General features: G+C 61.2%; 43 protein-coding genes (1 of these 43 running past the window's edge). 18 read left to right on the top strand and 25 right to left on the bottom strand.

Annotated features, from left to right (window positions below; translation table 11 throughout):
* The first annotated feature begins 737 nt into the window (after positions 1-737).
* Positions 738-1790, top strand: coding sequence for a YCF48-related protein (locus tag KW840_RS15410; RefSeq protein ID WP_057715021.1), 1053 nt, complete (start codon positions 738-740; stop codon positions 1788-1790).
* A gap of 28 nt (positions 1791-1818) precedes the next feature.
* Complete coding sequence (locus KW840_RS15405) at positions 1819-4203, top strand: RND family transporter (protein ID WP_218496064.1); 2385 nt, start codon at positions 1819-1821, stop codon at positions 4201-4203.
* Positions 4204-4379: 176 nt separating this feature from the next.
* Here the strand turns inward: KW840_RS15405 and KW840_RS15400 are convergent, their stop codons facing one another.
* Together KW840_RS15400 and KW840_RS15395 are read right to left on the bottom strand one after the other, a co-directional pair.
* Positions 4380-5099, bottom strand: a complete 720-nt coding sequence (locus KW840_RS15400; protein WP_032829613.1) for a FadR/GntR family transcriptional regulator — start codon at positions 5097-5099, stop codon at positions 4380-4382.
* 172 nt (positions 5100-5271) lie between these two features.
* Entirely contained in the window at positions 5272-7008 is a 1737-nt protein-coding gene (locus KW840_RS15395) for an IlvD/Edd family dehydratase (protein ID WP_057715018.1), read from the bottom strand.
* Between the two features lie 194 nt (positions 7009-7202).
* Here KW840_RS15395 and KW840_RS15390 point away from each other — a divergent pair, with 194 nt between their 5' ends.
* The 9 genes from KW840_RS15390 (at position 7203) to KW840_RS15355 (ending at position 14164) form a co-directional block, all read left to right on the top strand.
* Positions 7203-8525 (top strand): MFS transporter, encoded by a 1323-nt coding sequence (locus KW840_RS15390; protein WP_218496063.1) that lies wholly within the window; start codon positions 7203-7205, stop codon positions 8523-8525.
* Between the two features lie 160 nt (positions 8526-8685).
* Positions 8686-9678, top strand: a complete 993-nt coding sequence (gene araD1, locus KW840_RS15385; RefSeq protein ID WP_218496062.1) for an AraD1 family protein — start codon at positions 8686-8688, stop codon at positions 9676-9678.
* A gap of 10 nt (positions 9679-9688) precedes the next feature.
* Positions 9689-11269: an aldehyde dehydrogenase (NADP(+)) gene (locus tag KW840_RS15380; RefSeq protein WP_218496059.1), complete on the top strand. Its 1581-nt coding sequence runs from the start codon at positions 9689-9691 to the stop codon at positions 11267-11269.
* Between the two features lie 134 nt (positions 11270-11403).
* Positions 11404-11742, top strand: coding sequence for a DUF5629 family protein (locus tag KW840_RS15375; protein WP_218496058.1), 339 nt, complete (start codon positions 11404-11406; stop codon positions 11740-11742).
* On the top strand, positions 11735-12904 hold the full coding sequence (locus tag KW840_RS15370) for a lactonase family protein (RefSeq protein WP_218496057.1): 1170 nt from the start codon (positions 11735-11737) through the stop codon (positions 12902-12904). Before KW840_RS15375 ends, KW840_RS15370 begins: the two co-directional genes overlap by 8 nt.
* A gap of 156 nt (positions 12905-13060) precedes the next feature.
* Positions 13061-13240 (top strand): hypothetical protein, encoded by a 180-nt coding sequence (locus KW840_RS15365; RefSeq protein WP_057715012.1) that lies wholly within the window; start codon positions 13061-13063, stop codon positions 13238-13240.
* 216 nt (positions 13241-13456) lie between these two features.
* Entirely contained in the window at positions 13457-13582 is a 126-nt protein-coding gene (locus tag KW840_RS28510) for a hypothetical protein (RefSeq protein WP_256353340.1), read from the top strand.
* Positions 13583-13697: 115 nt separating this feature from the next.
* A complete protein-coding gene (locus KW840_RS15360; protein WP_057398180.1) occupies positions 13698-13910 on the top strand; it encodes a hypothetical protein in 213 nt (70 codons plus the stop codon).
* Entirely contained in the window at positions 13907-14164 is a 258-nt protein-coding gene (locus tag KW840_RS15355) for a hypothetical protein (RefSeq protein WP_057715011.1), read from the top strand. The genes KW840_RS15360 and KW840_RS15355 overlap by 4 nt, the downstream gene beginning before the upstream one ends.
* A gap of 114 nt (positions 14165-14278) precedes the next feature.
* Here the strand turns inward: KW840_RS15355 and KW840_RS15350 are convergent, their stop codons facing one another.
* The 10 genes from KW840_RS15350 to KW840_RS15305 form a co-directional block, all read right to left on the bottom strand.
* Entirely contained in the window at positions 14279-14875 is a 597-nt protein-coding gene (locus KW840_RS15350) for a glutathione S-transferase (RefSeq protein ID WP_218496056.1), read from the bottom strand.
* Positions 14872-18513 (bottom strand): AAA family ATPase, encoded by a 3642-nt coding sequence (locus KW840_RS15345; protein WP_218496055.1) that lies wholly within the window; start codon positions 18511-18513, stop codon positions 14872-14874. Before KW840_RS15345 ends, KW840_RS15350 begins: the two co-directional genes overlap by 4 nt.
* Entirely contained in the window at positions 18510-19754 is a 1245-nt protein-coding gene (locus tag KW840_RS15340) for an exonuclease SbcCD subunit D C-terminal domain-containing protein (RefSeq protein ID WP_057715008.1), read from the bottom strand. The genes KW840_RS15345 and KW840_RS15340 overlap by 4 nt, the downstream gene beginning before the upstream one ends.
* Before the next feature lie 270 nt (positions 19755-20024).
* The gene (locus KW840_RS15335) at positions 20025-21674 is read right to left on the bottom strand and encodes a BatD family protein (RefSeq protein WP_218496052.1); all 1650 of its coding nucleotides are present in this window, start codon (positions 21672-21674) and stop codon (positions 20025-20027) included.
* Positions 21671-23404, bottom strand: coding sequence for a VWA domain-containing protein (locus KW840_RS15330; RefSeq protein WP_218496050.1), 1734 nt, complete (start codon positions 23402-23404; stop codon positions 21671-21673). Before KW840_RS15330 ends, KW840_RS15335 begins: the two co-directional genes overlap by 4 nt.
* A complete protein-coding gene (locus KW840_RS15325) occupies positions 23401-24483 on the bottom strand; it encodes a VWA domain-containing protein (protein ID WP_218496048.1) in 1083 nt (360 codons plus the stop codon). Before KW840_RS15325 ends, KW840_RS15330 begins: the two co-directional genes overlap by 4 nt.
* Positions 24476-24970 (bottom strand): DUF4381 domain-containing protein, encoded by a 495-nt coding sequence (locus KW840_RS15320; protein WP_057715004.1) that lies wholly within the window; start codon positions 24968-24970, stop codon positions 24476-24478. The genes KW840_RS15325 and KW840_RS15320 overlap by 8 nt, the downstream gene beginning before the upstream one ends.
* The gene (locus tag KW840_RS15315; protein ID WP_218496037.1) at positions 24967-25911 is read right to left on the bottom strand and encodes a DUF58 domain-containing protein; all 945 of its coding nucleotides are present in this window, start codon (positions 25909-25911) and stop codon (positions 24967-24969) included. The genes KW840_RS15320 and KW840_RS15315 overlap by 4 nt, the downstream gene beginning before the upstream one ends.
* Positions 25912-25916: 5 nt before the next feature.
* Entirely contained in the window at positions 25917-26876 is a 960-nt protein-coding gene (locus tag KW840_RS15310) for a MoxR family ATPase (protein ID WP_057715002.1), read from the bottom strand.
* Positions 26877-27162: 286 nt separating this feature from the next.
* A complete protein-coding gene (locus KW840_RS15305; RefSeq protein WP_057715001.1) occupies positions 27163-27516 on the bottom strand; it encodes a hypothetical protein in 354 nt (117 codons plus the stop codon).
* Between the two features lie 503 nt (positions 27517-28019).
* On the opposite strand from KW840_RS15305, the gene KW840_RS15300 reads away from it, so the two are divergent.
* The gene (locus tag KW840_RS15300) at positions 28020-32918 is read left to right on the top strand and encodes an NAD-glutamate dehydrogenase (protein WP_218496035.1); all 4899 of its coding nucleotides are present in this window, start codon (positions 28020-28022) and stop codon (positions 32916-32918) included.
* A gap of 90 nt (positions 32919-33008) precedes the next feature.
* Here the strand turns inward: KW840_RS15300 and KW840_RS15295 are convergent, their stop codons facing one another.
* The 5 genes from KW840_RS15295 to KW840_RS15275 all read right to left on the bottom strand — a co-directional run bounded on the left by KW840_RS15295 (position 33009) and on the right by KW840_RS15275 (position 37182).
* Complete coding sequence (locus tag KW840_RS15295; RefSeq protein ID WP_154860093.1) at positions 33009-33584, bottom strand: hypothetical protein; 576 nt, start codon at positions 33582-33584, stop codon at positions 33009-33011.
* A 146-nt stretch (positions 33585-33730) separates the two neighbouring features.
* Positions 33731-34444, bottom strand: coding sequence for an ATPase (locus KW840_RS15290; protein ID WP_218496033.1), 714 nt, complete (start codon positions 34442-34444; stop codon positions 33731-33733).
* Between the two features lie 228 nt (positions 34445-34672).
* Positions 34673-35092, bottom strand: a complete 420-nt coding sequence (locus tag KW840_RS15285) for a cupin domain-containing protein (protein ID WP_218496031.1) — start codon at positions 35090-35092, stop codon at positions 34673-34675.
* Positions 35093-35331: 239 nt separating this feature from the next.
* Positions 35332-35625 (bottom strand): putative quinol monooxygenase, encoded by a 294-nt coding sequence (locus KW840_RS15280; RefSeq protein WP_218496030.1) that lies wholly within the window; start codon positions 35623-35625, stop codon positions 35332-35334.
* 123 nt (positions 35626-35748) lie between these two features.
* Complete coding sequence (locus tag KW840_RS15275) at positions 35749-37182, bottom strand: PLP-dependent aminotransferase family protein (RefSeq protein WP_218496026.1); 1434 nt, start codon at positions 37180-37182, stop codon at positions 35749-35751.
* A gap of 204 nt (positions 37183-37386) precedes the next feature.
* Between KW840_RS15275 and KW840_RS15270 the strand changes: the two genes are divergently transcribed.
* The 4 genes from KW840_RS15270 to KW840_RS15255 all read left to right on the top strand — a co-directional run bounded on the left by KW840_RS15270 (position 37387) and on the right by KW840_RS15255 (position 40216).
* Positions 37387-37827, top strand: a complete 441-nt coding sequence (locus tag KW840_RS15270) for a carboxymuconolactone decarboxylase family protein (RefSeq protein ID WP_150813834.1) — start codon at positions 37387-37389, stop codon at positions 37825-37827.
* Positions 37828-37900: 73 nt separating this feature from the next.
* Entirely contained in the window at positions 37901-38881 is a 981-nt protein-coding gene (locus tag KW840_RS15265) for a LysR family transcriptional regulator (protein WP_218496024.1), read from the top strand.
* A 173-nt stretch (positions 38882-39054) separates the two neighbouring features.
* The gene (locus tag KW840_RS15260) at positions 39055-39576 is read left to right on the top strand and encodes a GNAT family N-acetyltransferase (protein WP_218496022.1); all 522 of its coding nucleotides are present in this window, start codon (positions 39055-39057) and stop codon (positions 39574-39576) included.
* 145 nt (positions 39577-39721) lie between these two features.
* A complete protein-coding gene (locus KW840_RS15255; RefSeq protein ID WP_154908955.1) occupies positions 39722-40216 on the top strand; it encodes a hypothetical protein in 495 nt (164 codons plus the stop codon).
* Positions 40217-40273: 57 nt separating this feature from the next.
* On the opposite strand, the gene KW840_RS15250 is transcribed toward KW840_RS15255, so the two are convergent.
* Together KW840_RS15250 and ccoN are read right to left on the bottom strand one after the other, a co-directional pair.
* A complete protein-coding gene (locus KW840_RS15250; RefSeq protein ID WP_150813829.1) occupies positions 40274-40495 on the bottom strand; it encodes a cbb3-type cytochrome c oxidase subunit 3 in 222 nt (73 codons plus the stop codon).
* Positions 40495-41922, bottom strand: coding sequence for a cytochrome-c oxidase, cbb3-type subunit I (gene ccoN, locus KW840_RS15245; protein ID WP_218496020.1), 1428 nt, complete (start codon positions 41920-41922; stop codon positions 40495-40497). The genes KW840_RS15250 and ccoN overlap by 1 nt, the downstream gene beginning before the upstream one ends.
* A gap of 359 nt (positions 41923-42281) precedes the next feature.
* Here ccoN and KW840_RS15240 point away from each other — a divergent pair, with 359 nt between their 5' ends.
* Both KW840_RS15240 and KW840_RS15235 read left to right on the top strand, forming a co-directional pair.
* Positions 42282-43955: a nitrite/sulfite reductase gene (locus KW840_RS15240; RefSeq protein WP_218496018.1), complete on the top strand. Its 1674-nt coding sequence runs from the start codon at positions 42282-42284 to the stop codon at positions 43953-43955.
* Positions 43952-44434: a DUF934 domain-containing protein gene (locus KW840_RS15235; protein WP_218496016.1), complete on the top strand. Its 483-nt coding sequence runs from the start codon at positions 43952-43954 to the stop codon at positions 44432-44434. Before KW840_RS15240 ends, KW840_RS15235 begins: the two co-directional genes overlap by 4 nt.
* Before the next feature lie 49 nt (positions 44435-44483).
* On the opposite strand, the gene KW840_RS15230 is transcribed toward KW840_RS15235, so the two are convergent.
* From KW840_RS15230 to KW840_RS15205, 6 genes are all read right to left on the bottom strand, one after another.
* Entirely contained in the window at positions 44484-44984 is a 501-nt protein-coding gene (locus tag KW840_RS15230) for a hypothetical protein (RefSeq protein WP_218496015.1), read from the bottom strand.
* A 276-nt stretch (positions 44985-45260) separates the two neighbouring features.
* A complete protein-coding gene (locus KW840_RS15225) occupies positions 45261-47621 on the bottom strand; it encodes a tetratricopeptide repeat protein (RefSeq protein WP_218496014.1) in 2361 nt (786 codons plus the stop codon).
* A gap of 224 nt (positions 47622-47845) precedes the next feature.
* Positions 47846-50359: a fused MFS/spermidine synthase gene (locus tag KW840_RS15220; RefSeq protein WP_218496013.1), complete on the bottom strand. Its 2514-nt coding sequence runs from the start codon at positions 50357-50359 to the stop codon at positions 47846-47848.
* Positions 50360-50550: 191 nt separating this feature from the next.
* Positions 50551-52131 (bottom strand): arylsulfatase, encoded by a 1581-nt coding sequence (locus tag KW840_RS15215; RefSeq protein ID WP_057714984.1) that lies wholly within the window; start codon positions 52129-52131, stop codon positions 50551-50553.
* Positions 52132-52204: 73 nt separating this feature from the next.
* Positions 52205-53230, bottom strand: a complete 1026-nt coding sequence (locus tag KW840_RS15210) for an HAD family phosphatase (protein WP_218496012.1) — start codon at positions 53228-53230, stop codon at positions 52205-52207.
* On the bottom strand, positions 53227-53632 hold the 3' end of the coding sequence (locus tag KW840_RS15205; protein WP_218496011.1) for a BatD family protein. The gene runs 1022 nt beyond the window's last position; 406 of the gene's 1428 nt are visible here — the last part of the coding sequence; its start codon lies beyond the right edge, outside the window — the gene reads right to left on this strand; its stop codon occupies positions 53227-53229. Before KW840_RS15205 ends, KW840_RS15210 begins: the two co-directional genes overlap by 4 nt.

Below are 53632 nucleotides of genomic sequence, written 5' to 3'. Positions count from 1 at the left end.
TGGCTTTGGCTTTGGCTTTGGCTTTGGCTTTGGCTTTGGCTTTGGCTTTGGCTTTGGCTTTGGCTTTGGCTTTGGCTTTGGCTTTGGCTTTGGCTTTGGCTTTGGCTTTGGCTTTGGCTTTGGCTTTTGATCTTGATCTGGCTTTTGATCTTTCGCCCCTTCGGCAGGCCGAGCGTAGGTGTTCATCAGGGGGTTTGGCGCGTAGCGCCGTTCGACGAAGTCGAACACATCGAGAGGAGGTCGTCGCGAAGCAGACCGTAGGCGATGCCCCCTGATGGACACCGTAGCGAGGGAACACCGAGCCTTGGCGAGGTGCCGTACGCCGGGGCGAAGCCTTTTGGTTCCTTTTTGGCGTTTGAAAAAGGGACTCGCTGTAAGAGCGAAACCGCCAGCAGCCGTTACCGCAGAAATGGATATGTACGCCGATTGGAAAAGCAGCCGTTACCGCTGCAACGGATATGTACACCGAACACCGGTCGCTACCCCCACCACCGAAACCGCAATCACCCTACCTGATACCCAACCATTCAGAACAAGCGCCCATCCCCCTTGGTTAACAAAACATAACGTGGCGTCGATTGTCAGACATTAAAAAACACCGATAGGATAGGCCAGCTTCCGAAGGGGCTCTGGATTGCGGGTTTCAGGACTATGCTCTGAAACAGCCGGTCCGGACACGCACCCTTGCGGCGCCCAGTAAGGTTGAACGACCTAACAATAATAATGGGAGAAGGTCTATGAGTGAGCCTGTCATGGGTGTGGGTATCTGCCGCCCGCCGGCATTACGCAAATTCGCGTTGCTGGCCACAGCGCTCTCGCTGTTGGGCTCTGCCATGCTGTCGGCGCCTGCGCTGGCCGCGGCGGCGCCAGCATCCGATGTTGTCTATTCCATTGAATCGGCCAAGGCTGCCAAAAGCCTGATGCTCGATGTCGTCCACGCCGGCAAGCGCCTGGTGGCGGTCGGGGATCGTGGGCACATCCTGTATTCCGATGACCAGGGCGCTACCTGGACCCAGGCCAAGGTCCCGACCCGGGCCCTGCTGACGTCGGTGTTCTTCGTCGATGACATGCACGGCTGGGCCGTCGGCCATGACGCGCAGATCCTCGCGAGCGAAGACGGCGGCGCGACCTGGACCAAGCAATTCGAAGATCTGAAACGCGAATCGCCGCTGCTCGATGTCTGGTTCAAGGACGTCGACAGCGGCTTTGCCGTGGGCGCCTACGGCTCGCTGATGGAAACCACCGACGGTGGCAAGCATTGGGAAGACGCCAGCGACCGCCTGGACAACGAAGACCAGTACCACCTGAACGCGATCGCCGCGGTCAAGGACGCCGGGCTGTTCATCGTCGGTGAGCAGGGCAGCATGTTCCGCTCCGCGGACTGGGGCCAGACCTGGGAGAAACTCGAAGGCCCGTACGAAGGCTCGCTGTTCGGCGTGATCGGTACGGCGCAGTCCAATACGTTGCTGGCCTACGGCCTGCGCGGCAATCTTTACCGTTCCACGGATTTCGGCACCACCTGGGACCAGGTCGAGCTCAAGGCTGAACGTGGCGACCTGGAGTTCGGGCTGTCCGGCGGTACGCTGCTCGACGATGGTTCCATCGTGATCGTCGGCAACGGCGGTTCGGTCATTCGCAGCAGTGACAATGGCGAAACCTTCAAGGTGGTCAACCGCCCGGACCGTATTTCCGTCTCGGCAGTGACTGCGGCAGGCAATGGCAATCTGGTTCTGGCCGGGCAGGGTGGCGTTCGCGTCACTTCGCCAAGCGGCACCGAGTCGGGCAAATGAGCCGGGTTAATAATAAGAAGGCGGAGCTATGACTTCCTTGAGTACTCATCACCAGGACAAGGCGACGTTCCTCGAGCGCCTGATCTTCAACAACCGCCCGGCAGTGATCACGATCTGCCTGCTGGTCAGTATTTTTCTGTTCTGGCAGGCGACGCTGATCCGTCCGTCCACCAGCTTCGAAAAAATGATCCCGCTGGAGCACCCCTTCATCCAGAAGATGATGGAGCACCGCAATGATCTGGCGAACCTGGGCAACACCGTGCGGATCTCGGTGGAAGCCACCGATGGCGACATCTTCTCCAAGGAGTACATGGAGACTCTGCGTCAGATCAACGACGAAGTGTTCTACATCTCCGGCGTCGACCGTTCCGGCCTCAAGTCGCTGTGGAGCCCCAGCGTTCGCTGGACCGAAGTGACGGAAGAGGGCTTCGCCGGCGGTGAAGTGATTCCGCAAAGCTACAACGGCTCCCAGGCCAGCCTCGATCTGTTACGCAACAACGTGCTCAAGTCGGGTCAGGTCGGGCGGTTGGTGTCCAACGATTTCAAGTCGAGCATCGTCGACATTCCGTTGCTGGAGTCCTATCCGGACCCGCAGGACCAGGGCAAGCTGCTGGCGCTGGACTATCGCCAGTTCTCCCACGAGCTTGAGGACAAGATCCGCACCAAGTTCGAAGCACAGAACCCGAATGTGAAGATCCACATCGTCGGTTTCGCCAAGAAAGTCGGTGACCTCATCGATGGCCTGGTGATGGTGGTGATGTTCTTCGGCGTTGCCTTCGTCATCACCCTGATCCTCTTGCTGTGGTTCACCAACTGCCTGCGCAGTACCGTCGCCGTATTGAGCACGACGCTGGTGGCAGTGATCTGGCAACTGGGCTTGATGCACTTCTTCGGCTTCGGGCTTGACCCCTATTCGATGTTGGTACCGTTCCTGATCTTCGCCATCGGTATTTCCCACGGCGTGCAGAAGATCAACGGGATCGCCCTGCAATCGAGTGAGGCGGACAACGCCCTGACGGCGGCGCGTCGCACCTTCCGTCAATTGTTCCTGCCGGGGATGATTGCGATCCTCGCCGATGCCGTGGGTTTCATCACACTGCTGATCATCGATATCGGTGTGATCCGTGAGCTGGCCATCGGCGCATCCATCGGTGTGGCGGTGATCGTGTTCACCAACCTGATCCTGTTGCCAGTGGCGATTTCCTATGTCGGCATCAGCAAGCGTGCCGTCGAACGCAGCAAAAAGGACGCGACTCGCGAGCATCCGTTCTGGCGCCTGTTGTCGAACTTTGCCAGCGCGAAAGTGGCCCCGGTTTCCATTCTGCTGGCACTGGTCGCCTTTGGTGGCGGCCTTTGGTACAGCCAGAACCTGAAAATCGGCGACCTCGACCAGGGTGCCCCGGAGCTGCGTCCGGACTCGCGCTACAACAAGGACAACAACTTCATCATCAACAACTACTCCACCAGCTCCGACGTGTTGGTGGTGATGGTCAAGACCAAGTCCGAAGGCTGTTCGCGCTACGAAGCCATGGCGCCGATCGACGAGCTGATGTGGAAGATGCAGAACACCGAGGGCGTGCAGTCGGCGATTTCCCTGGTGACCGTGTCCAAGCAAATGATCAAGGGCATGAACGAGGGCAACCTGAAATGGGAAACCCTGTCGCGTAACCCTGATGTGCTGAACAACTCCATTGCCCGTGCTGACGGCCTGTACAACAACAGCTGTTCCGTGGCGCCGGTGCTGGTGTTCCTCAACGATCACAAGGCCGAGACCCTGGATCGCGCGGTACATGCGGTGCAGGAGTTCGCCAAGGAAAACAACAAGGAAGGCCTGGAGTTCATCCTCGCTGCCGGTAACGCCGGGATCGAGGCGGCCACCAACGAGGTGATCAAGAAGTCCGAACTGACCATCCTGGTCCTGGTGTATATCTGCGTCGCGGTCATGTGCATGATCACCTTCCGTTCGTGGGCGGCGACCTTGTGCATCGTGCTGCCGCTGGTGCTGACCTCGGTACTCGGCAATGCCCTGATGGCCTTCATGGGTATCGGCGTGAAAGTGGCGACCCTGCCGGTCGTGGCGCTCGGGGTGGGGATTGGCGTGGACTACGGCATCTACATCTACAGCCGCCTGGAAAGCTTCCTGCGTGCCGGCCTGCCGCTGCAAGAGGCGTACTACCAGACACTGAAGTCCACCGGTAAGGCGGTGCTGTTCACCGGTCTGTGCCTGGCCATCGGCGTGTGCACCTGGATCTTCTCGGCCATCAAGTTCCAGGCCGACATGGGCCTGATGCTGACCTTCATGTTGCTGTGGAACATGTTCGGTGCGCTGTGGCTGTTGCCGGCGCTGGCGCGGTTCCTGATCAAGCCGGAGAAACTGGCGGGGCAGAAGGGCAATTCGTTGTTCGCCCACTGATCGACAGCTGAAACAAAAAAGCCGCAACCTTGGGTTGCGGCTTTTTTATGCCCGATGGTTTCGCCCTGGAACCTGTGGGAGCGAGCTTGCTCGCGATAGCGGAGTGTCAGCCGCATTGATATCGAACATTAGGCCGCCATCGCGAGCAAGCTCGCACCCACAGGGTTCTTCGGTGATCAGGCGGGATCGCTGCCAAGCACCACATTCAGCGCGCTGCGGGCATCGTCCAGTTGCACCAACGTCGCATGCCGCGCGCCGAGGGCGTCGCGGTTTTCGATGGCGGTCAGGATCGCCTTGTGCCGGGGCAGCGCCAGTTCATGCAGGTTCGGCCGCTGGTTCGAATGCTTCAAGGCTTCGGCGATGGCCACCGAGAGCATGTTGCACAGGTTGGCCAGCAAGTCGTTGTGCGTGGCGTCGGCGATGCGACTGTGGAAGTCCAGGTCCGGCTGCAACAGAGCCTCCGGCGTCGGTGCGGCTTCCATGCGTTGGTAGGCCTCACCGATGGAGGCGATATCCGCTTCCGTGGCGAATTGCGCGGCGAGGGCGGCAGCGGCCGGTTCGATGATGCTGCGCACGCTGGTCAGCAGGTCGAAAAACTGATTCTGCGGACTGCTCTGCATCAACCAGTGCAGCACGTCCGGATCGAGCATGTGCCAGTCCTTTCGCGGCTTGACCACGGTGCCGACCCGCGGGCGGGAATACACCAGGCCCTTGGCGACCAGTACCCGGGTGGCTTCACGCAGCACCGGCCGGCTGACCGCATATTCTTCGCACAACAGCGCTTCGGCGGGCAGTTTGTCGTCGGGCAGGAAACGTCCCGAGACGATCTGCATGCCCAGTTCCTGGACGATGCGCGAGTGCATGCTTTTGCGGTCGGAGGGTTTGCGGTAATCCATGGGAAACGGCACGGTCCTGTGCGAAGAGGTGTCGCGCATGATAGCAGGCGCGGCGAGTCGACTGTAGGAGCGAGCTCGCTCGCGATGGACGTCAACGATAACGTGGGGAACCTGACACCCCGCGGCGGTCTCGGGTCCATCGCGAGCGAGCTCGCTCCTACAAGGGGGGGTGTCAGTGGGAGTGACGCGGCACCTCGGCCCCACGGCAACCGACCAGGAAGTCGAAGTCGCAACCCTGGTCCGCTTGCAGCACGTGGTCGATGTACAACTGACGATACCCACCGACGATCAGGTTCTGTGGCGGTTGCAGATCGGCCATGCGCGCGGCCAGCTCGGTGTCCGCAATATCCAGGTGCAAGCGGCCGCTGGCGCAATCGAGTTCGATCCAGTCGCCTTCCTTCACTGCGGCCAGCGGACCGCCGGCAGCGGCCTCCGGGGCGACGTGCAGCACAACCGTGCCGTACGCCGTGCCACTCATGCGCGCATCGGAAATACGCACCATGTCCGTCACACCCTGGGCCAGCAGCTTGGCCGGCAGGCCCATGTTGCCCACTTCGGCCATGCCCGGATAACCCTTCGGCCCGCAGTTCTTCATCACCAGGATCGAGTTGGCATCCACGTCCAGTTCCGGATCGTTGATCCGAGCTTTGTACATGTCGAAGTTCTCGAACACCACTGCACGGCCGCGATGCTGCATCAGTTCGGGCGTGGCGGCGGACGGCTTGAGCACAGCGCCCAGCGGTGCCAGGTTGCCGCGCAATACACAGATGCCGCCATCGGCGCGGATCGGGTTGTCGAGGGTGCGGATCACTTCGTCCTCGCCATAGATCGGCGCGTCCCTGGTGTTCTCGCCGATGGACTTGCCGTTGACGGTCAAGGCGTTCGGGTTCGGGATCAGGTTGGCTTCGCCGAGGCGGCGCAGTACCGCAGGCAAACCACCGGCGTAGTAGAACTCTTCCATCAGGAAGCGCCCGGAAGGTTGCAGGTCGACGATGGTCGGCATGCCGCGGCCGATACGGGTCCAGTCGTCCAGGTCCAGCTCGACGCCGATGCGCCCGGCGATGGCTTTCAGGTGGATCACTGCGTTGGTCGAACCGCCGATGGCGGCATTGACGCGGATGGCGTTTTCGAAGGCTTCCTTGGTGAGGATCTTCGACAGCTTCAAGTCTTCGCGCACCATCTCCACGGCACGCATGCCGGACATGTGCGCCAGCACATAACGGCGCGCGTCCACGGCCGGAATCGCCGCGTTGTGCGGCAGGGAGGTGCCGAGCGCTTCGGCCATGCAGGCCATGGTGGAGGCGGTGCCCATGGTGTTGCAGGTACCGGCCGAGCGGGACATGCCGCCCTCGGCCGCAAGGAAATCGTCGATGCTGATGGTGCCGGCCTTGACCTGTTCGCTGAGCTGCCAGACCACGGTGCCGGAGCCAATGTCCTTGCCCTTGTGCTTGCCGTTGAGCATCGGCCCGCCGGTGACGACGATGGCCGGCACGTCGCAACTGGCGGCGCCCATCAGCAGGGCCGGGGTGGTTTTGTCGCAACCGGTCAGCAGCACTACGCCATCGATCGGGTTGCCACGAATGGCTTCTTCCACGTCCATGCTCGCCAGGTTGCGGGTGAGCATGGCGGTAGGGCGCAGGTTCGATTCGCCGTTGGAGAACACCGGAAACTCCACCGGGAAGCCCCCGGCCTCGATCACACCGCGTTTGACGTGCTCGGCGATCTGGCGGAAGTGCGCGTTGCACGGGGTCAGTTCCGACCAGGTGTTGCAGATGCCGATGATCGGCTTGCCATGGAACTGGTGGTCGGCGATGCCCTGATTCTTCATCCAGCTGCGGTACATGAAGCCGTTCTTGTCGGCGGTGCCAAACCATTGGGCGGAGCGCAGGGTGGGTTTCTTATCAGACATGATCGATTCTCTTATTGTATGACTATATTGTTCGAGCTGAGGCGTAACATAAGCGCAAATTCCGCGCTTTGGAAGTGTTGTTGAGTAAATAGTATTACTATATAGTCCGCTCAAACGGAGGGATGGCCCTGGCGAACATTTCGCGAGAGGCGTCCCCCGAGGTTCTATAACAACAACAATCGGAGACCGTTCTCATGAGCCAGGAACTGCGGCTTATCCGCCGCATCACGCTGAAACTGATTCCCTTCCTGATCCTGCTGTACCTGATCGCCTATGTGGACCGCTCCGCGGTGGGCTTCGCCAAATTGCACATGGGCGCTGACATCGGCCTGGGCGATGCCGCCTACGGTCTTGGCGCCGGGTTGTTCTTCATCGGCTACTTCCTGCTGGAAATCCCCAGCAACCTGATGCTCGACCGCTTCGGCGCACGGCGCTGGTTCGCGCGGATCATGGTCACCTGGGGTGCCATCACCATCGGCATGGCCTTCGTCCAGGGGCCGAACAGCTTCTATGTGATGCGCTTTTTGCTCGGCGCCGCCGAAGCCGGGTTCTTCCCGGGCGTTCTGTACTACATCACCCAATGGTTCCCGGTGCGCCATCGCGGCAAGATCCTCGGGCTGTTCATCCTGTCGCAACCCATCGCAATGATGATCACCGGCCCGGTGTCCGGTGGCTTGCTGGGCATGGACGGCGTGTTGGGGCTGCACGGCTGGCAGTGGCTGTTCATCGTCATTGGTGCCCCGGCGATCCTGTTGACCTGGCCGGTGCTGCGTTACCTGCCGGACGGCCCGCAGCAAGTGAAGTGGATGGACCAGGGGGAAAAGGACTGGCTCAGTGGCGAGCTGAAAAAGGATCTGGATGCCTACGGCCAGACCCGTCACGGCAACCCGTTGCACGCCCTCAAGGACAAGCGCGTCCTGCTGCTGGCGCTGTTCTACCTGCCGGTGACCCTGAGCATCTATGGCCTGGGTTTGTGGCTGCCGACCCTGATCAAACAGTTCGGCGGCAGCGACCTGGTGACCGGATTCGTCTCGGCGGTGCCGTACATCTTTGGCATCGTCGGTCTGCTGATCATCCCGCGCAGTTCCGACCGCTTGAACGACCGCTATGGCCACCTCGCCGTGCTTTACGTGCTGGGTGCGATTGGCCTGTTCCTCAGCGCCTGGCTGTCGGTGCCTGTGCTGCAACTGGCGGCGCTGTGCCTGGTGGCGTTCGCACTGTTCTCCTGCACGGCGGTGTTCTGGACCTTGCCGGGCCGCTTCTTCGCCGGTGCCAGTGCGGCGGCGGGGATTGCGTTGATCAATTCGGTGGGCAACCTCGGCGGCTACCTCGGTCCGTTCGTGATCGGCGCACTCAAGGAATACACCGGCAACCTGGCTTCGGGCCTGTACTTCCTGTCGGGGGTGATGGTGTTCGGGCTGGTGTTGACCGGTGTGGTGTATCGCTTGCTGGAACGTAAACACGTCCTGCCAGCCGATCAATTTGCAGCAAGTGCACGTGGGGCTTCGCGCACCTGACAGGAAACAACAAATCATCACGGACCCTGTGGGAGCGGGCTTGCCCGCGATAGCAATCTGTCTGGCACATCAATGTTGAATGTGCCGCCGTCATCGCGGGCAAGCCCGCTCCCACAGGGAGTCGTGTTTGCCCAGGTTCTGGGTTAACAGGAGAAAATTCATGCGTTTGGTTCAGTTCGAATTGAGTAACGGCGAACGTCGTGTCGGCGTGGTCGAGGCGGGCCTGGTCCGAGAAGTACAGGACACGCGCACCGTTCGCGATCTGGCATTGGCGGCGATCGAGGCGGGCGCAAGCCTTGAGCAGCAGGTGCAAAGCCTGGGGCTGGGCATCAGCCACGACTATGCCGAGTTGCTGACACAACGGCGCATCCTGCCGCCCCTGGACCATGCGGACCCGGCGCACATGTTGATCAGCGGCACGGGCCTGACGCATCTGGGCAGCGCCTCGGCCCGGGACAAGATGCACCAGCAAAGTGGAGACGAAACCGCGATGACCGACACCATGCGCATCTTCAAATGGGGCGTGGAGGGCGGTAAGCCGGCGGTGGATGAAGCCGGTGTGCAGCCGGAGTGGTTCTACAAAGGCGATGGCGGCATCGTCGTCAGGCCGGGCCAGCCGTTTCCCCTGCCGCCGTTTGCCGAAGATGCCGGCGAAGAGCCGGAGATCGCTGGCCTGTACGTGATTGGTCACGACGGCAAGCCGTATCGCCTGGGTTTTGCCGTGGGCAACGAGTTCTCCGACCACGTCATGGAGCGCAAGAACTACCTGTACCTGGCCCACTCGAAACTGCGCAGCTGCAGCTATGGCCCGGAACTGCGGGTTGGCGAACTGCCGCAGCATCTGGCGGGCACCAGCCGCATCCTGCGTGACGGCGAAGTGCTGTGGCAGAACGAGTTTCTCAGCGGCGAGGCGAACATGTGCCACAGCCTCGCCAACCTCGAATTCCATCATTTCAAGTACAGCCAGTTCCTGCGCCCGGGGGACGTGCACATTCACTTCTTCGGCACGGCGACCCTGTCCTTTGCCGATGGCATTCGCACGCAACCGGGTGACGTGTTCGAGATCACCCAGGCTGAATTCGGCGCGCCATTGATCAACGGCATCGCACCGGTCGCAGCGGCTTTCGAGCCCGGCACCGTCGGCACACTTTGAGGAGTTACCCATGACCCGGATCCTTGGTCACAACTACATCGGCGGCCAGCGCAGCGCCGCCGGCAGCATCAAGTTGCAGAGTGTCGATGCAACAACGGGCGAGGCTTTGCCTCACGCCTTTTATCAGGCGACAGTGCAGGAAGTCGATGCGGCGGCCGGCGCGGCGGCGGCCGCGTATCCGGCCTATCGCAGCCTGAGCGCGGAACGACGGGCGCAGTTTCTCGAGGCCATTGCCGATGAACTGGATGCCCTCGGTGATGATTTTGTCGCGGTGGTCTGCCGCGAGACGGCGCTGCCCGCCGGCCGGATTCAAGGCGAGCGTGGACGCACCAGCGGGCAGATGCGCCTGTTTGCCAAAGTCCTGCGTCGCGGTGATTTCTACGGCGCACGGATCGACCGGGCATTGCCGGAGCGTCAACCGTTGCCGCGTCCGGACCTGCGTCAATACCGCATCGGCTTGGGACCTGTGGCGGTGTTCGGTGCCAGCAACTTTCCGCTGGCGTTCTCCACCGCCGGCGGCGATACCGCCTCGGCGCTGGCCGCCGGGTGCCCGGTGGTGTTCAAGGCCCACAGCGGTCACATGGCCACGGCTGAATGGGTGGCTGACGCGATCATTCGAGCCGCCGAGAAAACCGGGATGCCGGCCGGCGTGTTCAACATGATCTACGGCGGTGGCGTCGGCGAGGCGCTGGTCAAGCATCCGGCAATTCAGGCCGTGGGCTTCACCGGTTCGCTCAAGGGCGGTCGAGCCTTGTGTGACATGGCAGCGGCCCGTGCACAACCGATTCCGGTGTTTGCCGAGATGTCGAGCATCAACCCGGTGATCGTCTTGCCCGAGGCGTTGCAGGCGCGGGCCGACACGGTCGCCCGGGATCTAACGGCGTCGGTGGTTCAGGGCTGCGGCCAGTTCTGCACCAATCCGGGCCTGGTGATCGGCATTCGCTCAGCGCCGTTCAGTGCCTTTGTGCAGCAAGTGGCCGGGTTGATGGGCGATCAGCCGGCGCAAACCATGCTCAATGCCGGAACCCTGAGCAGCTACGGTCAGGGCTTGCAAAATCTGCTCGCGCATCCGGGGATTGAGCACCTGGCCGGCAATCCGCAACAGGGCAATCAGGCACAGCCGCAGCTGTTCAAGGCCGACGTCAGCCTGCTGCTCGATGGCGACGAAGTGCTGCAGGAGGAAGTGTTCGGTCCGACCACGGTGGTGGTTGAAGTGGCCGATCATGCGCAACTGATGGCCGCCCTGAATGGTCTGCACGGCCAGTTGACCGCCACCGTCATTGGCGAGCCGGAAGACTTCGAACGGTTCGCCGGACTGACGGCGTTGCTGGAGCAGAAGGTCGGACGCATCCTGCTCAATGGCTATCCGACGGGCGTGGAAGTCTGCGATTCGATGGTCCACGGCGGGCCTTACCCGGCAACGTCCGATGCGCGCGGTACATCGGTGGGCACACTGGCCATCGATCGTTTCCTGCGCCCGGTGTGCTTCCAGAACTACCCGGACAGCTTGCTGCCGGATGCACTGAAGAACGGCAATCCGCTGCGCATCCAGCGACTGGTGGATGGGCAGTCGTCCCGCGAGGCACTCTAGCGGCTGACCACAATCCCTGTGGGAGCGGGCTTGCTCGCGAATGCAGTTTATCATTCAACATCTCTGTTGGCTGACACTGCGCTTTCGCGAGCAAGCCCGCTCCCACAGGTTTGTGTGAAACTTTGGTCGGGTGCATGAGCTATCATTGCGTCTTTCTCATTCAAAGATTGATTGCCATGACTTCCCCAACCGACACCTTGCTCAATGCCCTCGAACACTGCGGAATGGTGGAGATCGACGGGCTGCATGCCTTCGAATTCGCCCTCGACGAGTTCGATAACCTGCACATTGAATGCATGGATGGCCGTGCGGCCAAACACTGGGAGTTCACTCCGGCGCAGGTCCAGGCCGCGACCTTCGACTCTACGCTGCAAAGCTGGTTGATCACCGGTGACTCGGGTGAACACCGTTTGGTGTGCCTGGGCGATGTCGTCAGCGGTGACAACGAAGAAGACGAACAAGACGATGCGTAACCTCTGGCCACTGTTGATGGCCGGCAGCATCGGCGCCATGGGCGTTCAGGTCGCATCCGCCGAGGACTATCAACTGCTGGTGGGCTCCTACACAGCCGGTCAAAGCCAGGGCATCTACCGCCTGGCGTTCGACAGCCGCACCGGACAGATCGATGCCAGCCCCCTGCAAGTGCTCAAGAGCGAAAACCCGTCGTGGCTGACCCTGTCGAAGGATCAGCGACAGCTGTTCGTGGTCAACGAAAACGGCCCGGGTCAGACCGATCCGGTAGGGCGCGTCAGCAGTTTCGCGATTGATCCCAAGACCCACGCGCTGAGCCTGATCAGCCAGGTGCAAAGCCTGGGCAACGAGCCGACCCATTCCAGCCTCAGCATCGACGGCAGCCATTTGTTTGTCAGCAATTACTCGGTGGCCGAAGACCCGGGCGGCACCCTGGCGGTATTGCCGGTGGCGGCCGATGGCAAGCTCAAACCGGTGGTGCAGATGAGCAGCCACCCGGCGAGTCGGGTCAATCCCGAGCGCCAGGCCTCGGCCCACGTGCACTCGACGATCCCGTCGCCGGACGGCAAATACGTGTTCGCCAATGACCTGGGCGCCGACAAGGTGTTTGCCTACCGCTTCGACCCCAAGGCCAACCCGGAACTGCCGTTGACCCCGGCCACCCCGGCATTCGTGCAGCTGCCGCCGGGCAGCGGGCCGCGCCACCTGCTGTTCAGCGCCGACGGCAAACACGCCTGGCTGACCATGGAAATGAGCGCGCAAGTGGCGGTGTTCGATTACCACGACGGCCAACTCGAACAGACGCAGATGGTCGATCTGGCTGCCGGGCAACCGGTATCGGACAAGGCTGCGGCAGCGTTGCATGCCTCGGCTGATGGCAAGTTCCTCTACGTCAGCAACCGTGGCACGGCCAATAAACTGCTGGTGTTTGCCATCGATCCGGCGACCGGCCACCTCAGTGAGCTGCAACGGCGGGCGGTGGAGGGCGATCATCCGCGGGAATTCAGCCTCGATCCGAGCGGCAAATTCCTGTTGATCGCCAACCAGAAGAGCAACCAGATTGTCGTCGTCGAACGCGACGTCAGGACCGGTCTGCTGGGCAAGACTGTGCAAAAACTGCCGATGGATGCCCCGAGCGACCTCAGGTTTCTACTGCGTCAATAAGCTGCAGGCCCCGGTTGATGGGGCCTGCCTGCTTTTATCAATGACGCTGATATCTGGTACTGCTACAAAGCATTTCAAGGCACGAACCCTCGAGGGTTAAGTTTGCTTCACGGCCCCACCGGGCAAGCAAGCCAACCGAATCCGAGGAATACTGCCATGAACTTCAACATATTCTCTGTCATCGCCGCTTCCGCCATTTCCGCCACCGTTGCGCTGCCAGCCAGTGCCAACGTTGAAATCAGCGACAAAAAAGCCCACACCCAGAGCTACACCCCGAAGTACCTGCAACAGAGCGCCAACTTCTACGCCGCGCTGGATCACAAAACCCAAGCCTGAACGTCAGCCCTGCCTTTATGCAGGAGCGAAGTCACTGATGATCGAAGAGCCTGATGTTGAAAAACAGGTGTTGAAAACGATCAGAGTGATGTCGCTCCTGCATAACGCATTTGCGACAGCATCACTTTGCCATCAATGTCGCGCTTGATATCACATCGCCATGAGTTTAAATTGACGCTGATTTTTTGACTCCTCCTCACGGCAAGGATCGACAGCATGGTGACGCGTCTGGCATTGGTTCTACTTTTTCTCTATTCCACCCCCATTCTGTCGGCAGCCGACCCTGTTCCGAGTGAGCCGGATGCTGCGCGCGAGCGCTTGATGAGTTTTATTGAAGACTGAAATAGTCTGGCTTAATGATCAATGAAGTTGATGGTCACTATGGATATCCCTGAGTGGTTAACCAGGCTTTTTTGATCGATTCTGTGGGCATTGAAACATGCCTGCGGAGAACATCATGGCCAGCGCAATTCTCACTTCTGCCAAACACGGCGCCTATGTGGCGATCGGTCTTTACCTGGCCATGGTGCTGGTGGTCAGCCTTTCAGCACAGGCGCAATCCTCTTTCGAAGCACCGATCCAGGTCGCTCATCCCGGCATCCAGTTTGAACACCGTGCGCAAAACGCCAGCGTTGATCAGGCTGAACTCGCAGGAGTCGTCGGCGCATGAAAGGGCACAGACTCTGGGTCATCGCTTTCCTGGCGTTCATGACCAATGGATCCTCCCTGTTGGGGATCGGCCAGGGCTCGGCAGGCTCGGTGGCACGGGCCATCGAAGCCAACCACAACATTGCCCGCAACATCGAAAACGCCAATGCCCAGGGCATGCTGGCCGGCAATCCACCGATCAGGAGTGAAGGTGTGGTTTTCGGCCCGTTCCAGGTCGATTGCTCAGCCATCGGGATGTGTCAGGTTCTGGCCTGAGTCTTCGACGCACCACGGACCTTTGTAGGAGCCAGCCTGTTGGCGATGGTGTATCAGGCACCACAGCGTCAACTGACACACCTTCGCCAGCAAGCTGGCTCCTACAGGGGATGGTTATTTCTTCATGATTGATGTGAACAGGTCCGACTCCAAAAGCTGCTGTAGCCACGCCTGCAAGCGCCGATACGGCGTCTGCGCGAACCAGTCGCGGTCGACGTGGGCGAACTGGCGCACGAAGGGCATCAACGCCACATCCGCCAGGCTCGGATGGTCCGCCAGCAAATAGTCGCGCCCTTCCAGCAACTGATCCAGCCTGCGCAGGAACACCTCACCCTCGCTGCGATAAACCTCCATCGGCTGCTCGGGATAACGCTCGGCGTACTTGTAGCGATTCAAGTGCACCTTGAACACCTGATCGTTCTGTTCAATCAAAGGGGCGATTTGCTCCGCTGCGACAGGATCATCCTTGAGCAACCAGTCCTGCGGATCGTTCTCAGCCAGGGCCCAGCGCATGATGTCGAGGCTTTCGTCGATCACCCGGCCATCGGCGCTCAGTACCGGCACCGTGCCTTTGCCCGACAGTGCGAGCATCTCGGCGGGCTTGGCCTTCAGGCTGACTTCGACGATGTCCACGGCCACTCCCGAATAACGCAGGGCCATGCGTGCGCGCATGGCGTACGGGCAGCGGCGGAAGGAATACAGCGTGTTCATTTCACCTCCAGGGTACTCAGGCCGTTGCCCTGGCGCTGGACCTGAATCTGCACCGGAATACGTTCATGCATTTCCTGTACGTGGGAAATCACCGCGACCTTGCGGCCCTGGGCCTGCAAGCCGTCGAGGGCATCCATGGCCAGTTGCAGGGATTCGGGATCGAGGCTGCCGAAGCCTTCGTCGATGAACAGCGACTCGATTTTCAACGTGCTCGACGCCATCGACGCCAAACCGAGGGCCAGCGCCAGCGACACCAGGAAGGTCTCGCCACCGGACAGTGAGTGCACCGAACGCAGTTCGTCGCCCATTTCCGTGTCCATCACCAGCAACCCGAGCATGCTGCCGCCGCGCTTGAGGCGATAGCGGCGCACCAGTTGGCGCAATTGCACGTTGGCGTGATGCACCAGCAGGTCGAGGTTGTAGGCCTGGGCGATCTTGCGGAAGGTGTCGCCGGTGGCGGAGCCGATCAACGCATTCAGGCGTGCCCAGCGTTGATACTCGTTGTAGGCGTCGGCAATCTGCTGCGCCAGGGCCTGATTGGCGTTCTGCCGGCGCTGGTCCTCGGCCTGCTCGGCGCGCAGTTCGGCGCAGTGTTGCTCGCTGGTGGCAGCGAGGTTTTGCAGGTCGATCAGCGCACTGGCCAATTGCTCGGCATCGAGATTGCCGTTCTGTTGTGCCTGATGATTGAGCAGGTGTTTGTTGCGCTCCTGTACCAGGACGTTGGCCTGTTCGATAGCTTTCTCGCTGTGCTGCAAGCGCTGGCGCAGTTCGCTGACCTGGGTGTCGTCGACGCTCAACAGGTTTTCGAGGCCGCCGTCATCCAGCTCGGGATGACGGGCACGCCAGTCGCCGATCTTGCCAGCGAGCTCAAGTTCTTCGCCTTCCAGTGCATGCAAGCGTTCCCGCTGGGCCTTGAGCTCGGCGGCGATTTGCACTGACTGCGTGACGACGCTTTGCAACGTCTGCGCAGTGCTGGCTTCGGCGCTGCGCGCCTGTTCCACGGTCTGTTCCAGTTGCTGCTGCCAATGCTCGGCGCTGCTGTGTTCGCCGAGTAATTGCCCGAGTGTGTGCTGGCTCGCCTGTTGCTGCTCGGCCAGTCCATTGAACTGCTGTTCGGCGGCCTGCAATTGCTGCACGCGGCTTTGCTGGCGATCCTGTTCCTTCTCCAGGTGTTGCTGGCGCTGTTGCTGCTCGGCCAGTTCTTCCTTTTGCTGTTCGAGTTGCGCCAGGCGTTCGGCGATCTGCCGGTCGAGCTGCATGAAGGTCGCGGCCGGTTCGACGCGCAGCGCTTGCAGGGTTTCGGCCGGCAGCAGGTTGGCGAATGCCTTGAGTTCTTCGTCCAGACGCTGGCGGTCGTTGTTCAATTCGCGCTGTTGATTGCTCAGGTGCTGGGCCGCTTGCTGGTGCGCGGTTTCGGCATGGCGCAGTTGCTGGGTCAGGCGTGCGGCATCCTGTTGCAGGGTGAGCAGCGCGCTCTGCCGTTGCTCGTCCTGGCTGATGCTTTGGTTGAGCTGACTGTTTTGCTGAACGAGCCAGGCATCGCGTTTGGCGGCATCCTGATTCAGCAGTTGGGCCGCCAGCGGGTGCGCTTCCAGGCTCGGTGCGAGGGCTTGCTGCTGGGTCGCCAGTTGCTCCTGCTGTTGCAGCAGTTCCTTTTGCTGGGCGATCAGCCCGCCGACTTCGGCACGCAGGTCAGTGAGTTTTTCCTTGAGCAGGTCGACGGCCTTTTGCGCGTTGGCCTGTTCGCTTTCATCAAAGCGACCGAGGCTTTGCAGCAGGGCTTCCGGCTGATGATACGGATGTTCGTTGCTGCCGCAGACCGGGCATGGCTGATCGTTCTGCAACTGCGCGCGCAGCTCTTCGACACTGGCACTGCGCGCCAGACGCTGACGCTCCAGCAGTTCGCGAGTGACGTTGAGGGTCTGTTCGGCAACGCTCAGATCAGCCTTGGCCTTGACCCCGTCCTGGGTCAGGCGTTCGCGCTCCTGCTGCGCGGTGAGCTGGCGCTGTTGCAGCTCGGCGCTGCGTTTGTCCAGGTCCTGCTGGCTGGCCCACAGGCGCGCAAGGTCTTCGACGGCGCGCAGTTGCTTGCGGTTGTCCTGCAACAGGCTACCCAGGATGCCGATCTGTTCGGCGACGGCATCCGGTTCGGCACCCGCCTCCTTGAACAGCACCTCCAGTTGCTGCTTCTGCGCGGTGAGCGCCTGGTTGGTGCTCGCGGCGTTTTGTTCGAGGCTGGCCAGTTCGGCCTGGCCCTGATTCAGTCGATTGCCGATCAGCATCAACTGTTGCAGGCGATCACGGTAGGCATTCCAGGCATCGCTCAGCGGTGCCAGATGCGTGCTTTGCTCAAGCCCGGTGGCGATGCGCTGCAAGTCCCCGGCGCCTCGGGCTTGCTGATCGAGCAAGGTCTGAATCGTGCCCTGGCCCTGGGTGCAGGCCTGTTGCGCCTGCTGCCTGGCTTCGGCGCTGAGGGCGGTGTCCTTGGCCAGGCGGGCGAGGGTGCTTTGGGCTTCGAAGGCCTGACGCAGCAACGGCGCGCTGTCGGCTTGTCGCTGTTGGGTTTCGCTCAAGGCGATCCGGGCGCTGCTGAGCTGTTGCTCAAGCAGCGTCTGGCGCTCACCGAGTTCGCCATGTTGCTGCGTCTGCAAGGCAATTTGCGCCGCCAAGGGTGTCAGCAGCGCGTCGACCTCGGCTTTACGGGCGAACTGGTGCCGTTGCGGGGCCAGCTGTTCGAGACGGGTGAGCCTCAACCGCTCGCTGGCCAAGGCCTCCCAGTGGGTCTGCGCCGATTGCAGTTGTTCGCTGGCGGCCAGATGCTCGTCCTGCAATCGACGCAGGTCCTTGAGCCAGGTGTCCTGCAGTTCAAGCTGCTTGAGCTGCGCCTGTTGGGTCTTGAGTTGTTGCTGCGCCTGGCTGAAGCGCTCATCCAGTTCCGCGCGGGCTTCGGGTGACAGCGGCGTTACCCCGCTGGCCTGATCCTGCAGCAGCTTGTGCGTCTCGCGGGCCTCCTTGGTCTTGTCGAAGGCCCGACGACCGAGGCGAGTGTAGAGCGCGGTGTCGGTGAGTTTTTCCAGCAGTTCGCTGCGGTCGTTGTCGTCGGCCTTGAGGAACGCGCTGAACTCGCTTTGCGCCAACATCACCGCGCGGGTGAATTGTTCGAAATTCAGCCCCAGCGCGGCTTCGAGCTGAGTCTTGTATTCGCCTTTCTGGCTGGCGAGCAATTGATCCTGATCGATGTCACGCAAGCTCTGGCGGCTGGCCTGCAGCTTGCCAGCGGCCTTGTCCCGGGCGCGATTGGCCTCCCAGCGGGCGCGGTAGCGGCGGCCGTCGACGCCGACGAAATCCACTTCCGCATAGCCTTCACCCGTGCCGCGACGCAGCAGGGTGCGCGGGTCGCCGGTAGCGATTTCGCCGTCGGCGTCCGGCACCTTGGCGTCGCGGCCGGTGTTGTTCAGGCGCGGTACGGCGCCAAACAGCGCCAGGCACAGGGCATCGAGCAGGGTGCTTTTACCAGCGCCGGTGGGGCCGGTGATGGCGAACAGTCCGGCACTGGCCAGGGGTTCGGCGGTGAAGTCGATTTCAAATGGCCCGGCCAGGGAGGCGAGGTTTTTCAGGCGGATCGCGAGGATTTTCATGGTTGTTCGCTCTCCATCTGCACGTCCTGCAACAGCTCGGCAAAGTCCTTGAGGGTCTGCTCGTCGACCTCGCTGCCGTAGTTGTCCTGCCAGGCGCGGCTGAACAGTTCCTGAGGCGTGAGTTGGTCCAGTTCGATCAGTGTGCTGCCTTCGTCGGCACCGTCACGGCCGCCGTTGCCGGCGTACTCGGCGGCGATGCGCACCAGGCGCACGGCCTTGCCTTGCAGGGCTGTTTCCACTTGATTGCGCAGGTCGGGCTGCGGTTCATCGAGGCGCACCCGCACCTCCAGCCATGGCTGGCGCTGGATGTCGGCCAACAGGTCGATGTTCGGCAGGTCCGCCAGTTGCACCAGGATCTCGCTCAATGGCGCCGGGCCGATGCGTTGCAGGTTGACCGCGCGGGGGATCAGTTTCGGCTCGACGCTGACCAGGGTTTCGCCATCGAGTTTGATGTCGAGGATCTGGTGCTGATAGCTGATCTCGGAGAACGACAACGGAATCGGCGAGCCGCTGTAGCGGATGCGCTCTTCGCCGTTGACCTTCTGCGGTTTGTGCAAGTGACCGAGGGCCACATAACTGATGCTCGGTCCGAACAGGCTGGCGGGCAGGGCTTCGGCATTGCCGATGATCAGGCTGCGCTCCGAGTCTTCCGACACCGAACCGCCCGCCATGTGTGCGTGGCTGATGGCGATCAGCGCCTGGCCTTTCTTGCGCTTTGCGTTCGCCGCCTCGATCAGCCATTCATGGACCTGGCCAATGCCACGCAGGTAGTTGTCGCCCAGATGCGCGCCGGTGACTTCGGCAGGGCGCAGGAACGGCAGCGCCAGGCACCAGGCGACGGTTTTGCCTTTGGCATCCGGCAGCGGCAACAGCAAACGCTCGGCATCCAGTTGCCCGTCATCCAGCCACAACACACGACCGAGCGCGTGAGTGCGCAAGCGGCGCATCAACGGCGCGGGCAGTTCGATCCGCGAGCCGGAATCGTGGTTGCCGGCAATCATCACGATGGTCAGCAACGGCTGCTGTTCGTGGGCGCTGACGATGAAGTCGTAGAGACGCTCCTGGGCTTTGACCGGCGGATTGACCGTGTCGAAGATATCGCCGGCGATCAACAGCACATCCGGCTGGTCGAGCTTCAATTGACGCAACAGCCACTCGAGAAAACAGCCGTGTTCGAAATCGCGATCCTGGCCGTGCAGGTTCTGCCCGAGGTGCCAGTCGGAGGTGTGAAACAAGCGCAAGGCGAACTCCGCTACAAAATAGGTAATGGCCGCGTGAAAAATGAAGGCGGTGAAAGGGGGGAGAGTTTACTGGTAAACCGGTCGGGTGTGGTTGCACACCAAACTTCTTATGGCAGGGAGTTCTGTGGCGAGGGGGCTTGCCCCCGTTGGGCTGCGGAGCGGCCCCAGGTTTTTCCTGGTACACCGAGCCGCCCGGATTTACGGCCGCTTCGCGCCCGAACGGGGGCAAGCCCCCTCGCCACAAATGCATCTTTGTCGCCAGGCCGCTGTTTACTTGGGATAAAGCGGCGGCAACCCACTGTCACCGGCAGGGTCCTGAACCCGTTCGGCCATCGGGATCGCCTTGATCGCCCGCCACAGTTCGTCACCTTGCCAGTACTGGCCGGTTTCGCTGTACAGCGCGCCGTTCAGGCCGTCGAGGGCGTCGGACAGAGGTACGAAGCGGGCGGCCATGTCGGCCAGGGTTTCCGGCTGCTGGCGGGCCCAGGCGTCGAGAGCCTGGCGGGTGGCGTGGGAGTCGTTGGCCTGGCAGGCGCGCTTGAGGTCGTCGAGCACGGTGCGCGGGCTCGGGCCGGTTTGCGCGACACGCGCCACCGCCGGTTGCCAGCGGGCACGCCACCAGAGGCCAAAGCCGAGCAGGGTGGTGCAGGCCAGGATCAAGGTACTGAGTTTCCAGCGCCAGAGTGCTTCGCTGTCGGCGCTGGCATCGACCGGTGAGGCGCCGGCCGGGGTGTCGGCCAGCAGGCTCGGATTGGCCACCACGTGCAGCGTGCGAGCAGGCAGGCTGCTGTGTTCCAGATGATCTTCGAAGGTGTTCCACCAGACCACGTCGACGGTGGGCAGCTCGATGGCGCCGGTCCTTGTCGGCACCAGGGCCTCGCGGTCTTCACGACTGCCGACCAGGCCGCGTTCGCTGTTCTGGTTGCCGAGCACCGGTTGATCCGGGTAGCGGCGCAGGCCGCCGACGTCGGTGCCGGGCAGCGGTGGCAGTTGGGTGCTGGACAAGCCTTCGGCCTTCACCGTCAGGCTGCGGGTCAGCGAATCGCCGACCTGAGTGTGATCCGGCTCCGGGTTCCAGATTTCGCTCAGGGTCAGGCTGCGGGCAGGCAGCCAGGGCGCGTCGACCGGATAGGTGAGGGGTTTGGCCTTGACCGTCAACAGCAGTTCGGCCGAGGTGACGCGCATCAGCTTGCCGGCTTTTGGCCCCTGGGCTGCGTCCTGTACCGGTTGTGGGTCGACCAGCGCGGCGTTGAAAACCTGTGCCGGAATGATCAGTTCGCCGCTGTGTTGCGGGTAGATCGCGTAGCGCATTTCGATCACGCCATGGCGCAGGCCGTCGATGTCCTTTTCGTAGGTGCGTGAGTCGCCCAATTGTTCGATGCGTGCGTCAGGTATCTGCAAGGGTGGCAGGCTGCTGTCGTCGTACAGCGACACCGAATGGTAGATGCGCAGGGTCAGGACTGCCTGGGCCTGCACGTACACGCTGGTTTGATCGAGGCTGGCATCGATGAACACCGCGGCCCGCTGGTTCGGGTTGTCCGGTGTTTCGCTCTCGACCACTTGCAGGGTGATCGGCTGGCTCTGCAGTTCCCCCAGTTGCAATGACGGAATCACCACGCTGCCGTTTTGCCGGGGCAGGAGGGTGACGATCCAGCGGGTGGTGGCCTGGTTTTCTCCGCTCAGGGTGTTCAGCTGGTTGACCTGGCGTGTGCCGCGCACTTCGAACAACGGCTCCAGCGCAGCCAGGTCTGGTTTGCCGAACTGAGTGACATCGCTGGATTCCAGGGTCAGCTCGACCGTCTCGCCTGAGCTCAGGCGACTGCGATCAACACTGGCGACCAGTTCTGCTGCCTGTGCCTGTACGGTGCAGAACAACAGGCCATGCAGCAGCGCGAGCAATAAAACGGTGAAGCGGGTCATCGAGTTTCTTCCTGATCCTGATGTTGTTGCTGTTCGTACCAGAATTTGCGCCTGAGCAGTTCGCCGGGGTCATCCGGGATCTGTCGCAGCCATTGCTCCAGTGCCTGGCGCTGCTCACCTTCGATGCTGTCGGTGGCCGGGCGCAAGGGCGGTGTGGTGTGTTGTTCGTCACCCAGTTCGCTGCCCGGAACCTCGTTGCCCCCCGGTTCCGGCGGTGTGGTGGGTGGTTGTTCCTCACCCGGGCGGGTCGGTTGCCCCTCGGTTTTCGGTTCGCCGCTGCTCGAGGGTTGTGCGGCGGCACCTGGCGGTGGCTCCGGCGATTCGGCTTCGGGCCGGGCGTTGCTGGCGGCGTCTGGCTCAGGAGGAGTATTTTTCTCCTTCAGCAGGCGTTCGACCAGCGCCTTGTTGGTCAGTGCCGGACGCAAATCCGGTTGACGTTCCAGTGCCTGTTCGTAAGCGTCCAGGGCTGCCTCCAGCTCACCGCTTTTGGCCAGGGCATTGCCTCGATTGTAGTGGGCGTGGGCATCGTCGCCTTCGGCAAACCGCTCGGCGGCGCCTGCGTAGTCGCCGGCCTCATAGAGCGCCACGCCTTGCCACTGATGATTTTCGAAGCGTCGGGAGGCCTCCGCAGGGCGCTTTTGCTTGAGTAAATGCAAGCCTTGTTGATCTGGTCGCAGCCAAAGGTCCGCTAGGTCGAAGGCGTAGCTCGGTTGAGGCAGCGCCAATAGCAGCGGCAGGCACAGCAGCCAACCGCGACGTCCCGCGCAGGCCGCGAGCAGCAGCAGTGGCAGCAGCAGCCAGTACCCCTGATCGGCCCAAGTGTCCAGGCGCAAGGTCTGACCGTCGTTGCGCAAGTGGCGTGGACCGTCGAGAAGGCCAAGGGCGTGCAGGTCGCTATCGTCCAGGCGCGCCTGGCGATAGCGCCCATCCAGGTCGTTGGCAAAATTTTTCAAGCCGGGCTCGTCCAGGCGCGGCACGAGAATGGCGCCTTGTTCATCCTTGAGGAAGCTGCCGTCTTCCTGGGTGATCGGCGAGCCTTCGGCGGTGCCGATGCCGAGCATCAAAAATTGAGTCGATTTGCCGTTCAGCGCGCGACGGATGCCCAGTCGCTCCTGGTCGGTCAGGGACGATCCAATCAGCAGGATCCGGCCATCGCCCAAAGCAGCCTGTTCGAGCAACGCCAGGGCCTTGAGCACCGCCAGATCGGCGCGATGACCGGCCGCTGGCATCAACGACGGTTTCAGTGCATCCAACAGATTGCGGCTGGTGGAAAGATCATCTGACAGCGGCACCAGTGTGTGGGCACTGCCGGCGTAGACGACGATGGCGGTTTGCGCGTCGCTGCGAATCTGTAGCAGATCAAGCACCTTGCGTCGTGCCTGTTCGAGTCGGTTGGGTGTGACGTCGGTGGCGAGCATTTCCGGGGTCAGCTCGAGGATCACCACCAGCGGATCGGCGGGCTTTTGACTGGTCTGCTCGACACGCTGCCAGCCCGGACCCAGCAGGGCGAGCACGGTCAACAGCCACGCGAGACCGAGGGCGATCCAGGGCAATTTACTGTCACGTCCACTGCCACCGCTGAGCAATGTCGTGTGAAAGGCCGCAGGCAGGATCATTTGCCAGCGCCCGGCGCGCTTCTTGCGGTGCCAGAGTTGCCAGAGCAACCAGCCAAGCACCGGCAGCAACAGCAGCCACCAAGGGCGGAACCAGTACGGCCACAGAGCGCTCATCGGCGCCTCCGCAGGCGCAGGCGTTTGAGACGCTGGCGCCAGTCGGGCAGCAATTGCGTTTGCAAAAACAGATCCCTGGTAAACAGGCGTTGCAAGGGGTTGTCCGGCCAGAGTACGGGGGCCAGCAGCAGCATGCTCAACCACAGCGCCAGGGCCAGCGGCCAGTGATACAACGCTTGGGCCGGGCGGGCCTGGGTCGGTTGCTGGGCCACGGGCTCCAGTTGGTCAAGGGTGTCCTTGATCGATTGCAGTTCCTTGCCATCGTGGGCGCGGAAGTACTGGCCGCCGGTGACTTCGGCGATGGCCTTGAGGGACGGCTCGTCGAGGTCCAGGCTCGGGTTGACGCCGAGGAAACCCACGGAACCGCTTTGCTCTGGATCGGCGCCAATGCCGATCGGATAGATTTTCACGCCTTCCTTGGCCGCCAGCCGGGCTGCGGTGAACGGGTCGATTTCACCGCCATTGTTGGCGCCGTCGGTGACCAGAATCAGCACGCGGCTTGTTGCCGGACGAGAACGCAGGCGCTTGAGGGCCAGGCCGATAGCATCGCCGATGGCGGTGTTTTTGCCGGCAATGCCGATACGCGCTTCATCGAGCCAGACGCGCACGGTGTGGCGGTCGAAGGTCAGCGGCGCCTGCAGGTAGGCCTGGCTACCGAACAGGATCAGGCCGACCCGGTCACCTTCGCGGCTTTCGAGGAAATCGCCGAGCAGGTGCTGGACCAACGCCAGTCGGCTCACTTCTTCGTCCTGCCACTGCATGTCAGGGAAGTCCATGGAGCCGGAAACGTCCACCGCCACCAGCAAGTCACGGCCACTGGCGGCAATCGGCAAGGGTTCGCCGAGCCATTGCGGGCGTGCCGCCGCGACCAGCAGCAACAGCCACAGCACTATGAACGGTGCCTGCTGGCGCCATGCTGGCAGGTTGGCCCGGGCGCGACGCCCGGCGAGGCCTTCCAGGTCGCTGAGGAAGCTGACCTTGAGCGCCGGTTCGCCACTGTCGGCCACCGGCAATACGATGCGCATCAGCCACGGCAGCGGCAGAAGGGCAAAAATCCACGGCCAGGCGAACTCAAACATGCTTGCGAATCCATGTGTCGACGGCCTGGGTCAGGCCGGCGATGGCCTTGTCGTCGAGTTTGCATTCGGGTTTGTAGGCGCCTTCAACCAGCACCATCCAGCGAGTCAGGCCGGCGGCCGGGCAGCGATTGTCGAGGAACGCCAGCCATTTTCGCCCGTTGAGGGTGTGGCTCTGGCTGTAGGGGTAGTGGTTACGGCACAGGCGTTTGAGCAAACCGTTGAGTTGCTGCAGCCAGGCACCGGCCGGCGCACCGTCATAGGGTTTGGGCATCAAGGCCAGCTCCGCCAGGGCGGCAAGACGCACCGGGTCAAGCGGCTGTTCTGCACGCACCACGGGGCGCCTGTCCGGAATAAAGCGACGCAGCTTCCACAGGCCCAAACCGATCAGCGGCACCAACAGAAGCAGCAACCACCAACCCGGTGCCGGAGGCCAGAATTCCACCGGTGGCGGGGATATCAGTGGTTGCAGTTGATCAAGGCTGCTCATCGACCTTTCCCCGGTTTCTGTGGGTTCAGGTATTCGCGCAATTGCTCGACCATTTCGCTCTGAGTGCTCAACGGCATCATCAGCACCCGCAGTTTTTGCGCGAGCAGCTCCCAGCGCGCGATACGCACTTCAGCCTGGGCCCGGTAAGCCTGGCGCAGGTCGAAATTCAGCGTATCGAGTTCCAATTGCGCTCCACGTTCGGCGAAACGTAAAAGGCCGGCGGCGGGCAGGGCATGATCCAGCGGATCGGACACCGGCAGCAGCAACAGGTCGCAATGACGCGATAACAGGCTCAGCTGTTGCTCGGCGCTTTCCGATAGCGCGCGTTCGTCGCAAATCACAATGACAAGGCTGCCCGGACGTGACACCTCACGCGCTCGGCGCAAGGCAATGCCAAAGGCGTCGCGGTCCGGCTCGCCCTCGGTGGTCAGCGACCGGTTGACCCGCACCAGCCGGTTGAGCAACTGCAGCAGGCTTTGCTTGCTGCGCCGAGGCTTGATTTCATAGTGCTCATTGTCGCCATACACCAGCCCGCCGACCCGGTCGTTGTGGCCCAGGGCTGCCCAACCGATCAGGCTCGCGGCCTGGGCGGCGAGCACCGACTTGAACATCAGGCCCGACCCGAAAAACAGCCGGTGGCTTTGTTCGACCATGATGAAAATCGGTCGCTCACGTTCTTCGTGGAACAGTTTGGTGTGAGGCTCCTGGGTGCGCGCGGTCACGCGCCAGTCAATGGTGCGCACATCGTCGCCGGCCTGATAGACCCGCACCTGATCGAAGTCGACGCCACGCCCGCGCAATTTGGAATGGTGCAGGCCGATCAGTGGGCTGCGTTGGCCTGGCGTGGAAAACAGCTGCACTTCGCGCACGCGATGGCGCATCTCGATCAGGTCGGCGAGGCTGACACGGATGCCCGGCTCGGGCGGCAGGCTGGCGTTCATCGGGGTCAAGCGACGGCTACGACGTCGAGAATCCGCTGGACCACACGGTCCTGATCGATGCCAGCGGCTTCGGCTTCAAAGGAAAGAATGATGCGATGGCGCAGCACGTCGAACAGCACGGCCTGGATGTCTTCCGGGCTGACGAAATCACGCCCGGCCAGCCAGGCGTGGGCGCGGGCGCAGCGGTCCAGGGCAATCGAGCCTCGGGGGCTGGCGCCGTAGGCGATCCACTCGGCCATCTCCGGATCGAATTTGGCCGGGGTGCGGGTGGCCATGACCAGTTGTACCAGGTACTCCTCCACGGCGTCGGCCATGTACAGACCGAGGATTTCCTTGCGTGCGACAAAAATCGTCTGTTGAGTAACCCGACGCTCAGGCTTCGCTTCGCCGTTCAGGGCCTCTCCACGGGCTTGCTGCAGAATCCGGCGCTCGACAGTGGCATCGGGAAAGCCGATTTTCACGTGCATCAGGAACCGGTCAAGCTGGGCTTCCGGCAACGGGTAGGTGCCTTCCTGCTCGATCGGGTTCTGCGTGGCCATCACCAGGAACAGCGGCGACAGCTCGTAGGTGCTGCGCCCGACACTGACTTGCCGCTCGCCCATGGCTTCGAGCAAGGCCGACTGGACCTTGGCCGGGGCGCGGTTGATTTCGTCCGCCAATACCAGGTTGTGGAAGATCGGGCCTTGCTGGAACACGAAGCTGCCGGTTTCCGGGCGGTAGATTTCCGTACCGGTAATGTCGGCCGGCAACAGGTCAGGAGTGAACTGGATGCGGTGGAACTGCGCTTCGATGCCTTCGGCAAGTTCTTTGATGGCTTTGGTCTTGGCCAGGCCAGGAGCACCCTCGACCAGCATATGGCCGTCGGCGAGCAGGGCGATGAGCAATCGCTCGATGAGTTTTTCCTGGCCGAGAATCTGCGTTGAAAGAAAGGTTCGCAGCGCTAGCAGCGCTTCACGATGTTCCATCGATGACTGTTCCTGCAAAAGGGTGGCCGAGGACGTTCGAAATGCGCCAGGGCTGGGGGCGTTACTTTAATCCATCGCGGGGGGTGGCGACTAACGGCATTTTGCGCAAAGTGCGGGAAAAGATGGGTGAAATTGTTGGAGGTTCGTTCCATTTCAGTATTGTGGCGGGCTTACTGACGCCATCGCGAGCAAGCTCGCTCCCACAGGGGACCACGCCGTCACTGAGGCATGCAATCAAATGTGGGAGCGAGCTTGCTCGCGATGAGGTCGGAACAGGCGCTGATATTCAGAGCTGGCTAATGAAGGTGCCAGTGCCATCAAGAATGTTCTTCAAGGTCAGCTCAACTTCATCCATATCCACCATGTCGGCATCAAAGGTGATTTCCAGTACATCGTCGCCGTTGAGCGCATCGGCATCAGCCGCGGCAATTTCGATCTTCAGCAGGGAAGGGCTTAGGGTGACTTTCACGCCGTCGAGGGTCGAAGGCTCGCCGTCGAGGGTGATTTCCAGCTCGTCTTCATCCGGGTAGCGGCTCATCAGGAACATTTCGCCCTGGTCGCTGTGGCAGCAGAGCATGGCCATGTTGTCTTCTTCGTCGTCGCAAGGGTTGACGATCAAGAGGGCAGTTTTCATTTTCATGGGAAATTCCTGGTTCGACGAGCGTGGTAAACGCAATAACGGGCGATTCTGCCAGCCCGCGCACATTTCTGCTTGTCCGAGTGTCGATGACCGGGTCGTGGACGGCCAGAGTGTTACTGGTCATTTCTGGTACGCATGTCCCGTAAAACCGGACGGAAAACCGTCATTTTCCTGTGCGAATGCTAGTGTTGTTCGATGCGCATGCGTTGAGCAGCGTACCGTTGACCGAATATGTCGCAGCACCGCAAGCACGGGCCTTGCCGCACTCGTTAAGCTGCGCAACGGATGAGCACCCGTAAAGACATTGCGCTGCACGCAGTCCAGTCGTTTTTGCAGATGCCCATTCACGGAAGGTGAATGTGACCTGAGTGTCTCGTCCAGCTTCACCCACCTGTCACCCTGTTTCCTCTGCCCGAGAATCAGGAACCGGGTGACGGACCACCCCGAAAGGGGTTTTGCACGCGACGCTTTCATCAATAACAAGCCCAAGCGGAGTACCACAGATGGCGTTCTTCACCGCAGCCAGCAAAGCCGACTTCCAGCACCAACTGCAAGCGGCACTGGCGCAGCACATCAGTGAACAGGCACTGCCACAAGTGGCGCTGTTTTCTGAACAATTCTTCGGCATCATTTCCCTTGACGAGCTGACCCAGCGTCGGTTGTCCGACCTTGCTGGCTGCACCCTTTCTGCATGGCGCATGCTTGAGCGCTTTGATCACGCGCAGCCGCAAGTGCGCGTCTACAACCCGGATTACGAACGCCACGGCTGGCAGTCGACCCATACCGCGGTCGAAGTGCTGCACCACGACCTGCCTTTCCTGGTGGACTCGGTGCGTACCGAGCTGAACCGCCGCGGCTACAGCATCCATACCCTGCAAACCACCGTGCTGAGCGTGCGTCGTGGCAGCAAGGGCGAGTTGCTGGAAATCCTGCCTAAAGGCACCCAGGGCGACGACATTCAGCAAGAATCGCTGATGTACCTGGAGATCGACCGCTGCGCCAACACCGCCGAGCTCAATGTGCTGAGCAAAGAGCTGGAGCAGGTGCTCGGTGAAGTCCGCGTGGCCGTCGGCGATTTCGAGCCGATGAAGGCCAAGGTCCAGGACATTCTGACCAAGCTGGACAACAGCCAGTTCGCCGTCGATGGCGACGAGAAGAACGAAATCAAGAGCTTTCTGGAATGGCTGGTGGGCAACCACTTCACCTTCCTCGGCTACGAAGAGTTCGTGGTCAGCGACGAAGCCGATGGCGGCCATATCGTCTATGACAAGGACTCCTTCCTCGGCCTGACCAAGCTGCTGCGTGCCGGCCTGACCTACGATGACTTGCGCATCGAAGACTACGCCGTGAACTACCTGCGCGAACCGACCCTGCTGTCGTTCGCCAAGGCCGCGCACCCAAGCCGTGTACACCGTCCGGCTTACCCGGACTACGTGTCGATCCGCGAAATCGACGCCGACGGCAAGGTCATCAAGGAATGCCGTTTCATGGGCCTGTACACCTCGTCGGTGTATGGCGAGAGCGTGCGGGTGATCCCGTACATCCGCCGCAAGGTCGAGGAAATCGAACGCCGTTCCGGCTTCCAGGCCAAGGCTCACCTGGGCAAGGAACTGGCGCAGGTGCTCGAAGTGCTGCCGCGCGACGATCTGTTCCAGACCCCGGTGGACGAGCTGTTCAGCACCGTGATGTCGATCGTGCAGATCCAGGAACGCAACAAGATTCGCGTGTTCCTGCGCAAAGACCCGTACGGCCGCTTCTGCTACTGCCTGGCCTACGTGCCGCGTGACATCTATTCCACCGAAGTGCGCCAGAAGATCCAGCAAGTGCTGATGGATCGCCTGAAAGCCTCGGACTGCGAGTTCTGGACCTTCTTCTCCGAGTCCGTGCTGGCCCGCGTGCAGTTGATTCTGCGCGTCGACCCGAAAAACCGCCTCGATATCGACCCGCTGCTGCTGGAAAAAGAAGTGGTGCAGGCCTGCCGCAGCTGGCAGGACGACTACGCCGCCCTGACCGTTGAAAGCTTCGGTGAAGCCCATGGCACCAACGTGCTGGCCGACTTCCCGAAAGGCTTCCCTGCTGGTTACCGCGAGCGTTTCGCAGCCCACTCGGCTGTGGTCGACATGCAGCACCTGCTGAGCCTCAACGAAAAAAATCCGCTGGTGATGAGCTTCTACCAGCCGCTGGGTCAGGTTTCCGGCCAGCGCATGCTGCACTGCAAGCTGTACCACGCCGATACCCCGCTGGCGCTGTCCGACGTGCTGCCGATCCTGGAAAACCTCGGCCTGCGCGTGCTGGGTGAGTTCCCGTATCGCCTGCGCCACAACAGTGGCCGCGAGTTCTGGATTCACGATTTCGCGTTCACCGCCGCCGAAGGCCTGGAAATCGACATCCAGCAGTTGAACGACACGCTGCAGGACGCATTTGTCCACATCGTGCGTGGCGATGCCGAGAACGACGGGTTCAACCGTCTGGTACTGACCGCCGGCCTGCCATGGCGCGACGTGGCGCTGCTGCGTGCCTACGCCCGCTACATGAAGCAGATCCGTCTGGGCTTCGACCTGGGCTATATCGCCAGCACCCTGAACAACCACACCGACATCGCTCACGAGCTGACCCGGTTGTTCAAGACCCGTTTCTACCTGGCGCGCAAGCTGACCGGCGAAGATCTGGGAGACAAGCAGCAACGCCTGGAACACGCGATCCTCAGCGCCCTGGACGACGTCCAGGTACTGAACGAAGACCGCATCCTGCGTCGCTACCTGGACCTGATCAAGGCCACCCTGCGCACCAACTTCTACCAGACTGACGCCAACGGCCATAACAAGTCGTACTTCAGCTTCAAGTTCAACCCGCACTTGATTCCCGAGCTGCCCAAGCCTGTACCGAAGTTCGAAATCTTCGTTTACTCCCCGCGCGTCGAAGGCGTGCACCTGCGCTTCGGCAACGTGGCCCGTGGTGGCCTGCGCTGGTCCGACCGTGAAGAAGACTTCCGTACCGAAGTCCTGGGCCTGGTAAAAGCCCAGCAAGTGAAGAACTCGGTGATCGTGCCGGTGGGTGCGAAGGGCGGCTTCCTGCCGCGTCGCCTGCCACTGGGCGGCAGCCGTGACGAGATCGCGGCCGAGGGCATCGCCTGCTACCGCATCTTCATTTCGGGTCTGTTGGACATCACCGACAACCTGAAGGACGGCGCCCTGGTGCCGCCGGCCAACGTCGTGCGTCATGACGATGATGACCCGTACCTGGTCGTAGCGGCGGACAAGGGCACTGCGACCTTCTCCGACATCGCCAACGGCATCGCCATCGACTACGGTTTCTGGCTGGGTGACGCGTTTGCGTCCGGTGGTTCGGCCGGTTACGACCACAAGAAAATGGGCATCACCGCCAAGGGCGCGTGGGTCGGCGTACAGCGCCACTTCCGCGAGCGCGGCATCAATGTCCAGGAAGACAGCATCACCGTGGTCGGTGTCGGCGACATGGCCGGTGACGTGTTCGGTAACGGCTTGCTGATGTCCGACAAGCTGCAACTGGTCGCAGCGTTCAACCACCTGCACATTTTCATCGATCCGAACCCTGAGCCGGCGTCGAGCTTCGCCGAGCGTCAGCGCCTGTTCGACCTGCCACGTTCGGCCTGGTCGGACTACGACACCAGCCTCATGTCCGAAGGCGGCGGCATCTTCTCCCGTAGCGCGAAGAGCATTGCGATTTCCCCGCAAATGCAGGAACGCTTCGATATCCAGGCCGACAAGCTGACCCCGACCGAACTGCTCAACGCCTTGCTCAAGGCACCGGTGGATCTGTTGTGGAACGGCGGTATCGGTACTTACGTCAAGGCCAGCAGCGAAAGCCACGCCGATGTCGGCGACAAGGCCAACGATGCACTGCGGGTGAACGGCAACGAACTGCGCTGCAAAGTCGTGGGCGAGGGCGGTAACCTGGGCATGACCCAACTGGGTCGCGTCGAGTTCGGCCTCAATGGCGGCGGTTCCAACACCGACTTCATCGACAACGCCGGTGGTGTGGACTGCTCCGACCACGAAGTGAACATCAAGATCCTGCTCAACGAAGTGGTTCAGGCCGGCGACATGACCGACAAGCAACGTAATGAGTTGCTGGCGAGCATGACCGACGAAGTCGGTGGTCTGGTGCTGGGTAACAACTACAAGCAGACTCAGGCCCTGTCGTTGGCAGCCCGCCGTGCATTGCCGCGGATTGCCGAATACAAGCGCCTGATGAACGACCTGGAAGGTCGCGGCAAGCTGGATCGCGCCATCGAGTTCCTGCCGGCCGAAGATGCGATCAACGAGCGCATCGCCGAAGGTCATGGCCTGACCCGTGCCGAGCTGTCGGTGCTGATCTCGTACAGCAAGATCGACCTCAAGGAGCAGTTGCTGGGCTCCCTGGTGCCGGACGACGACTACCTGACCCGCGACATGGAAACCGCTTTCCCGCCAACACTGGTGAGCAAGTTCTCCGCGGCGATGCGTCGTCACCGTCTGAAGCGCGAAATCGTCAGCACCCAGATTGCCAACGATCTGGTCAACCACATGGGTATCACCTTCGTTCAACGACTCAAAGAGTCGACCGGCATGAGCCCGGCGAACGTGGCCGGTGCTTATGTGATCGTGCGTGACATTTTCCACCTCCCGCACTGGTTCCGTCAGATTGAAAACCTGGACTACAAGGTTTCCGCCGACGTACAACTGGAACTGATGGACGAGCTGATGCGCCTGGGCCGTCGCGCCACGCGCTGGTTCCTGCGTGCCCGTCGCAACGAGCAGAACGCTGCCCGTGACGTCGCGCACTTCGGTCCGCATCTGGCGGCGCTGGGCCTCAAACTCGACGAATTGCTCAGTGGCGAGATCCGCGAAACCTGGCAGACCCGTTATCAGGCGTACGTCGAAGCCGGTGTGCCGGAGTTGCTGGCGCGCATGGTGGCGGGCACCACGCACCTGTATACGCTGCTGCCGATCATCGAGGCTTCCGACGTGACCGGCCAGGATCCTGCCGACGTGGCCAAGGCCTACTTCGCCGTGGGTAGTGCACTGGACATCACCTGGTACCTGCAACAGATCAGCGCTCTGCCGGTTGAAAACAACTGGCAGGCCCTGGCCCGTGAAGCGTTCCGTGATGACGTCGACTGGCAGCAACGTGCGATCACCATCTCGGTCCTGCAACAGGGCGACGGATCCCAGGAGGTGGAAACACGCCTGGACCTGTGGATGCAGCAGCATGAAGGCATGATCGAACGCTGGCGTGCCATGCTGGTGGAAATCCGTGCCGCCAGCGGCACCGACTACGCCATGTACGCGGTGGCCAACCGCGAACTGCTGGACCTGGCGTTGAGCGGTCAAGCGGTAGTGCCTGCCGCCGTCGCCGCCGCCGAGCTGGAACCGGCTGCCTGATCAGGCGTTGAATGAAAAAGCCCCGCATCGAGAGATGCGGGGCTTTTTTCATTCAAGGGAAAAGACAACACGCCGGCCCATGGTTGGAACTCAGCTGTAGGGAGTAGAGCGTGCGGGTGAAGAGACCTGCCTTTCCAGAATATCCAGCTTGAACGTGGCAATGTCGCCAGACTTATCGGTGAAGCAAGTGCTGTACGCCGGATCGCGCCAGATTTCTTTTTTGATAATGGCGGCGTTACGTGCTTTCAAGTGAACGGTCGCTTTGTCGCCGCTTAAATCATCAAGCGTGATGATTTGCTGATTGCTGTCCAGCAAATTGAAGGAGGTGGTATCACCGCCGGCCGCCGGATAGGCGCCAAGCACGCCTTGTCCGCCCTTGCTGAAATATTTCTGATAGTACGCTTCGCTCAGAATCTGCATGTTGTAGTAGTCGTCATAACACCTGAAGTGGATGACCATGGCCGTCCGTTTTCTGCCACCTACAGGGCGCATTGTTCGGCTTGCAGGATCATAGGCTTCAAAGGTAGACACTATATTGGGCGGGATCGGCGATTTGAGTCTCTGAGGTTCAAAATGACTCGCGCTCAATATCTGGTCAAAAAATGTCATGTTCATTCCATTGCACGTGATGCGGGCAATGAAGGATCTTTCCTGGTCTTTAGTCATGAAGACTTCCTTGTCTGTAGAAAATGGTAGTTGGCGCTGTAGCGCAGATCTGAAGATACCGCTATTTTAAAAGTCGCGGTCTTGATTGATTGTGAGCAAACCCTTCCTGTCCCGGTCGGGGTTTACTCACAATATTTGTCGCAGCCTTAATACAGTTTCAGCTCTGACGCTGTGTCGATCATCGAGACATTACTTGTCGGGCTGGTCAATAAATTGCTGAGCGACCGGTCAAACTTCTGCAGCGCCCTTACTTGCACGTTTTGTTGCTCGTTAATATCGGCAACAATCTCTTCACTGCGTTTATAGTCCGCCCATACCGGGCTGAGCGCTCTGGCGTCATAACCTTGTGCCGTGCCGATGTAGTTGAATTGGCTGTCATAGAAATCGGCACTGACTTTGGACTCGACGTCCGAACTGCGCGAGGTGATCAATTGGCTACGGCTGTCGACAATGGCTACCACATCCGGTTTCGCCGCCTTGAGGCTCTGCATGTCCGGGTACACGGTGACCGATCCGAATTGGCGTTGAAGCGAGGCTTTGACCCAATCCACCGCGAGGTCGGGTCTGGAGGTGGCGACATAGGCGTCGTGGATCTCCCGTACCAGCAGACTCTGGCCGAAACCCGTGCCGGCATTGGCCTGGTAATCCTGTAGATAGGCACGGTTAGCCTGGGTGTTTTGGCTGTACACCACGCCCAGGGCCACATTGCTGCCGTTGGGAATACGAGTCGCGTTGCTGCGGCCGACCGGTTCGGTGAACACACTTTCCAGCGAAGGCCCCGCAGAGGGTGCGGTGGGAACCGAGCAGCCAGCCAAAAGCGCAGCTGATAGGATGAGCGTACTGACAAATGCAAGTTTCATTGTGTTACTCCAGTGAAACAACATCAGTAAGGAAGTTGGAGTTGCCGCAAGTGTTCGGCAGTTGCTCCAGACTAAACCGCAAAGTGAAGAATGAAATAGCCAATTGCGTGCTTATTGGCCGGCCCATAGTTTTGTTTGGTTTAAACAAGTCGGGTTAATTGCCCCGGGAATTAAAAACGCCCGAATAGCGAATTTGGGCGTGTTTATTTATGGCTATTCGATCAGCGATCAGTTTTTCAGGGGGACCAGCACCTGTTCGTCCGGCGACAACACCATGAACACCAGCAACTTGGCAGGCTCGGTAACGCTGGCGTTTTTCGATACCAGATGCTCGGAGCCGGCTGCTTCGTACCAGTATTCGCCCGCCTTGTACGTCACGGCTTTCTCGCCTTTCACCTGAGAGGTGACAGACCCTGAAAGGACGTAGGCCATGGCTGTACCGTCGTGCTTGTGGGCAATGGACGATTGGCCGGGCTTGTAGTCGACTTCGATCATCAGCGCTTTTTTGCCCGGCACGTTTTTCAGCATGTGGTCCTGCAATACCGTGACTTTTTCCGAGGGGTCACCGGCTTCATGGGCGAATGCCGGGGCACCGATGGTCAGGGTCAGGGCAACAAGGGGAGCGGCACAGAAGCGCAAAACGTTCATGGTTCATTACCTGCGTTGGATAAGTGGTCAGAAACCAATCTAGTCCGCCGCGAGGGGCAATCAAACAGCCAATATTCGGGAAGGCCAGGGGACCAATGTCTGGGCAGCTCGCTCCAGCGGGGGGTAATTCTGTAGGAGCGAGCTTGCTCGCGATGGATTCAGATTCGCCGCGTTTAACCAGGAAGCACGCGTTATCGTTGACGACCATCGCGAGCGAGCTCGCTCCTACAAGGGAGGGCCTAGCGGATCGGAAAGCTGTTGAAGTCGACGGAGTTGGCCAGTTGGCAATCGATCAGGTCGATGAAACCCTGGACTTGCGGGCTGTTGAAATGCGATCGCATGGCCTCTTCCGATTGCCAGTGGGCGCTGACGGTCCAGCGATTGGTGTCCTCGGGGCAGCGGTCGACCATATAGGATTCGCACCCGGGAAGTTCACGCAGGGTTTCGACAATCTTTTGCAGTTGCTTACCCAGTTCATCCGAGCGCCCGGCGGCGGCTTGTACCTGTACGGTATTGATCACTTCATGGGACATTGCTCACACTCCTGAATCAGGCCGGACGAATCCTGCTCATTGAGGGATAACGCCTATGCAGGATAGGCCCGGCCCCCGGGACCGCCAATAGCCAATCCCCGGATAAAACCGCAGGCCAATCCGTCAGGCCACTTGCTGCAGGATGTCGCGCAAACGGTCCAGGGCGATGTCGATGTCGAGGGTTTCGATGGCGCCAAAACCCAAAAAAAGCCCGGCCCTGGGCGTTTCCTGATAGAAAAAGCTGTCGATGGCATATAGCCCGACTTCGACTTTTTTCGCCAGTTCGATCACCAATGGAATATCCATCGGCACTTTCCACATCACCACCATGTGGAAGCCGGCAGTGGACGGTACCGCCTCCAGCCAGGGCGAAAGATCGCCGGCCATGCGCGCCAGGATCCGCTCGCGGCGCCCGGCATAGATCGTATGGCAGCGCCGGATGTGCTTGAGCAGGCAACCTTCGGCGATGAACTTGGCCAGCGCCCATTGGGGCAGGGTGGAGGTGTGCAGGTCGGTGAGCTGCTTGGCGCGCACCACGGCCTCGAGGATCGCCGGCGGCAGGATCCCGTAGCCGAGCCGCAGTTCCGGTAACAGGGTTTTGGAGAACGTCCCGACGTACGCGACGATTCCCCGTTCATCCATGCTTTGCAGGGAATCGGTGGGGCGGCCTTCATAGCGGAACTCGCTGTCGTAGTCGTCCTCGATGATGATCGCACCCAACTCATGGGCCTTGGCCAGCAGTGCTTCCCGGCGCGCCTGACTCATCGGCATGCCCAGCGGGAACTGGTGCGACGGGGTGACGTAGATCAGGCGCGTGCCGCGAGGAATCTGGTCCACCACAATGCCTTCGGCGTCCACCGGTACGCCAATGACCGTGGCGCCATGGGTGCCGAACAGCAGGCGCGCCGGCGGGTAGCCGGGGTCTTCCATGGCGACCAGGCTGCCCGGACTGATCAGCACCCGGGCAATCAGGTCCAGCGCCTGCTGCGCACCGTTGCACACCACCACATCCTCATCCTGACAATTGACCCCGCGGGAGAACGCGATGTGCTGCGCAATGGCGTTACGTAGCGCCGGCAAGCCCTCGGGCTGGCTGTATAAGCCCTTGGAACCGGCAATCTGGCGCAGTGCATGAGAGGTGCAGCGCCGCCAGTCATCCTGGGGAAACTGGCCCTTGCTGGTGGCGCCACCAATGAAGTCGTAGCGCAGCGAGCCTTCCAGGGTCGGATGACGCAGAAACACCGGCAGGTTGCGCCAGTACTCGATCACCTCGAAGCCGCCGAGTTCGGTGTGGTTCTGTTTACGCTGCACCTTCGACGAGCGCGCGTTGACATAGGTGCCTTTGCCGACCACCCCGGTGAGGAAGTTTTCGTAAGTCAGTTGGGCGTAGGTGTCGGAAATGGTCTTGCGCGAAATACCCAGTTGTTCGGCCAGCAAGCGGCTGGGGGGCAGTTGTGTCCCGGCGGTCAGGCGACCGGACTCGATAGCGCTGCGCAGTTGGTTGTACAGCTGGCCGGCCAGGTCCTTGCGACCGTTGATGACAACATGTAGTTCCATACCGGCGAGGCTCCGGGGCTGTTGGGCGCGTGTGCGTCGCGCAAGATTACTCTTATCCGCTTGTGGTACAGAAGTTGTGCAGTGGAAAAACCGTCAATTGGTCTGGCGGCGGTGGTCCCCGGGGAAATCGCCTGATTGGATCTGTCATGCCCCTGCGCCAGCGACTACCGTGAAGATCACATCACGCCTGCACGAGATCGCCTCATGAACCCCCGTCTGGATTACTACAGCGCGTCGCCCAAAGCGATGAAAGCCATGATCGCCATGGAGGCCCTGGCCAGCAGCCTGAGTATCGAGCAGGCCCTGCTGCACCTGATCAAGATTCGTGCTTCGCAGCTCAATGGCTGTGCCTTTTGCACCGATATGCACTCGGTGGATGCACGGCGCCTGGGCGAAAGCGACCGGCGTCTGTATTCCATTGTGGTCTGGCGCGACAGCAACTTTTTCAATCCTCGGGAAAGAGCCGCGCTGGCCTGGACCGAGGCGGTCACCTTGCTCTCCGAAAGCCATGTGCCGGACGATGTCTACGCGCAAGCCAGGGAGCAGTTCAGTGAAAGCGAAATGGTCGACCTGACCATCGCCGTTACCACCATCAACAGCTGGAATCGCCTGGCCGTGAGCTTTCGGCAGACACCCAGCGCCTGAGTCATTGTCACAGCAGGTTCATGAACGATCCGCAGGATGCACCTGTCAGTGTCAGATCGACAGGGAGTCCTCGATGTCATTCATGGAAGCCAGCGCCCACCAGGGGGCTGCGGAGTATCGTGTAGCTATCAATAAAAACGCGTCCTGGCGCCAGCTGGCGGCGGCTATCGACCCCGAACTGGCGCTGTGTTTCACCGTCAGCGCCCGTTGCGGTTGCTTCATGCAGGCCGCCCGCAGTCTCAACATCAAGACCACCCGCCTGCGCAGGCAACTGGTGCTGCTGGAAACGCAGCTCCAATGTTCGCTGTTCAACCATGGCGACAATGGTTTGAGCCTCAGCCGCGATGGCTTGCGCTTGCACGCACAATTGATCGCCCTGGCCCATGAGCGCGGTTTGCCGGTGGTCGAGCAGCCGTTGATTCGCCTGGCCGTGGCGGATTCGATCCTGCATGACATTCTCGGACGTGACCTGGTTGCACTGCTGCGGCGCAACGCCAGCGTTCGGCTGGAGATCATGACGCTCGACAGCGAGTTGGCCTTGCAGGCGGTCAGCGCCGACGTGGTGGTGTGGCTGGGCGAGACCGGATCGCCGTTACCGGGACCGAGCTTTGCCACCACCGAACCCCGGCGCCTGGCGCAACTCGATTACCTGCCGCACATTGCCAAGCGCTACTCGCGGGTTGCCTCCAGGCCGGAATGCCTGGATGACCTGGCCGATTTTCTCCTGGTGCAATGGCGGCAGGACGGCCAGGTTGAAAGCTTCCGGCCATGGAATACGCTGGTGGATCAGCGCCCGGCCGGGGTGGTGCAACTGCAATCCTGGGAGCTGATGCTGGAGATGATCCGTTGCAGTGCCGGCATCGGCCTGCTGCCGCACTACATGAGCCACTTCGACCGCGGGCTGATTGCCTTGCCGGGCCTGTTTGACCAGCCTATGCGGCGTCAGGTGTGGATGGCGGTCAATGCTGATTCCGGGGACGACGAGCAGGTACGGATGATCGTCGAATTGATCGAAAACACTTTCAGCGAGCGCCGGGAGTGGTTCGAAAGCTGAGCATGATTAAAATGTGGGAGCGGGCTTGCTCGCGAAGGCGCCATCACATCCGACATTGAAGACGACTGGTCAACCGCCTTCGCGAGCAAGCCCGCTCCCACATTGGTTCTCGCCACACGCGAAGGTCGCGTTGTAGAGTGAACGGCCATGTCTGCTTCAAGGATGATTCACCCATGCCAACCACCGAACCCGTCATCACCCTCGAACGCTTCAACGAATCCCATATCGAAGGCGTTGCGGCGCTGTACAACGACCCGGCCATCGCCCGTCAAACCCTGCAAATGCCGTTTCAGTCCACCGAACTCTGGCGCAGTCGCCTTGCGCTGGATAACGAACGCTTGGTGAATGTGGTGGCCCTGCATCAAGGCACGGTCATCGGCAACATTGGCCTGGAGCAGTTCTCACGCATTCGTCGCAGCCATGCCGGCAGTTTCGGCATGGGCGTTGCGGTGGCGTGGCAGGGCAAGGGGGTGGGCTCGAAGCTGCTCGCGACGGCGCTGGATATCGCCGACAACTGGATGAATCTGCAGCGAATCGAGCTTTCGGTGTATGCCGACAACGAAGCGGCCATTTCCCTGTACCGCAAGTTCGGCTTCGAAACCGAAGGCCTGTTCCGCGACTACGCCGTGCGTGACGGCGTGCTGGTGGACACCTTGAGCATGGCGCGCCTGCGCCGCACGCCCAAGGCCGGTTGAGTCAGTCGCCCAGGGCGAACGCCACCGCCTCCTGCGCATTCGGTCCGGCGGTAGCAGTACCGCTCACGCTTTTACTCGTACGCCCGCCACGCGCATCTGCCATGCTTAATATCCGCAACACCGCTTCAACCAAAGGAACACCGCTATGGACGATGTACAGCAACTGGGCGAAATGCTTCGCCACTACGCCGAAAGCGAAGCGCACAAAAAGCAAGTGTTCGAGTCGCAATCGGCCGAGTGGGCGAAGCGCATTGGTGCGCTGTTCGATCAGATCCAGCAGTGGCTGGAACCGGTCAAGGCACCTGACCTGCTCGAAGTGAACCGCGAAGTGTACGTCGCGTCGGGGCCGAGTGTTCTGGTGGAGAGTTCTCCGTTCAAGACCGAAAAGCTGAGCATCCTGATCGCTGGCAAACCGGTGGAATTCGTGCCGGAGGTGATGGGTGTCGGCGGGCAGATTTCCGTGGCGGTGATGGGCTTTACAGCAGCACGTTATGGCAGCGTGTCACTGGTGTGTCTGCCGCCATCCACTGGCTGGCAGTGGCGCAAGACCAATGGTTTGAAAGACCCGGACACTTTTGAGTTCGATGCAAACTTCCTGGCGCAACAACTGCAAAGCCTGATTCCCCGGGAGCGTGCCTGAAATCTCGACATACAACCCTGTGGGAGCGAGCTTGCTCCCTCAGTAATCGGTGCCACATCAGATATCGAGGGTTTCCCAATCCGGGTTCGCCTCTTGCGGCGGCAGTGTTCTAACGGTTTTTCCGGTCGCCAATTCCACCCGCCGCGCCACTTCCGGGTCATCCGCAAACGGGATCAGGCTTGCATCGTCCAGGCTCTCGGCGGTCTGGTGGCGCAGACAATACTCGACGGCGAACCACAAAAATGCCACACCCAGAATGTTCAATATGACTTCAATCATCAGGCAAACCGCGCCTCGCGTTCGGCCATCGCCACGTCCGTTACCCGCACCGTGCGCCACACGTTGTAGGCCATCAGCAGCATGCCGCTGAGGAAGAACACCCCGCCGGCAAAGCGCACGACGAATCCCGGATGGCTTGCCTGCAAGGCTTCGACGAAGGAGTAGGTCAGCGTGCCGTCATCGTTGATCGCGCGCCACATCAGGCCCTGGGTGATGCCGTTGACCCACATCGAGGCGATGTACAGCACGGTGCCGATGGTCGCCAGCCAAAAGTGCAGGTTGATCAGCGGCGTGCTGTGCATCTGATCGCGCCCGAATACCTTCGGCACCATGTGATAGGTCGCACCGAACGTAATCATCGCCACCCAGCCCAGCGCCCCGGCGTGCACGTGGCCGATGGTCCAGTCGGTATAGTGGGAGAGGGCGTTGACGGTCTTGATCGCCATCATCGGCCCCTCGAAGGTCGACATGCCGTAGAACGCCAGGGACAACACCAGGAAACGCAGGATCGGGTCGGTGCGCAACTTATGCCAGGCACCGGACAGGGTCATCATGCCGTTGATCATTCCGCCCCAACTCGGCGCCAGCAGGATCAGCGACATGGCCATGCCCAGCGACTGCGCCCAGTCCGGCAGCGCGGTGTAGTGCAAGTGGTGCGGGCCGGCCCAGATGTACAGGGTGATCAGCGCCCAGAAGTGCACAATCGACAGGCGATAGGAATACACCGGCCGGCCCGCCTGTTTCGGCACGAAGTAATACATCATCCCCAGGAAACCGGTGGTCAGGAAAAAGCCCACGGCGCTGTGCCCGTACCACCATTGCACCATGGCGTCGGTAGCCCCGGAATACACCGGATAGGACTTGAACCAGTCGACTGGAATCGACAGGTGATTGACCACGTGCAGCATGGCGATGACCACGATGAATGCACCGAAAAACCAGTTGCCGACGTAGATGTGTCTGGTCTTGCGTTGCACTACGGTAGTGAAGAACACCACGGCGTACGCAACCCAGACCACGGTCATCCACACCGCGCCGGTGAATTCGATTTCGGCGTATTCCTTGGTGGTGGTGTAGCCCAGCGGCAGGGTGATCAGCATCACCACAATCACCGACTGCCAGCCCCAGAACGTGAAGGCAGCGAGTGTGTCCGAGAACAGCCGCACCTGGCAGGTACGTTGCACCGCGTAATAGCTGGCGGCGAATTGCGCGCTGCCGGCGAAACCGAAAATCACCAGGCTGGTGTGCAGCGGGCGCAAGCGGCCGAAGGTGGTCCACGGCAGGTCCAGGTTCATCTGCGGCCACACCAGTTGCGAGGCGATCCACACGCCCATCGCCATCCCCACGATGCCCCAGATTACGGTCGCGACGATGAATTGGCGGACGACCTTGTAGTTATAGGCCTGTCCGATGGTTGTTGTGCTCATGGTCAATGCTTCCTCGGTTGCAATGCCGTGCACTGTAAAAACACCGGTAAAAACAAAACAGGCTCATGGAAAATTCATTTGTGCGGATCAGATTTTTCGCTACTCCTGCGGCGGTCCACCGTGATCTGATACGGTTTTTTAGAGTTCAAGTGAATCTGTAACGTACTGCGCCGCAAGCTCATAGTCATTACCTCGAAACGAGCCGCAGAGCCCGACTTGCGCCCCCTGTAGGAGCGAGCTTGCTCGCGATGGACGTCAACGAAAACGCGAACCTCCTGGATAAACGCGTCGCCTTTGACTCCATCGCGAGCAAGCTCGCTCCTACAGGGTTCTGTGCCTAATTCTGATGAGGTAGCCAGATGTATCAGTACGACGACTACGACCGGGCATTGGTGCTCGAACGAGTTGCGCAGTTTCGTGATCAGGTCGAGCGCTTTCTGGCCGGTGAGCTGAACGAAGAAGAGTTCCTGCCATTGCGCCTGCAGAACGGCCTGTACATGCAAAAGCACGCCTACATGCTGCGGGTGGCGATTCCCTACGGCACGCTGAGTGCCCGGCAGATGCGTACGTTGGCGAGCATCGCCAGGGATTACGATCGCGGTTACGGCCATTTCACCACCCGGCAGAACATGCAGTTCAACTGGATCGAACTGGCCCAGGTGCCTTCGATCCTCGAACGCCTGGCCGAGGTGGAAATGCATGCGATCCAGACCTCCGGCAACTGTGTGCGCAACATCACCACCGAAGCCTTTGCCGGGGTTGCGGCCGACGAAATGATTGACCCGCGACCGTTGGCGGAAATTCTGCGCCAGTGGTCGACAATCAACCCGGAATTCCTGTTCCTGCCGCGCAAGTTCAAGATCGCCATCTGCTCGGCCGAGCAGGACCGCGCGGCGATCATGATGCATGACATCGGCCTTTATCTTTACCCAGGCCCCGAAGGGCACATGCTCCTGCGAGTCATGGTGGGCGGCGGTCTGGGACGCACGCCGATCCTCGGCGTGCAGATCCGCGAAGGCTTGCCGTGGCAGCACCTGCTGTCTTACGTAGAGGCGGTGCTGCGGGTGTATAACCGCCATGGCCGGCGGGACAACAAGTACAAGGCGCGAATCAAGATTCTGGTCAAAGCCCTGGGCATCGAGGCCTTCGCCCGGGAAGTGGAAGAAGAGTGGCAGTTCCTCAAGGACGGCCCGGCGCAACTGACCCTTGACGAGTTCGAGCGGGTGGCCAGTGCGTTCGTCGCACCGCCCTATCGTGATCTGTCCGACACCAATCTCGATTTCGGCACGCACCTGGCCGAAAACCCGGCGTTCGCTCGCTGGGTGCAGCGTAACGTGCAGCCGCACAAAATATCGGGCTATGCCAGCGTGGTGTTGTCGACCAAGCCCGGCAGCGCTGCGCCACCGGGCGATGTCACTACCGAACAGATGGAGGCGGTGGCCGAGTGGTCCGAGCGCTTTGGCTTCGGTGAAATCCGCATTGCCCATGAGCAGAATATCGTCCTTCCGGACGTGTCCAAGGCCGATCTGTTCACCCTGTGGCGCCTGGCCTGCGGACACAATCTGGGCAGCGCCAACGCCGGATTGCTCACCGACATCATCGCCTGCCCCGGTGGCGACTTCTGCGCGCTGGCCAACGCCAAGTCGATCCCCATCGCCAAGGCTATTGCCGCACGCTTCGAAGACCTCGACTACCTGCACGACCTGGGCGATATCAGCCTCAATATTTCCGGCTGCATGAATGCCTGCGGTCACCATCACATCGGCAACATCGGCATTCTGGGGGTCGATAAGAACGGCACCGAGTGGTACCAGATCACCCTCGGCGGCGCCCAGGGCAAGAACAGTGCGTTGGGCAAGGTCATTGGCCCGTCCTTCAGCTCCGCCGAAGTGCCCGAGGTGATCGAGCGCATCATCGACACCTTCGTGCGTTATCGCGAGAGCGAAGAACTGTTCGTCGACGCCTTCCAACGGATCGGGCTAGAGCCGTTCAAGGAGGCTGTCTATGCGAAAGTGCTGGAGGTGTCGGCATGAACAATCTGTTGCGGCTGGAAGAGGGCGTGGCGCGGATTGTCGCGGATGATCCATGGAAGCTCGTGCGCGACCCGCAAGCACCGCTGCCCGTGGGTGCAACGATTCTGCCGCTGAGCCGTTGGCTGGAAAACCCGTCGCAAAACGGCGTGTGGCTGGGGCCGGACGATGAAGTGGAAAGCCTTCAGCCATGGTTTACCCAACTGCCCTTGATCGCCCTGGATTTTCCGAGCTTTCGCGATGGCCGCGGGTACAGCCAGGCGTATCTGCTGCGTGCGCGATTGGGTTGGGCCGGCGAGTTGCGCGCCATCGGCGATGTCTTGCGCGATCAACTCAGCCACATGCGCCAATGCGGTTTCGACAGCTTTGCCGTGCGTGAAGACAAATCCGCAGAAGATGCATTGAAGGGATTGGCGGGGATGAGCGTGTTGTACGGGCGTTCGGTGATTGAGCCGCGGCCGTTGTTTCGTCGACGGGGCTAGATCACCAGCAAAAGGGCGCATCCCGAACGGCAGAATGCGCCTGGTGCTGTCAGTTGATGCGCACCAGCGTCGCGCGCTCGCTTGGCGACAGCTGATCGATTTCCAGCAGTGTCAGGTTTTTTGCTGCTTCACCGGCCAACGGACTGCCGAGGTTACCCGCGGCGTCTTCGGGAAGTTTGTACATAGCACCGGTCAGTGGATCGATTACAAGCATGCCGATCAACCCGCCAAACAGGATGTTGCCCCAGTACCAGCCGCTCATGCTGGTATCCAGAGTGGTACTGGCATCGGCATAACCTTCTTTCTTGAAGGTGATGGTGTAGGCCTCACCCTTGAAGTAGCCACGACCGGAAGGCAGTGTCACGGTGTTGGGCGTGGAGCCGTTATGTACGACGACACCGGCTTTGTTGGTAATGGTGAAGTTGGCGCCGCTAGGCGTGCTCGATACGTTCACCGGGTATTTGCTGTCACCGACGATGCTTGCACAGCCCGAAGTCAGGAGTGCTGTGGTCAGGGCTGAAACGGTGAGCAGCTTGCGGAGAGCTTCCATGGTTGATCCTTGCGACCGGTCATTGCCGTCATTTTCCGAGGCGTGCTTCATGTCGCCTCGAAATGTAATGGGGGGAGGTTTTTCAAGCGCCGTGAACCTTATCACTAGTGGCGTAGTGATATCATTAAAAATCTAAAGGGTTCGCATTGTTTGCTGACCGAGACAGGGCAAACGAGGAGGGACATGCCTGGGATGGGCGTTGCTCGCACGGCCGTCTTCATGGGCAATCCTGCTCCCACAGTGTTGCCCATGAAGGGGCGTCCGATTCAGCCCCGATCACTTCAACGCCGGATCCCCCATGTTCATTTTCTTCCAGCCCTGCAACAGCACTTGCGCCTTGGGCTCCTGGCCGTTGTCCAGGTAATACTGGATCAACGACAACCGGGCATTGCGATTGGCCGGCTGCACCTTCAACAGCCGTTCCAGTTCGGCGCACGCCTGGTCAATCTTGCCGCTGTCATGCAGGGCCACTGCCAGCACATAGCCGAACTGCCCGCTCTGGGGATCCAGTTGCGCGGCCTTGCGCAGGTACGGCATGGCTTGAGCGGCCTGGCCCGCACGAATCAGCGCCAGGCCCTGAGTGTGTTGCAGCAGGCCAGAGTCGGGGTGGTCCTTGAGGCTTTGCGCCAGCAGGGCATGGGCTTCCTGACTGCGACCGTTGGCCTCCAGCCATTGCACCAGGGTGACCAGCGCCGGGTAGAAGTCCGGATCGCGCTGCAGGGCGGTACGCAGCAAAGCTTCGACTTCTGCGCTGCGGCCATCGGCCTGATAGAGCATGGCCAGGTTCAGGTTGGCCTCGGCACGTTCGGCCAGACTCTTTTGCACCGCTTCGTACTCGGCAATGGCGGCATTCCAGGCGTCCTGGGCGCTGCCCAAGCCATTGCGTGCCACGCTGAGCAGGTCCCGGGCGACGGCGATGCGTACAGCCCGCACCGGGTCGCTCAGCAACGGCGTCAGCAATGGCGCGCGCTCCGCTGGCGGCAGGAAGGCGCTGACCGCCCGCACCGCGCTCTCACGGACTTGTGGCGCCGGGTTGTCCAGATCCCTGGTAGCCAGTTTCAACGCCTGTTCGCTCGGGTACGCCGGCAGTTCGGCCAGCAGCGTCGCGCGCTGAATCGCCGGCAGGTTGCTGCGTTGCAGTTGCTCGAACAACGCCTGCGCGGCGCCGGGCTGGCCGTTGCGAATCAGCCACAGGCTGTCGTCGTAGCGAGGGGCTTGTACCGTGCTGGCATTGGCGGTGTTCCACAGCTTGAACTGCTCGGTGACCTTGTCGCCGGCCTTGCCTTTGTGGCAGGTCAGGCAGGCGTCAGGCGTACCGAGTTTCTTTGCTCGCTCAGGATTGGGAATGCTGAAGCTGTGGTCATGCCGCAAGTCGTTGCCCATGTAGAACTTGCCGGGCATGTGGCAATCCACGCACTGCGAACCCGGCTGGCCCATGGTGTGGCGAGTGTGTTCGATGGAATCGTAGTTTTTCGCTTGCAGGCCCTTGCCGTCGACGCCCTCCACGGTGGTTTTGCCGGCGGTGTTGTGGCATTGCAGGCAAACGCCGTTGTCGGGTGCCTTCAACTGTGTACTGTGGGGGTTGTGGCAGTTGCTGCAACGCACGCCCTTGTCGAACATTTTGCTCTGGGCAAAGGAGCCGTGCTCGAACACTTCGTCCTTGATCTTGCCGTCCAGCGCGTACAACTCGGGGGTCAGGACGCTCGGCAGGTAGTCGTCCATCAGCCGTTCGCCGACCGTGTAGCCATCGTCCAGGGGCGCGCGGCGAGAGTGGCAGCGGGCGCAGGTTTCGATTTCGACGGTGGCGTTCTTGTCCTTGAGGTCGACGGCAAAGCCTACGTGGATCAGGTCGGTTTTCTTCGCGGTCCAATCCAGGTGATTGGACGCCGGGCCATGGCAGGCCTGGCAGCCGACACCGAGGCTGTTCCAGTGACTGTCGAAGGTGTTTTTCGCCGCATCGAAATTGCGCTTGTAACCGGTGGTGTGGCACTCGACGCACATGAAGTTGGCGTTCTGGCTCGGCTTGCTCCAGTGCAACGGGTTCTTGAAGGTCACGCCCTGACCCGGATAGAGGTGAAACCAGCGCTGCTTCTCGGTATCCCAGGCCACGCCGAGGGCCTGGAGCCGGCCTTCGCCGACCTCGATCAGGTATTGCTGCAAGGGGGCGATGCCAAAGGTGTAGGCGACTTTGAAATCGGCATTCTTGCCATCGATACCCGGCGTGTTGACCCAGAATTCGTCGCCTTTGCGCGAGAACACCGTGGTCTCTTTTTCGGCCTTGAAGGTGACGTTGTTGAAGTCGCCGAGCAGGGTGTCCGCGTTGGCTTGCTGCATCGCCAGTTGGTGATGGGAGCCTTGCCAGTCCTTGACCTGCTCGCCGTGGCAGCCTTGGCATTGTTGCTCATCGACCATTTTCGCAGGCTTGACAGCGACCGGTTGCGGTTTGGCCGGTTGCACGGCAGGCGCGCTGACGGGGACTGGTTTGAGCGGCGTTGGTGTACTGCCCAGCAAAAACCAGCCAATACCCGCCACAGCCAGCAGCAGGATGCCGATGGTGACAGGGAACAGATAACGGTTGATCAGGGTCGGTTGCGAATCAGGGTTTAGGGTTGCAGCTTTATTTTTATGTTTCGGCATTACGACTTCCATGGTCCAGGTGCGATTGCCTTGCGGCGCGCGATGACGCTCGATGCAGCTTTGCCGGATGACCGGCGTGTGTCAAATGGCGGATGTTGTGAAGCTGATGCCCCCATCGCGAGCAAGCTCGCTCCCACAGGTCTTGTGTCGTGCACAAATGTTGTGATCGACACCGAACCTGTGGGAGCGGGCTTGCCCGCGAAGGCGATCTGTCAGGCGCCACGTCACTCCCCGACAAACCACCGGTAATACGGATTCCCCGAATCCCCACGCATCACCTCGCGCATATCCCTGGCCCAAGCGTCACGGTTTCCATCGTACGCATGCAGGCTCGCCCGATAGAACTGCATCAGGCGTTGTTGCTGGGTGTTCATGCGCTCGATGAACCCGGTGTCGGCGTTCAACACGGCTGGCGGCTGGTGCAGGGCGAGCAGGGCGGGCAACACGCGGCTGATCTCTTTCGAGCGAACCCAGGGTGCGTACTCGATGCGCGGTTGATCGTCCGTCACCGGTTGCGCATCGCCAGCGAAGCGTTCAAGCCCCTCACGATCAGTCACCCATGTCGCGAGCAATGCTGCGGCCGAACCGACGCCGACATCCTGCAAGGTGCTGCGAACGCTGTCCTGCTGGAAGCGCGCGTTGATCTTTGCCGCATCCAGTTCAATCGGCTCCATCGAACCCACCAGCAGCATCTCGTGGAACTCGCTGGTCCACAGGGTCGCGTACGGGAACACGTCGAGGAAGCTGCGCACCAGAGAGCGCGAGTCGTCGATGTTCTGCGTCGGCAGCGGCAGCCATTGGGCGACCAGGCCCTGGTTGTGCAAACGGCTGGCGGCCAATTGATAGAAGTCCCGGGAATACAGGTTGACCACGCCGGCAGCGGAGGGCGGTGGCGGCTCGAGAGTGATCAGGTCGTAGCGTTGCGGATTGCGCAGCAGTTCCTGGCGACCGTCACGCAAGCGCACATCGACCCCCGGATCGGCTGCGGCGTTGAAATTACCCTTGAACAAGGGGGCTGCCTTGACCACCGAAGGCAGCAGTTCGGCAACCACGCGATGTTCCAGGCCGGGATAGCGGGTCAGGGCGCCCGCGGTGATGCCGGTACCGAACCCGATCACCAGTGCCGAGCGCGGCTCACCGTTGTGGATCAGCAGGGGCAGCAGCGCCTGGATCCGCATGTAGCGCAGGGACGGCATGGCGTCACCGGTATTGGATACGCCCTGAATGTACAAACGCTGGAATGCCCTTTCTCCCTTGCCCTGGGTTACCACCGCGACGGTGCCGCCACGGCCTTCTTCATAGAACGTCAGCGTGCCATTGCGCGCGCCCGGCAGCAGGCTGGCGAGCTTGCTGACCGGCGTGAACACGGCGAGCGCCAGGGACACCAGGCCAATGGCAACCACCGCCTGACGCCGGCCTTTCTTCACACCATGGCCCTTGCGCACGGCGAGGTACGCGATACCGGCGGCAATCAGCGCCAGCAGGCCCAGGGTCCGTACCAGACCCAGCATCGGGATCAGGACAAAGCCGCAGAGCATCACGCCGACAATCCCGCCAAGGGTATTGAACGCGACGACTTCGCCGACATGGCGCCCCACCTGTTCGCCGCCGACGCTCAAGCGCAGGGCCAAGGGGAACGCAGCTCCCAGCAACAGGGTCGGCACAAACACGATGCTCAAGGCAGCCACCGCAAACCGCGTGCTCATGCCAGCCAGTTCACTGCCGCCCAATGACAATACCCAGGATTCGGCCAGGGTCTGGGCGAGCACCAGCCAGCGTCCGAGCAACGCCACTTCCAGCAAGGCAATCGCGCCGGCTGCGGCAATCAGCACGCCGAACACCCCCCAGGGATCGCGCAGGCGATCGACCCGACGGGCCAGCAGCATGCTGCCCAGGAACAGGCCGGTGAGGTAAGTCGCCAGCACCACGGCAAAGGCGTAGGTGCGGGTGCTCATGAATTGCACGATCGATTGCGACCACACCACTTCGTAGCCCAGGGCTACGCCACCGGCAATGGAGTACAGCCACAGGGCCAGGCGGTCGGGGGCTTTTTCAGTGTGATGTTTCACCGGGGCATCGACGGGTACCACGCGCTGGCGCTGGAACCACAAGGCCCCAGCGGCGGCCAGCAAGTTCAGCATGGCGGCGGCCAGCGCGCTGCCGCGCACACCGAGGGTGGCAATCAGCACGAACGCGGCGAGCAGGGTGCCGGCGATGGCCCCGGCGGTGTTCGCCGCATACAGCTGCCCGCCGGCCTTGCCCAGGTGTTGCGGGTCAGTGGCCAGGGAGCGAACCAGCACCGGCAGGGTGCCGCCCATCAACAGGGCGGGAATACCCACCAGCGCGAACGGAAGCACCCAGGCCAGCAAGCCCACGTGTGCCTCCAGCCAGGCAAACGGGCTGGCCGCCAGGCTCATGGCAAAGGTCGCAGCGACACCGAGCACGGCCACCAGCACTTCCAGCCCGGCGTACAGTACAACCGGCTGCTGCATCCGGTCCGCCCAGCGCCCGAACAGCAAGCCACCCAGGGCCAGCCCGGCAAAGAACGCGCTGATCCCGGTGGTGATGGCATAGACCTCGACGCCTACGACCAACGACAACTGCTTGATCCACAGCACCTGATACACCAGCGCCGCGGCGCCGGAGACAAACAGCAGCAGGGCGGGGATCAACAGCGCCGGGGAGGCGACTTGCGGGGCAGGTACGGCCGACGATTTGCTGGCGACACGTGAGGTCATTGCGGATTGCCTTTGCAATTCAAGAAAACTGCGACTGTACGGGCCCCATCTTGGGCAAGCCCGCTCCCACACTGGATCTTCGGTACGACAAAATCCATGTGGGAGCGGGCTTGCCCGCGATTGGGGCCAATACGGTCCCAACTCGGAAACAGTACCGCTCGCCAATGAAGGCGAGCGGCGGTCCAGCGGTCTTACTGTGCAGCTTTCATTTTTTCAGCGATCTTGGCGTCTACCGCAGCACGGATCTGGTCGATGCTGAAGCTGGCCGGTCTCTGGCTGGGTGGATACTCGATGAAGGTCTGCAGGAACGTTGCCGATTTTTCGACGGCTACAGCCGCCAGGTAGACGTTCTTGGTTTGCCAGTCGTAATACTGGTCGGAAACCACGTCGGCACGTTCATAGGGGTCCATGCGCAGGTTGAAGATCTTCGGTACGCGCAAGCATACGAACGGTTCGCTCCAGACCTTGAAGCCGCCCGGTGCGCGCTGTTCGCAGAACACGGCTTTCCAGTTGTCGAAGCGCATCGACACCAGCACGCCGTCATCGTTGAAGTAGTAAAACTCCTTGCGCTCACCTTTGGGCGCCTGGCCGGTCAGGTAGGGCAGTTGGTTGTAACCGTCCAGATGCACCTTGAAGTTGGTGCCGCCGGAAGTCGGTGCCCAACCCTTGAGCAGCTTGGTTTTCACGTCGGCATCGCCAGCGGCGGCCAGCAAGGTCGGGAACCAGTCCATGCCCGAGAACATCTCGTTGGACACTTCGCCCGGCTTGATCTTGCCTGGCCAGCGGACCATCGCCGGAACGCGGTACGCACCTTCCCAGTTGGAGTTCTTCTCGTTACGGAACGGCGTGGTTGCCGCGTCCGGCCAGGAGAACTGGTTCGGGCCGTTGTCGGTGGTGTAGACGACGATGGTGTTGTCGGTGATTTTCAGGTCATCGAGGGTTTTCAGCAGTTTGCCGACGTCGCCGTCGTGCTCGATCATGCCATCGGCATAATCGTTGCCGGGCATGCCGCTCTGGCCCTTCATCGATTCACGCACGTGAGTGAACAAGTGCATGCGAGTGGTGTTCATCCAGACGAAGAACGGCTTGTCCGCCTTGGCCTGTTTCTCGATGAACGCCTGCGCGGCGGCGGTGGTTTCGTCGTCGATGGTTTCCATGCGCTTGGTGTTCAGCGGGCCGGTGTCTTCGATCTTGCCATCGGCGAAGCTGTGGATCACGCCGCGCGGCGAGTAGGCCTTGACGAACGCGGGGTCGTCCTTGGGCCAGTACGGACGCTCGGGTTCTTCTTCGGCGTTGAGGTGATACAGGTTGCCGAAGAATTCGTCGAATCCGTGGTTGGTCGGCAGGTATTCATCTTTGTCGCCCAGGTGGTTCTTGCCAAACTGACCGGTGGCGTAGCCTTGGGACTTGAGGGCCTGGGCGATGGTGATGTCGCGTTTTTGCAGGCCGACAGGGGCACCCGGCATCCCGACTTTCGACAGCCCGGTACGTAGCGCCGACTGTCCGGTGATGAATGTCGACCGGCCGGCGGTGCAGCTGTTCTCCGCATAGTAGTCGGTGAACATCATGCCTTCTTTGGCAATCCGGTCGATGTTCGGAGTCTTGTAGCCGACCACGCCCATGGAGTAGGCGCTGATGTTGGTCTGGCCAATATCGTCGCCGAAGATCACGAGAATGTTGGGTTTCTCAGCGGCCCCGGCGGTTGCCGAAAACGCCATGACCGTAGTCGCCACCAGGGCGAGTTTCGGTATCCACTTACGTATGCGAGTCATCTGACTGGCTCCTTATGCTCACTTGCGTCGCGTGCTGCGACAAACGTTTATTGCGGTCCTGCGTAACGTCTTTTTATTGCACTTGCTCGGAAGTGGCGGCATCGAACGGGTAGATACGACGCCATTCGGACGCCATGTCGACGACCGTCCAGCCACGCTTGTTTGCTTCGTCCAGGGCCTTGTCCAGACGACCGATCTGCGACTGCCGGTCGTATGCCCATTCGCGTTTGGCGTCGGTGTGATGCACCAGGCCCATGAATCGTTTGCCGGGACCGTCGGCGGTCCACTGGAGCATTTGCAGGTCGCCGTCGGAGTTGCCGAAGGCGAGGATTGGCCGACGACCGATCACCGCGTCGATGCTTTCCGGTTTGCCCGGGCCATCGTCGTTGTGGGCCAGTTTCGGCGTGCGCAGGATCGACGCCTTGCCATCCTTGTATTCAAAGCTGGTAACGAAGGTCGTGCCGATAACCTGCTCGGGCGGTACCCCATAGACCTTCTCGGCGAAGGCTCTCATGAACCCGGTGTCGCCACCGGAGACGATGTAGGTCTTGAAGTCTTTGCCGCGCAGGTAGTCGAGCATCTCCAGCATCGGCTGGAAGATCATTTCGGTGTACGGCTTGCCGGTTTTCGGGTGCCTGGCCTGACTCAGCCAGGTCTTGGCATAGTCATCGAACGCTTCGGTGGTCATGCCGGTGTGGGTCGCACCGAAGATCTTCAGCAGGCCCTCCATGCCGGTGGCGGCCAGTGCCTTGTGATCGTTTTCCAGCACGGCCTGGAACGGCTGGGTGGTTTTCCATTCCGGGTGTTGCGGCGCGGTGCGTTTGACTTCTTCCAGGGCGAACAGCAACTCGAAGTACATCGGTTGCTCGCTCCACAAGGTGCCGTCGTTGTCGAACACGGCAATGCGGTCCTCGGGTTTGACGAAGTCCTTGTTGTTTTGATCGGTGACCGTCTGCACGAACTCGATGATCTGTTTTTTCGACGGACCGTCGTTCCAGGAGGGCAGTGGCTCGGCTGCCTGCACCAGCAGCGGCAGGCTCAAGGCCAGGGTCAGCAAAAACTTGAAGCCCGGGTGGCGCAACGTCATCGGATTTGTCATGGGAATTCCTTCTCGTGAACCGGGTTGAGTGGGCGCAGGGCAGGTGCGACTGATTCCCTGTTACGCTCGGCCTGACTATGCAGCGTAGACAAGGATTCCCTGATTTGGCGCAGCGCCTGGTCTTTGTCCGGTTCGCGGCCATAACAGGCGCGCAGGAAGGTTTGCAGGCGTGGGCCGAGGCCGGTCAGTTTCAGGCCCTGGCGGCTGCGTCGGGTCCACAGGTACAGGGCGCTGAGTTGCACCGGTTTGCCTTCGATCTGCGGCGGGATCTGCCGCCACGCGTAGTCGGCGGACTCCAGCCAGGCGGCATGTCGGGCGCGGCGTCGGGCTTGCCACTTGAGGTGCGTGCGGTGTACGAGCGGGCGACTGAACCAGCCGAGTGCCATTACCGCCAACACCAGT

The organism is Pseudomonas sp. PDM30, assembly GCF_019218985.1.
GTDB classification, from domain to species: domain Bacteria; phylum Pseudomonadota; class Gammaproteobacteria; order Pseudomonadales; family Pseudomonadaceae; genus Aquipseudomonas; species Aquipseudomonas jessenii.
Note: the sequence above shows the minus strand (reverse complement) of the source record. Positions and strands in the feature narration are given on the sequence as shown.

Coding starts and splice junctions, on each gene's coding strand:
- KW840_RS15410 (WP_057715021.1), top strand. CDS start 738: ATGAGTGAGCCTGTCATGGGTGTGGGTATCTGCCGCCCGCCGGCATTA.
- KW840_RS15405 (WP_218496064.1), top strand. CDS start 1,819: ATGACTTCCTTGAGTACTCATCACCAGGACAAGGCGACGTTCCTCGAG.
- KW840_RS15400 (WP_032829613.1), bottom strand. CDS start 5,099: ATGGATTACCGCAAACCCTCCGACCGCAAAAGCATGCACTCGCGCATC.
- KW840_RS15395 (WP_057715018.1), bottom strand. CDS start 7,008: ATGTCTGATAAGAAACCCACCCTGCGCTCCGCCCAATGGTTTGGCACC.
- KW840_RS15390 (WP_218496063.1), top strand. CDS start 7,203: ATGAGCCAGGAACTGCGGCTTATCCGCCGCATCACGCTGAAACTGATT.
- araD1 (WP_218496062.1), top strand. CDS start 8,686: ATGCGTTTGGTTCAGTTCGAATTGAGTAACGGCGAACGTCGTGTCGGC.
- KW840_RS15380 (WP_218496059.1), top strand. CDS start 9,689: ATGACCCGGATCCTTGGTCACAACTACATCGGCGGCCAGCGCAGCGCC.
- KW840_RS15375 (WP_218496058.1), top strand. CDS start 11,404: ATGAGCTATCATTGCGTCTTTCTCATTCAAAGATTGATTGCCATGACT.
- KW840_RS15370 (WP_218496057.1), top strand. CDS start 11,735: ATGCGTAACCTCTGGCCACTGTTGATGGCCGGCAGCATCGGCGCCATG.
- KW840_RS15365 (WP_057715012.1), top strand. CDS start 13,061: ATGAACTTCAACATATTCTCTGTCATCGCCGCTTCCGCCATTTCCGCC.
- KW840_RS28510 (WP_256353340.1), top strand. CDS start 13,457: ATGGTGACGCGTCTGGCATTGGTTCTACTTTTTCTCTATTCCACCCCC.
- KW840_RS15360 (WP_057398180.1), top strand. CDS start 13,698: ATGGCCAGCGCAATTCTCACTTCTGCCAAACACGGCGCCTATGTGGCG.
- KW840_RS15355 (WP_057715011.1), top strand. CDS start 13,907: ATGAAAGGGCACAGACTCTGGGTCATCGCTTTCCTGGCGTTCATGACC.
- KW840_RS15350 (WP_218496056.1), bottom strand. CDS start 14,875: ATGAACACGCTGTATTCCTTCCGCCGCTGCCCGTACGCCATGCGCGCA.
- KW840_RS15345 (WP_218496055.1), bottom strand. CDS start 18,513: ATGAAAATCCTCGCGATCCGCCTGAAAAACCTCGCCTCCCTGGCCGGG.
- KW840_RS15335 (WP_218496052.1), bottom strand. CDS start 21,674: ATGACCCGCTTCACCGTTTTATTGCTCGCGCTGCTGCATGGCCTGTTG.
- KW840_RS15330 (WP_218496050.1), bottom strand. CDS start 23,404: ATGAGCGCTCTGTGGCCGTACTGGTTCCGCCCTTGGTGGCTGCTGTTG.
- KW840_RS15325 (WP_218496048.1), bottom strand. CDS start 24,483: ATGTTTGAGTTCGCCTGGCCGTGGATTTTTGCCCTTCTGCCGCTGCCG.
- KW840_RS15320 (WP_057715004.1), bottom strand. CDS start 24,970: ATGAGCAGCCTTGATCAACTGCAACCACTGATATCCCCGCCACCGGTG.
- KW840_RS15315 (WP_218496037.1), bottom strand. CDS start 25,911: ATGAACGCCAGCCTGCCGCCCGAGCCGGGCATCCGTGTCAGCCTCGCC.
- KW840_RS15310 (WP_057715002.1), bottom strand. CDS start 26,876: ATGGAACATCGTGAAGCGCTGCTAGCGCTGCGAACCTTTCTTTCAACG.
- KW840_RS15305 (WP_057715001.1), bottom strand. CDS start 27,516: ATGAAAATGAAAACTGCCCTCTTGATCGTCAACCCTTGCGACGACGAA.
- KW840_RS15300 (WP_218496035.1), top strand. CDS start 28,020: ATGGCGTTCTTCACCGCAGCCAGCAAAGCCGACTTCCAGCACCAACTG.
- KW840_RS15295 (WP_154860093.1), bottom strand. CDS start 33,584: ATGACTAAAGACCAGGAAAGATCCTTCATTGCCCGCATCACGTGCAAT.
- KW840_RS15290 (WP_218496033.1), bottom strand. CDS start 34,444: ATGAAACTTGCATTTGTCAGTACGCTCATCCTATCAGCTGCGCTTTTG.
- KW840_RS15285 (WP_218496031.1), bottom strand. CDS start 35,092: ATGAACGTTTTGCGCTTCTGTGCCGCTCCCCTTGTTGCCCTGACCCTG.
- KW840_RS15280 (WP_218496030.1), bottom strand. CDS start 35,625: ATGTCCCATGAAGTGATCAATACCGTACAGGTACAAGCCGCCGCCGGG.
- KW840_RS15275 (WP_218496026.1), bottom strand. CDS start 37,182: ATGGAACTACATGTTGTCATCAACGGTCGCAAGGACCTGGCCGGCCAG.
- KW840_RS15270 (WP_150813834.1), top strand. CDS start 37,387: ATGAACCCCCGTCTGGATTACTACAGCGCGTCGCCCAAAGCGATGAAA.
- KW840_RS15265 (WP_218496024.1), top strand. CDS start 37,901: ATGTCATTCATGGAAGCCAGCGCCCACCAGGGGGCTGCGGAGTATCGT.
- KW840_RS15260 (WP_218496022.1), top strand. CDS start 39,055: ATGCCAACCACCGAACCCGTCATCACCCTCGAACGCTTCAACGAATCC.
- KW840_RS15255 (WP_154908955.1), top strand. CDS start 39,722: ATGGACGATGTACAGCAACTGGGCGAAATGCTTCGCCACTACGCCGAA.
- KW840_RS15250 (WP_150813829.1), bottom strand. CDS start 40,495: ATGATTGAAGTCATATTGAACATTCTGGGTGTGGCATTTTTGTGGTTC.
- ccoN (WP_218496020.1), bottom strand. CDS start 41,922: ATGAGCACAACAACCATCGGACAGGCCTATAACTACAAGGTCGTCCGC.
- KW840_RS15240 (WP_218496018.1), top strand. CDS start 42,282: ATGTATCAGTACGACGACTACGACCGGGCATTGGTGCTCGAACGAGTT.
- KW840_RS15235 (WP_218496016.1), top strand. CDS start 43,952: ATGAACAATCTGTTGCGGCTGGAAGAGGGCGTGGCGCGGATTGTCGCG.
- KW840_RS15230 (WP_218496015.1), bottom strand. CDS start 44,984: ATGGAAGCTCTCCGCAAGCTGCTCACCGTTTCAGCCCTGACCACAGCA.
- KW840_RS15225 (WP_218496014.1), bottom strand. CDS start 47,621: ATGCCGAAACATAAAAATAAAGCTGCAACCCTAAACCCTGATTCGCAA.
- KW840_RS15220 (WP_218496013.1), bottom strand. CDS start 50,359: ATGACCTCACGTGTCGCCAGCAAATCGTCGGCCGTACCTGCCCCGCAA.
- KW840_RS15215 (WP_057714984.1), bottom strand. CDS start 52,131: ATGACTCGCATACGTAAGTGGATACCGAAACTCGCCCTGGTGGCGACT.
- KW840_RS15210 (WP_218496012.1), bottom strand. CDS start 53,230: ATGACAAATCCGATGACGTTGCGCCACCCGGGCTTCAAGTTTTTGCTG.